The 57671-nt window shown below is 37.9% G+C and carries 60 protein-coding genes and 1 pseudogene (1 of these 61 running past the window's edge); 15 read left to right on the plus strand and 46 right to left on the minus strand.

Annotated features, from left to right (window positions below; all coding sequences use genetic code 11):
* A partial coding sequence (locus tag LQ50_RS25425; protein ID WP_034628658.1) for an MFS transporter occupies positions 1–806 on the plus strand: 806 nt, incomplete at its 5' end.
* A gap of 51 nt (positions 807–857) precedes the next feature.
* On the opposite strand, the gene LQ50_RS09680 is transcribed toward LQ50_RS25425, so the two are convergent.
* The 5 genes from LQ50_RS09680 to LQ50_RS09700 form a co-directional block, all read right to left on the minus strand.
* Complete coding sequence (locus tag LQ50_RS09680) at positions 858–2318, minus strand: aldehyde dehydrogenase family protein (protein WP_034628661.1); 1461 nt, start codon at positions 2316–2318, stop codon at positions 858–860.
* Between the two features lie 60 nt (positions 2319–2378).
* Complete coding sequence (locus LQ50_RS09685) at positions 2379–3692, minus strand: TRAP transporter large permease (protein WP_034628664.1); 1314 nt, start codon at positions 3690–3692, stop codon at positions 2379–2381.
* Entirely contained in the window at positions 3682–4185 is a 504-nt protein-coding gene (locus tag LQ50_RS09690; protein WP_052144679.1) for a TRAP transporter small permease subunit, read from the minus strand. Before LQ50_RS09690 ends, LQ50_RS09685 begins: the two co-directional genes overlap by 11 nt.
* A gap of 3 nt (positions 4186–4188) precedes the next feature.
* The gene (locus LQ50_RS09695; RefSeq protein WP_034628667.1) at positions 4189–5280 is read right to left on the minus strand and encodes a TRAP transporter substrate-binding protein; all 1092 of its coding nucleotides are present in this window, start codon (positions 5278–5280) and stop codon (positions 4189–4191) included.
* Positions 5281–5358: 78 nt separating this feature from the next.
* Positions 5359–7116, minus strand: a complete 1758-nt coding sequence (locus LQ50_RS09700; protein WP_237563684.1) for a thiamine pyrophosphate-requiring protein — start codon at positions 7114–7116, stop codon at positions 5359–5361.
* 201 nt (positions 7117–7317) lie between these two features.
* Between LQ50_RS09700 and LQ50_RS09705 the strand changes: the two genes are divergently transcribed.
* Positions 7318–8211: a LysR family transcriptional regulator gene (locus tag LQ50_RS09705; protein ID WP_034628669.1), complete on the plus strand. Its 894-nt coding sequence runs from the start codon at positions 7318–7320 to the stop codon at positions 8209–8211.
* A gap of 177 nt (positions 8212–8388) precedes the next feature.
* Here the strand turns inward: LQ50_RS09705 and LQ50_RS09710 are convergent, their stop codons facing one another.
* From LQ50_RS09710 to LQ50_RS09755, 10 genes are all read right to left on the minus strand, one after another.
* Positions 8389–8913 (minus strand): 3-phenylpropionate/cinnamic acid dioxygenase subunit beta, encoded by a 525-nt coding sequence (locus LQ50_RS09710; protein ID WP_034628672.1) that lies wholly within the window; start codon positions 8911–8913, stop codon positions 8389–8391.
* Positions 8910–10262, minus strand: a complete 1353-nt coding sequence (locus tag LQ50_RS09715) for an aromatic ring-hydroxylating oxygenase subunit alpha (RefSeq protein WP_034628675.1) — start codon at positions 10260–10262, stop codon at positions 8910–8912. The genes LQ50_RS09710 and LQ50_RS09715 overlap by 4 nt, the downstream gene beginning before the upstream one ends.
* A gap of 571 nt (positions 10263–10833) precedes the next feature.
* The gene (locus LQ50_RS09720; RefSeq protein ID WP_034628678.1) at positions 10834–11016 is read right to left on the minus strand and encodes a hypothetical protein; all 183 of its coding nucleotides are present in this window, start codon (positions 11014–11016) and stop codon (positions 10834–10836) included.
* Between the two features lie 52 nt (positions 11017–11068).
* Entirely contained in the window at positions 11069–11860 is a 792-nt protein-coding gene (locus tag LQ50_RS09725) for an IclR family transcriptional regulator (protein ID WP_034628681.1), read from the minus strand.
* Between the two features lie 138 nt (positions 11861–11998).
* Complete coding sequence (locus LQ50_RS09730) at positions 11999–13306, minus strand: TRAP transporter large permease (protein WP_034628685.1); 1308 nt, start codon at positions 13304–13306, stop codon at positions 11999–12001.
* Positions 13296–13865 carry a TRAP transporter small permease gene (locus LQ50_RS09735; protein ID WP_034628687.1) on the minus strand — a complete coding sequence of 190 codons (570 nt, stop codon included), beginning with the start codon at positions 13863–13865 and terminating at the stop codon, positions 13296–13298. The genes LQ50_RS09730 and LQ50_RS09735 overlap by 11 nt, the downstream gene beginning before the upstream one ends.
* A 28-nt stretch (positions 13866–13893) precedes the next feature.
* Positions 13894–14994 carry a TRAP transporter substrate-binding protein gene (locus tag LQ50_RS09740; protein ID WP_034628690.1) on the minus strand — a complete coding sequence of 367 codons (1101 nt, stop codon included), beginning with the start codon at positions 14992–14994 and terminating at the stop codon, positions 13894–13896.
* Between the two features lie 375 nt (positions 14995–15369).
* Complete coding sequence (locus LQ50_RS09745) at positions 15370–16236, minus strand: 2-oxoacid:ferredoxin oxidoreductase subunit beta (RefSeq protein ID WP_034628692.1); 867 nt, start codon at positions 16234–16236, stop codon at positions 15370–15372.
* Positions 16237–18000 carry a 2-oxoacid:acceptor oxidoreductase subunit alpha gene (locus LQ50_RS09750; protein ID WP_052144680.1) on the minus strand — a complete coding sequence of 588 codons (1764 nt, stop codon included), beginning with the start codon at positions 17998–18000 and terminating at the stop codon, positions 16237–16239. It lies immediately after the preceding gene.
* 59 nt (positions 18001–18059) lie between these two features.
* Positions 18060–18308, minus strand: coding sequence for a ferredoxin (locus LQ50_RS09755; protein ID WP_034628695.1), 249 nt, complete (start codon positions 18306–18308; stop codon positions 18060–18062).
* 294 nt (positions 18309–18602) lie between these two features.
* Between LQ50_RS09755 and LQ50_RS09760 the strand changes: the two genes are divergently transcribed.
* Together LQ50_RS09760 and LQ50_RS09765 are read left to right on the plus strand one after the other, a co-directional pair.
* Complete coding sequence (locus tag LQ50_RS09760; protein ID WP_034628696.1) at positions 18603–19517, plus strand: ketopantoate reductase family protein; 915 nt, start codon at positions 18603–18605, stop codon at positions 19515–19517.
* Between the two features lie 51 nt (positions 19518–19568).
* The gene (locus tag LQ50_RS09765) at positions 19569–20279 is read left to right on the plus strand and encodes a polysaccharide deacetylase family protein (RefSeq protein ID WP_034628697.1); all 711 of its coding nucleotides are present in this window, start codon (positions 19569–19571) and stop codon (positions 20277–20279) included.
* A gap of 165 nt (positions 20280–20444) precedes the next feature.
* Here the strand turns inward: LQ50_RS09765 and LQ50_RS09770 are convergent, their stop codons facing one another.
* The 6 genes from LQ50_RS09770 to LQ50_RS09795 all read right to left on the minus strand — a co-directional run bounded on the left by LQ50_RS09770 (position 20445) and on the right by LQ50_RS09795 (position 26775).
* Positions 20445–21164 (minus strand): HAD family hydrolase, encoded by a 720-nt coding sequence (locus LQ50_RS09770; protein WP_034628699.1) that lies wholly within the window; start codon positions 21162–21164, stop codon positions 20445–20447.
* 51 nt (positions 21165–21215) lie between these two features.
* Entirely contained in the window at positions 21216–21755 is a 540-nt protein-coding gene (locus LQ50_RS09775) for a histidine phosphatase family protein (RefSeq protein WP_034628701.1), read from the minus strand.
* 144 nt (positions 21756–21899) lie between these two features.
* Positions 21900–23327 (minus strand): DHA2 family efflux MFS transporter permease subunit, encoded by a 1428-nt coding sequence (locus LQ50_RS09780; protein ID WP_034628703.1) that lies wholly within the window; start codon positions 23325–23327, stop codon positions 21900–21902.
* Between the two features lie 235 nt (positions 23328–23562).
* The gene (locus tag LQ50_RS09785; RefSeq protein ID WP_034628705.1) at positions 23563–24387 is read right to left on the minus strand and encodes an ABC transporter permease; all 825 of its coding nucleotides are present in this window, start codon (positions 24385–24387) and stop codon (positions 23563–23565) included.
* Positions 24384–25361: an ATP-binding cassette domain-containing protein gene (locus tag LQ50_RS09790; protein ID WP_034628707.1), complete on the minus strand. Its 978-nt coding sequence runs from the start codon at positions 25359–25361 to the stop codon at positions 24384–24386. Before LQ50_RS09790 ends, LQ50_RS09785 begins: the two co-directional genes overlap by 4 nt.
* Before the next feature lie 301 nt (positions 25362–25662).
* Positions 25663–26775: a 5-methyltetrahydropteroyltriglutamate--homocysteine S-methyltransferase gene (locus tag LQ50_RS09795; RefSeq protein WP_034628709.1), complete on the minus strand. Its 1113-nt coding sequence runs from the start codon at positions 26773–26775 to the stop codon at positions 25663–25665.
* Between the two features lie 259 nt (positions 26776–27034).
* On the opposite strand from LQ50_RS09795, the gene hxlR reads away from it, so the two are divergent.
* The 3 genes from hxlR to hxlB all read left to right on the plus strand — a co-directional run bounded on the left by hxlR (position 27035) and on the right by hxlB (position 28784).
* Positions 27035–27409, plus strand: coding sequence for a transcriptional activator HxlR (gene hxlR, locus LQ50_RS09800; protein ID WP_034628711.1), 375 nt, complete (start codon positions 27035–27037; stop codon positions 27407–27409).
* Between the two features lie 164 nt (positions 27410–27573).
* The gene (gene hxlA, locus LQ50_RS09805; RefSeq protein ID WP_034628713.1) at positions 27574–28215 is read left to right on the plus strand and encodes a 3-hexulose-6-phosphate synthase; all 642 of its coding nucleotides are present in this window, start codon (positions 27574–27576) and stop codon (positions 28213–28215) included.
* Between the two features lie 11 nt (positions 28216–28226).
* On the plus strand, positions 28227–28784 hold the full coding sequence (hxlB, locus tag LQ50_RS09810; protein ID WP_034628714.1) for a 6-phospho-3-hexuloisomerase: 558 nt from the start codon (positions 28227–28229) through the stop codon (positions 28782–28784).
* Between the two features lie 54 nt (positions 28785–28838).
* Here hxlB and LQ50_RS09815 read toward each other — a convergent pair whose 3' ends face one another.
* Both LQ50_RS09815 and LQ50_RS09820 read right to left on the minus strand, forming a co-directional pair.
* Complete coding sequence (locus LQ50_RS09815) at positions 28839–29711, minus strand: hypothetical protein (protein WP_034628716.1); 873 nt, start codon at positions 29709–29711, stop codon at positions 28839–28841.
* 281 nt (positions 29712–29992) lie between these two features.
* A complete protein-coding gene (locus tag LQ50_RS09820; protein ID WP_034628718.1) occupies positions 29993–31363 on the minus strand; it encodes an MATE family efflux transporter in 1371 nt (456 codons plus the stop codon).
* Positions 31364–31582: 219 nt separating this feature from the next.
* Here LQ50_RS09820 and LQ50_RS09825 point away from each other — a divergent pair, with 219 nt between their 5' ends.
* Positions 31583–32845 carry an L-lactate MFS transporter gene (locus LQ50_RS09825; protein WP_034628719.1) on the plus strand — a complete coding sequence of 421 codons (1263 nt, stop codon included), beginning with the start codon at positions 31583–31585 and terminating at the stop codon, positions 32843–32845.
* Between the two features lie 101 nt (positions 32846–32946).
* On the opposite strand, the gene LQ50_RS09830 is transcribed toward LQ50_RS09825, so the two are convergent.
* Positions 32947–33708, minus strand: coding sequence for a DNA polymerase beta superfamily protein (locus LQ50_RS09830; protein WP_052144681.1), 762 nt, complete (start codon positions 33706–33708; stop codon positions 32947–32949).
* Positions 33709–33874: 166 nt separating this feature from the next.
* Here LQ50_RS09830 and LQ50_RS25755 point away from each other — a divergent pair, with 166 nt between their 5' ends.
* A complete protein-coding gene (locus LQ50_RS25755) occupies positions 33875–34057 on the plus strand; it encodes a hypothetical protein (RefSeq protein WP_237563685.1) in 183 nt (60 codons plus the stop codon).
* A gap of 92 nt (positions 34058–34149) precedes the next feature.
* On the opposite strand, the gene aroD is transcribed toward LQ50_RS25755, so the two are convergent.
* The 8 genes from aroD to LQ50_RS09870 form a co-directional block, all read right to left on the minus strand.
* The gene (gene aroD / locus LQ50_RS09835; protein ID WP_034628720.1) at positions 34150–34914 is read right to left on the minus strand and encodes a type I 3-dehydroquinate dehydratase; all 765 of its coding nucleotides are present in this window, start codon (positions 34912–34914) and stop codon (positions 34150–34152) included.
* Between the two features lie 193 nt (positions 34915–35107).
* The gene (locus tag LQ50_RS09840) at positions 35108–36010 is read right to left on the minus strand and encodes a hypothetical protein (RefSeq protein WP_034628721.1); all 903 of its coding nucleotides are present in this window, start codon (positions 36008–36010) and stop codon (positions 35108–35110) included.
* A complete protein-coding gene (locus tag LQ50_RS09845; RefSeq protein WP_034628722.1) occupies positions 36000–36554 on the minus strand; it encodes an RNA polymerase sigma factor in 555 nt (184 codons plus the stop codon). Before LQ50_RS09845 ends, LQ50_RS09840 begins: the two co-directional genes overlap by 11 nt.
* Positions 36555–36706: 152 nt before the next feature.
* Entirely contained in the window at positions 36707–37060 is a 354-nt protein-coding gene (locus LQ50_RS09850; protein ID WP_034628723.1) for an ArsR/SmtB family transcription factor, read from the minus strand.
* Complete coding sequence (locus LQ50_RS09855; protein ID WP_034628724.1) at positions 37060–37494, minus strand: SRPBCC family protein; 435 nt, start codon at positions 37492–37494, stop codon at positions 37060–37062. The genes LQ50_RS09850 and LQ50_RS09855 overlap by 1 nt, the downstream gene beginning before the upstream one ends.
* Before the next feature lie 152 nt (positions 37495–37646).
* Positions 37647–38438 carry an HAD family hydrolase gene (locus LQ50_RS09860; protein ID WP_034628725.1) on the minus strand — a complete coding sequence of 264 codons (792 nt, stop codon included), beginning with the start codon at positions 38436–38438 and terminating at the stop codon, positions 37647–37649.
* A 363-nt stretch (positions 38439–38801) separates the two neighbouring features.
* On the minus strand, positions 38802–39662 hold the full coding sequence (locus LQ50_RS09865; protein ID WP_034628726.1) for an alpha/beta fold hydrolase: 861 nt from the start codon (positions 39660–39662) through the stop codon (positions 38802–38804).
* Positions 39663–39748: 86 nt separating this feature from the next.
* Positions 39749–40273 carry a hypothetical protein gene (locus LQ50_RS09870; protein WP_308417920.1) on the minus strand — a complete coding sequence of 175 codons (525 nt, stop codon included), beginning with the start codon at positions 40271–40273 and terminating at the stop codon, positions 39749–39751.
* 181 nt (positions 40274–40454) lie between these two features.
* Between LQ50_RS09870 and LQ50_RS09875 the strand changes: the two genes are divergently transcribed.
* On the plus strand, positions 40455–40898 hold the full coding sequence (locus LQ50_RS09875) for a universal stress protein (protein ID WP_034628853.1): 444 nt from the start codon (positions 40455–40457) through the stop codon (positions 40896–40898).
* A 46-nt stretch (positions 40899–40944) separates the two neighbouring features.
* Here LQ50_RS09875 and LQ50_RS09880 read toward each other — a convergent pair whose 3' ends face one another.
* From LQ50_RS09880 to LQ50_RS09890, 3 genes are all read right to left on the minus strand, one after another.
* Positions 40945–41664 (minus strand): hypothetical protein, encoded by a 720-nt coding sequence (locus tag LQ50_RS09880; RefSeq protein ID WP_034628729.1) that lies wholly within the window; start codon positions 41662–41664, stop codon positions 40945–40947.
* Positions 41665–41852: 188 nt separating this feature from the next.
* The gene (locus tag LQ50_RS25760; RefSeq protein ID WP_034628731.1) at positions 41853–42158 is read right to left on the minus strand and encodes a hypothetical protein; all 306 of its coding nucleotides are present in this window, start codon (positions 42156–42158) and stop codon (positions 41853–41855) included.
* Between the two features lie 588 nt (positions 42159–42746).
* Positions 42747–43877: an NAD(P)/FAD-dependent oxidoreductase gene (locus tag LQ50_RS09890; RefSeq protein WP_034628733.1), complete on the minus strand. Its 1131-nt coding sequence runs from the start codon at positions 43875–43877 to the stop codon at positions 42747–42749.
* A 193-nt stretch (positions 43878–44070) separates the two neighbouring features.
* Between LQ50_RS09890 and LQ50_RS24915 the strand changes: the two genes are divergently transcribed.
* Positions 44071–44157 carry a YjcZ family sporulation protein gene (locus LQ50_RS24915; RefSeq protein ID WP_084138705.1) on the plus strand — a complete coding sequence of 29 codons (87 nt, stop codon included), beginning with the start codon at positions 44071–44073 and terminating at the stop codon, positions 44155–44157.
* A gap of 45 nt (positions 44158–44202) precedes the next feature.
* On the opposite strand, the gene LQ50_RS09895 is transcribed toward LQ50_RS24915, so the two are convergent.
* Both LQ50_RS09895 and LQ50_RS09900 read right to left on the minus strand, forming a co-directional pair.
* Complete coding sequence (locus tag LQ50_RS09895; RefSeq protein WP_034628735.1) at positions 44203–45402, minus strand: L-lactate MFS transporter; 1200 nt, start codon at positions 45400–45402, stop codon at positions 44203–44205.
* Between the two features lie 287 nt (positions 45403–45689).
* Complete coding sequence (locus LQ50_RS09900) at positions 45690–46328, minus strand: hypothetical protein (protein WP_034628736.1); 639 nt, start codon at positions 46326–46328, stop codon at positions 45690–45692.
* Between the two features lie 214 nt (positions 46329–46542).
* On the opposite strand from LQ50_RS09900, the gene LQ50_RS24305 reads away from it, so the two are divergent.
* Together LQ50_RS24305 and LQ50_RS09910 are read left to right on the plus strand one after the other, a co-directional pair.
* Positions 46543–47220, plus strand: coding sequence for a sporulation protein (locus LQ50_RS24305; protein ID WP_052144682.1), 678 nt, complete (start codon positions 46543–46545; stop codon positions 47218–47220).
* A gap of 174 nt (positions 47221–47394) precedes the next feature.
* Positions 47395–48408: a DUF3231 family protein gene (locus tag LQ50_RS09910; RefSeq protein WP_034628738.1), complete on the plus strand. Its 1014-nt coding sequence runs from the start codon at positions 47395–47397 to the stop codon at positions 48406–48408.
* An 86-nt stretch (positions 48409–48494) separates the two neighbouring features.
* Here LQ50_RS09910 and LQ50_RS09915 read toward each other — a convergent pair whose 3' ends face one another.
* The 5 genes and pseudogenes from LQ50_RS09915 to LQ50_RS09935 all read right to left on the minus strand — a co-directional run bounded on the left by LQ50_RS09915 (position 48495) and on the right by LQ50_RS09935 (position 52713).
* Complete coding sequence (locus tag LQ50_RS09915; RefSeq protein ID WP_034628740.1) at positions 48495–48683, minus strand: hypothetical protein; 189 nt, start codon at positions 48681–48683, stop codon at positions 48495–48497.
* 230 nt (positions 48684–48913) lie between these two features.
* On the minus strand, positions 48914–49738 hold the full coding sequence (locus tag LQ50_RS24310) for a PepSY domain-containing protein (RefSeq protein ID WP_052144683.1): 825 nt from the start codon (positions 49736–49738) through the stop codon (positions 48914–48916).
* A 160-nt stretch (positions 49739–49898) separates the two neighbouring features.
* Positions 49899–50648, minus strand: a complete 750-nt coding sequence (locus LQ50_RS09925; protein WP_034628742.1) for a PepSY domain-containing protein — start codon at positions 50646–50648, stop codon at positions 49899–49901.
* Positions 50645–52021 carry a sensor histidine kinase gene (locus tag LQ50_RS09930; protein WP_034628744.1) on the minus strand — a complete coding sequence of 459 codons (1377 nt, stop codon included), beginning with the start codon at positions 52019–52021 and terminating at the stop codon, positions 50645–50647. Before LQ50_RS09930 ends, LQ50_RS09925 begins: the two co-directional genes overlap by 4 nt.
* A pseudogene (locus tag LQ50_RS09935) lies at positions 52018–52713 on the minus strand (response regulator transcription factor). The gene LQ50_RS09930 and the pseudogene LQ50_RS09935 overlap by 4 nt, the downstream one beginning before the upstream one ends.
* 313 nt (positions 52714–53026) lie before the next feature.
* Between LQ50_RS09935 and LQ50_RS09940 the strand changes: the two are divergent.
* The gene (locus LQ50_RS09940; protein ID WP_034628746.1) at positions 53027–53824 is read left to right on the plus strand and encodes a LysM peptidoglycan-binding and 3D domain-containing protein; all 798 of its coding nucleotides are present in this window, start codon (positions 53027–53029) and stop codon (positions 53822–53824) included.
* Positions 53825–54123: 299 nt separating this feature from the next.
* On the opposite strand, the gene LQ50_RS09945 is transcribed toward LQ50_RS09940, so the two are convergent.
* Positions 54124–54870, minus strand: coding sequence for a Cof-type HAD-IIB family hydrolase (locus tag LQ50_RS09945; protein WP_034628747.1), 747 nt, complete (start codon positions 54868–54870; stop codon positions 54124–54126).
* 237 nt (positions 54871–55107) lie between these two features.
* On the opposite strand from LQ50_RS09945, the gene LQ50_RS09950 reads away from it, so the two are divergent.
* Positions 55108–55356 carry an HPr family phosphocarrier protein gene (locus tag LQ50_RS09950; protein WP_034628749.1) on the plus strand — a complete coding sequence of 83 codons (249 nt, stop codon included), beginning with the start codon at positions 55108–55110 and terminating at the stop codon, positions 55354–55356.
* A gap of 134 nt (positions 55357–55490) precedes the next feature.
* Here LQ50_RS09950 and LQ50_RS09955 read toward each other — a convergent pair whose 3' ends face one another.
* The 3 genes from LQ50_RS09955 to LQ50_RS09965 form a co-directional block, all read right to left on the minus strand.
* The gene (locus tag LQ50_RS09955) at positions 55491–55739 is read right to left on the minus strand and encodes a hypothetical protein (RefSeq protein WP_034628751.1); all 249 of its coding nucleotides are present in this window, start codon (positions 55737–55739) and stop codon (positions 55491–55493) included.
* 137 nt (positions 55740–55876) lie between these two features.
* Positions 55877–57226: a flavin monoamine oxidase family protein gene (locus LQ50_RS09960; RefSeq protein ID WP_034628753.1), complete on the minus strand. Its 1350-nt coding sequence runs from the start codon at positions 57224–57226 to the stop codon at positions 55877–55879.
* 208 nt (positions 57227–57434) lie between these two features.
* Positions 57435–57671, minus strand: the 3' end of a protein-coding gene (locus tag LQ50_RS09965) for a S8 family peptidase (RefSeq protein WP_034628755.1). 1083 nt of this gene lie beyond the right edge of the window; the window shows 237 of its 1320 coding nt (coding positions 1084–1320); its start codon lies beyond the right edge, outside the window — the gene reads right to left on this strand; the stop codon is at positions 57435–57437.

Consider the following 57671-nt stretch of genomic DNA (forward strand, 5'->3'; position numbering starts at 1 on the left):
TTATGACAGGGATCTATACCATGTCTATGGCTTTAATGGCAGCTCTCGCATCTGGTGTGAGTATTCCTTTGGCTCAAGGGTTAAACCTCGGCTGGGAGAAATCATTAGCGCTTTGGGCGATTTTATCAGGAGGGGCTGTTCTTGCTTGGATACCCCAGCTTCGAAAGCCCAAAAGAATAGCTCAAGTTTCACATTCACCTAGCAGTTCCATTTGGTCTTCTAAACTAGCATGGCAAGTAACGCTTTTTATGGGGTTTCAGTCTTGTATTTTTTACTGCATAATTGCTTGGATACCTGAAATCTTAGTTACTCGAGGAATAGATGTTCCAATGGCCGGATGGTTATTAACATTGACACAAGTTGTTGGGCTTCCGGCAACATTACTTGTACCTATTCTAGCTGGGCGACTTTCAAATCAAAAAGGGATTGTATTAGGCATTGCCTTCCTATATGCTGCTGGCTTTCTAGGGATTTATGTTGGTGGATCTTTAGGCTTTATATCCGTATATATGATGTGCTTAGGGGTGGCACAAGGTGCAGGTATAAGTCTATCCCTGAGTTTGTTTGGCTTACGATCTCAAAATGCCTATGATGCAGCAAATCTATCAGGTATGGCACAATCGGCTGGTTATTTACTTGCAGCATTAGGTCCCCTTTTAATGGGTCTTTTCTTTGATCTCTTCCATTCTTGGTCACCATCTTTTTTCCTATTTTTTGCGATGATTCTAGCGATGGGGGTCTTTGGTGTACAAGCTGGACGCGATCAAGTTCTGTTCCAATCAGAACCAGAGAAATTAAGAGCATAAAAAAGGGTCTAGTTCATTCCCATTTGGGAAGAACAGACCCTTTTTCCTTATTTAAAACGCAAACTGACGATACTTAGTTTGCACTGATACCCACTTTGTTGTCGTAAACTCTTCGACAACCCACGGATTACCAAAGCGCCCTAGTCCGCTTGCTTTGTTACCACCAAATGGAATATGCGGGGCGTCATTGACTGTTTGATCGTTAATATGCGTCATCCCTGCTTCAACTTGTAGCGCAAGCTCTTCCCCACGTTCTAGGTCACTTGTAAAGATTGCCGAACTTAATCCGTGCTCGGTCTCATTTGCAAATTCAATCGCCTGCTCATCAGACTCTGCTTTAATGATGGTCGCAATTGGGGCAAATAATTCACTTTGCGCAAGCTGGCTTGAATTATCAACATTTGTAAAGACAAATGGTGTTAATACATTGCCAAAACGCTCCCCCTCTAAAGCTAGCGTTGCACCTTCTTGCTTCGCTTTTTCAATAAAATTCAAGGCCTTCTCCATTTGTCTAGCATTTACTAAAGGACCAATGACGGTTTTTGGATCACTCGTATCCCCATATGGAAGAGCAGCTGCTTTGTCCACAAATTTCTGAACGAATTCATCATGCTTATCTTGATGAACTATGATCCGATTAATGATCATACAAATTTGCCCTTGGTGAATAAATTTACCGAATATCGCAGCCTCCACCGCACGGTCTACATCGGCATCGGATAAAACTATCAATGGACTGTTCCCACCAAGTTCAAGAGCGACACGCTTTAAATTTCTTCCTGCAATTTCGCCAATATGTCGTCCTACCGCTGTTGATCCCGTGAAACTCACCAATTGATAATTCGGGTTCGTCAACATGTCATCACCAATTTCCTCGACATCAGTTTGAATCACATTTAAGACCCCTTTAGGAAGACCAGCTTCTTCAAATGCCTTCGCTAAAATCGCTCCACCACTTAACCCTACTTGAATATCTGGCTTATGAACAACGCTATTTCCTAGCGCAATAGCAGGGGCGATCGTCCTCATCGATAGATTCATAGGAAAGTTAAACGGCGAAATTGACGCAATAACCCCTAACGGCACTCGGTGAATGTGATTTAGTTTGCCTTCAACATGCCCAGGTACTTCTCGTACTTGATTGACCTCATCAGCATATTTAAGTGCCTCCTCTAGAAATTCAAGTGTTAAGTGTAATTCAACATTTGCTTTTAACACACTGCCACCTGTTTCACGACCAATGATACTCACAATTTCCTCACGATTTGCCTTCAAATAATCGGCTGCCTTATGCAAGACGTCTCTGCGCTCATCCACTGTGCTTTTTGCCCATTGTTTTTGCGCTGCTTTTGCGACCGTAAATGCTTCTTCTACTTGTTTGGACGTAGCCAATTGAATAGAAGTAATAAGAGAACCGTCATATGGATTAGTAATATCATACGACCGATCACTGCCCCCAACTACCCACTCACCGTTAATGAAACTTTTGTTTAATTGTTCAAAGTTTTGCATACAAAACACTCCTCTTTATTCGTTTTATTAATAAATTGTATACTTCAACCTAAATCTGCATTAACCTCCACCTCTCATAAAGTTAGGCAAGGTCATGACAATTTCAGGAAAAATAACTAGTAGAATAGTAAAAAGAATCATGGTTACTAGCATGGGCGTAACCCCTTTAAATATCGTTTGAATCGGAATATCTTTTGCAACCCCATTTATTACATACACACTAATTCCAAGAGGTGGTGTAATAACCCCCATGTTGAACACCATAACCATAATAATCCCAAACCAAATCCCATCAAATCCAAGCTGAATAATGAGTGGATAGACGATCGGAAGTGTTAAAACTAAGATTGCAATCCCTTCCAAAAATAATCCTAACAAAAAATAGATAATTAAGATGATTGCCACGATGACAAATGGCGATACATCTAAACCGACCACCATCGATGTAACCGCAGTCGGAACTCGACTCATAGCTAAAAATTGCCCAAATAGTGTCGCTCCAATTAAGATAATAAAAATCATCGATGTTAATCGGATTGTCTCCTCTAAAGAGGCAAAAAAACCTTTCCATCCCAAGCGTCTCGTTAAAACAGAAAATAACAATGCACCAAGTGCCCCTACTCCCCCTGCTTCGGTTGGTGTGAAAAAGCCAAAATAAATTCCACCAATACTTAGTAAGAAGATCAATCCAAAGGGCCAAATTTTACTGATCGATTTCATTCGATCTTGAAACGAAGACGGACTTTGCTGGTTCGGTGCAAGTGACGGCTTCCTTCTCACTTGAATATATACAGTGAGCATGAAAAAAAAGGCTAATAAGATTCCTGGCACTAGTCCAGCAATTAATAATGCCCCCACCGGCTCCATCGTCAACACCCCGTAAAGAATTAAAATCACACTTGGGGGAATTAACACACCTAGCGTTCCACCTGCGGCCACACAAGAAGAAGATAACCCAGGGTGATATTTATAATCTTTCATTTCAGGTAAGGCCACTTTTGCTAACGTTGCTGTCGTAGCATTAACACTCCCTGAAATAGAAGAGAAAATTGCTGATGCACCAATCGTTGCCATTCCAATTCCTCCGCGAACGTGTCCAACCCAGTGGTCAACTGCTTTAAATAAGTCTTTTGCTAATCCACTATAAGAAAGAAACATCCCCATCAAAATAAACATTGGCATAACACTTAAACTATATTTACTTGCTGTACCAAAAGCACTCATACCAAGCTGAGCCAAAGCAACATTCGTTCCCGATAAGTACATATAACCTGTAAATCCAACTAAAAGGAGAGCAATTCCAACTTGAACACGAAGCAAGATCAGAACAAACAAAGCAATAATTCCGATTATTCCTACTACTTCAGGACTCATTTGGATGCACCACCTTTCGTATCGCTTTTAAGAAATCAACGAGCACCGTTAAGGTAAAAAATAAAATCCCCACTGCACAAACAAGTACAAAAGCACTAACCGGTAACTTTAAATCCCCTGTTACACTATTGGAAACTTGATTGGCATAAGACACTGTTTGTCTAGCCATTAATCCTAATAAAACCATCATAATTAAGTATGTGATCACATCAAACACAGCCTGCGCTCTAACAGACAGCTTATCAATGAAAACCCCAACTGAAATATGCCCCTTTTTCTGTTGGGTATACCCTAGACTTAAAAAGACAATTAACGCTAGCCATAAATAGGTTAGCTCATACGTACCTGTAACAGGACGCCATAAGAAGCGGCCTGCTACATCACTAAATGTTAATACCATCATCAAAAATAAGAGGAGTGCTGAAACTTTAGATGAAATGTTATTTAAGAACCCTACAAATTTCTCGAAATTCGTTATGAATCTCATAAACATATGCTATTCTCCTAGATCGCGGAGGCGAACCGCTTCCTCATAAATTTCTGATCCTGGCAATCCCTCTGCATCCATTTCATTTACCCATTTTTCATATAGGTGCTCAAGTGGCGCTTTCCAATTAGAAAGGTCTTCTTCAGGAATTTCATAGACTTCAATTCCTGCTTGAGTAGCTGATTCCCAGCCACCGTCCGCATCTACGTTATAAAGCTCAGCTGCTTTGTTTGCCATGTTTTCACCTATAAGTTCTTCAATCACGGCTTGATCTTCTTCAGAAATTTTTGACCAAGTAGCTGGGTTAATGACTACAAAGATACTACTTGTATAGAAGTTCCCTTTTGTAATATAGTTCGTTACATCCGCGAGTTGGAAGTTCGTAATAACAGAAGCTGGAGCAAGCGCCCCATCAACGACTCCTCTTTGCATCGCTTCATATACATCTCCCATTGGCATTGAAACAGGAATAGCTCCATATGATTCTAAAATTCCATTAGCTGATGGCGAAGGTGTTCGAATTCTTAAACCTTGTAGATCTTCAGGTGAATGGATAGGTTTATCGACCGTTAAAAGTTGGGCTGGATCATTTTTAAACAACCAACCAACCTTCGTACCTTCATGCTCCTCTGCAATATCAGGAAACGTTTCATGAAGTCCCCAGAAGATCCTAGTCGCATCTGTTGCATTCTCCCCCATAAATGGCAACTCTGTTACACCTGTAAGAGGGAACCTTCCAGGAGTATAACCATGAAGGGACATTGACATATCCGCTACTCCATTTACAACTAGATCGTACTGTGCATTGGCCTCTCCTAACGCATTGGCTGGATATAATGTTCCAGTCACTCTGCCATCTGTCGCCTCTTCCATATCTGCAATAAAAGGTTCGATGAGCTCTGTATGTTGTGGGTGGGGACCTGGCATGAAGGTAGAAAACGTTAAATCTACTACATCTCCTGATGGAGCAGGACTTTCTGCTTCTCCACTCGTTTCCTCACCACCTGTTGATTCTGCCCCCCCACAAGCAGCTAGACTAATAAGCATTGCACTCATAACCCCAGACCATAGAAAACGCTTCCATTTTTGTTGTTTTTTCATGGTTACACCCCTTTAGATTAATAAATACAATAGGTATATTTAGTGGTGGAGTATCCTCCACCTGTTTAGGAACACAATTTACTTGCCAGTAATCCGAACATCTACCACAGCTGACCTACCACTTTTTACAATTTCATAAGCAGTTTGTAATGCTTCTTTTAATTCTTTTGGATCTTCTACCGTCCTCGCATATGCTCCTCCAGCAGCCCAGGCAACATTTGCCAGATCCGAAGACGGTCCGAAGTTCGTGTAAAATTCATCTGTTTGTTTTGCTAATCCATCTGGGTGAACACCTAAGGCAGAGAATTTCGGTGCATTCCATTGTTCATTATTGTAAATAACAGTCAGGAATGGAGCCTCATACTTTCTCGACATCCAGTGAACAGGAGTAGGATTACTGAAAACGAAACAACCATCGCCGCATAAGCTAACAACCACTTTGTCTGGTGAAGCTAACTTGGCGCCAACAGCAGCTCCCCCGTTCCATCCGAGAGAACCACCTCCCATTGTAAAATACGTACCTGGCATAGTCCTAGGTAAATGATTATTCACAGTGGAAAAATTCGTAATTGTCTCACTCATAACAATGGTTTCGTCTTCAATGACTTCTCTAATGCAAGATGTTAATAATTCCGGAGTGATTCTTCCTTCGTCACTCGGTCTCTCAAGTAAGGATAACTGCACCTGCTGTTCTTCATGAAATTGGGAGATTTCTTTAAAGCGCTTTGAAATTTTATCCTTGGTTAATTCTGCTTGATCAATACAAGCATTCAATTGCTGCAGGACAACATGTGTATCCGCTTTAAAGAAACTCTCTGATGGAATATACCACAGGGGTGTTTTTTCTTTTAAAGGATCAGCGTCGACATAATAAATCTTGCAGTCTGCAGCAGGTTTATTGTGTAATGGAATCCACGGAACATCACTGTCTAAGACAAGAACCAAATCAGCGTTAGCTAACTGTTCATGCTGAATTGGTTCATTCCATCTATACCCCACATGTAGCGGGTGATCTGAAGGAAAGTTAAAATAACTCGGAACCGATTCAAGAACTGGAATCGCAAGCTTATTTGATAAATGAATTAGTTCTTCGACACTTTCATGATTACGTCCTAGGTAAGACGTGACAATTAAAGGATGTTCCGCCTTAAGCAACGCATCTTTTATCTCTTCAATTTTTTGTGGAGGAATGGCAGCTGGCGACAAGGGTCCCCACTTTTTTAGGTCAAGGGAAACTTCCTCTACTTTTTCTTCCAACACTTCACGTGCAGCAATCAAATATGCTGGCCCTTTTGGATCACTTTGTGCAACTTGCATCGCTCTATGAAGCAACTGTTTTACGTTTTTTCCTGTTCGGATTTCATTTGAATATTTAGCATACTCTCTTACAATTCCAGGCTGATCATACACATCTTGAATCCAATGAATAAATTCATTTCGGCTTCCTAGCATTTCACCATCTTGAGTCGTAGGTGAAGTACCTGCAAAGATTAATACAGGAATTCTTCCTTTCGCCGCATTATGTACAGCCCCTCCAAGATTTTGAGTACCACAATCAACATGAACAATGACTACTTGTGGCTCTCCAGTGATTTGAGCATAGCCATGAGCTGCGCTTAATGCTACCATTTCATGTTGACAGATAATCACTTCTGGCATCTCTCTACCTTCTTTTTTAAACCGTGCAAAACTCTCAAGCAAAGCTGGATGGTCGCTCCCTAAATTCGCAAATATATAGGATACACCTAAATCCTGAAATGCTTCTACCATTTGATCTGCCGTCGTATACATCCTTTTCTCCACAGAGACGTTGCTTTTTGCGTCTTGTAACTTCACCAATATCCCCCCAAATTTATCGTATCCTTTTCCTCATCGATATTAAGCGTTTACAAATGTAAAATAAATAAAACTGAATGTTTTGTTTATTTTTAATAATTGCTTTTTTTATAGTGTAGCACATGCTATATTATATGAATAATATTAATAAAGTCTGTTTTATATACTTTTATCATATGAATACCAAGAGGAGGTCTTTGATTGGATATCCGGCAACTCCGGTATTTTATTACCGTTGTACAGGAAGGTCAAATTACACTTGCTGCAAAAAAGTTGAATATGGCACAACCACCTTTAAGTCAACAACTAAAAAATATGGAGACAGAGATTGGGGCGAAACTTCTCTCTAGAAATGGACGCAAGCTCGAATTAACAGAAGCTGGACACCTTCTCTATCAAAAAGGACTTCATCTACTTGATCGTTTTGATGAAACGATTACTGCTGTAAAAGAAACTGGTGAAGGGCTAAGTGGTACATTATCAATTGGTTGTGTCATGTCGTGTATACACTACCTCCCCGAGCGAATCCGGGCTTTTAACGACACATACCCTCAAGTTAAAGTAAAGATACTAGCAGGTGACCCTTATCGATTAACGGATTATATTTATGAGAGAAGCATTGAAGCTGCTATCGTTCGCTCTCCACTTAATACTGAAAATTTTAATACCATCGAATTAGATATTGACCCGTTTGTTTTCATCGCACCAAAAGCATGGGAACAATTGCCTTCGGGCTCTAAAATAGCCATGAGAGACATTTCCGAACTTCCCTTAATTGCATTACATCGTGTTAATGGAGTTGGCGTCTATGAAGTTGTCCTAGAAGAATTTAATAGACATGGTTTAGAACCCAATTATGTATGTGAATCTCCTGACGCCACTATCCTATTATCTATGGTTAAAGCAGGGATAGGTGGAGTATTGTTGCCTAAATCGGTTTTATTTAATTTCTCAAAAGAAAACCTTAGAGTGTTTGAAATAATAGATAGCTCAGCTGAAACAACGACATCAATCATTTGGCAAAAAGAAAGATATTTATCTAAAGCTGCAAAGCGATTCATTGAATTGTTTACTGACGAGTATCCATCAACTTAGGACAGAAAGAGAGAGTGCTTTTAGAAACCCCTATAAGCACTCTATGATTTTCACTTTTTATTAAGCTGTTACTTTCTATAAGCGAACGCTTTCATCCATTATATAAATAAAAGATTTCTTATGAAAGAGTGGGGTACTTATAGCTGCAACATCGTTCATTATTTGCCACTTTTTCTCTTACAAGAACATACTCATATTCATCGTCGTAATGACCGTTTGATCTGGAATGATCGTCCGCGAACATACTCTCCACTCGCCATCTACTTTTCTAACTATATCATTTCTTTCACCAAACATCTCTTCAAGGTCTGTTGTTGAGCCACGGCTCCGCTTATATAAAAAATAGCTACGTACTTTATACTCATCTTGTTGTTCTCCTGCTTCAATAACTACATTTGAGATAAAATGGCGTTGTCTTGTCGCAGGATTTTCAACCCAGGCAGATTTCGTATACAATCTATTTACCCTTGTTCGAAGAGAAGCCTTCGTTTCTTCGTAAAAGGCTGAGTCGACAGAGATATTATCAATATTGACTCCTTCGACCGTTTCGCGTAGGGGCATTTTATAAGTTATATCATCCGTTAATAACTCTAGCCATTCTTTGTACTTTCGATTGTCCAGGTAATAAGCCTCTTGATAAAGTAAATTCGCAATTTGGTCTTTAATCTCTAATGATACATGCGCTTTTACCTCATTACTCATTTTATTTCCTCCTTTACAGACGTATCGGCAATAAGTAAATCTAACCAATGCTCGTGCATTCTTCTAGCTAATGCATCACAATACGTTGTCGGATATGCAACTCCTGGACCCGGGAAAGATTCATCTTGCTTTACATGACTAAATCCCATTAAATAGTTGCTTAAATTGTTATAATTTAACTCTTTATCACGCATCATCGACGCACCACTGACCTCAACAATTCGTGCCCAAGTTTCCGTATCATCTTGTTCCAATGTTCCAGTTGGTCCAAACGAACCAAGATATCCTCTATAGGCATCAGCCTTATATTCTTCTGGAGCAGTCTTATCAATCATAAACCAACACCACACTTCTACTTTATCGGGGCCAAGTGGTCTCCAAACGCGGAAATTTAAGTAATTATGCAAATGTCCTTCTGTTCCATGAACTGGACTTACAAACGAAAGATTTGGATACACTCCTCCAACAAAAACAGTCACTCTTTCAAGTATATCGGCTTGTTCGGCGGATAAATTTCGTTGGAACATTGGCCACATTTCTTTTGGCATTCCTTGAAATTCGGTTCGAGAACGACCTGTTTTTGATGTAATGACATTAATTCCATGTGCATTTTTCATAACGACTTGGTGTCCATATCCAGCATAAAGAGGATCCTCTGGGCTAATACCCATTTCTACGGTTGACCTATGAGTCGTTTGAACGTGATAAGGGTCTGCAGCAAAATTTTCTGCTGTTGATTTCCAGTTTGCCTTTGCTACCCAACGTTGCGGAAGGCCGATGACTTCCATGCCCCCATCGCTTCGACCTAACATCATATCAAAATACCACTTCATCTCTCCTAAATAATCTTCTAGTGGTTCTGCTTCAGGATCAAGACAGCCAAAAATCATTCCTTGATAGCTTTCTACTCTTGGAACCTTACGAAGCCCCCATTCGTCTTTACACATTTCTTCCCCGTACACTTTATTCCCAGCAACAATTCCTATTAATTTCCCATCTAGATTGTAGCTCCAGCCATGATACGGACAAGAAAACGTTTTCTTTTTACCGCGATCTGCTGTACATAATTGAGTGCCACGATGAGTACAGGAATTTAAATACGCTTTAATTTCATCTTTACTATCTCTCACAAGCAAAATTGGATCATTAACCATCCATCTTGTTACATAGTTTCCTGGTTCCTTTAACTCCGTTTCATGTGCTAAAAATTGCCATGTCTTCCCAAAAACCTTTTCTTTTTCTAGTTCATAAATATCCGGGTCAGTGATAACCCACTGTGGTAACAAGCCTTCATCCATTTTCTCCTTTAACTGCTGAATAAGTTTCTCATCTAGTTCTCTTTTAATCATTGAAACTTCCTCCTTGTAAAGGTTATTTTATAAAGCGCTTTCAATTCACAATGTGAACTAACAATTGCTATAATGAATTATAGGTCAAATATACCCCAAAAAATAACGAAATGTCAATATAAAAAGAATTTTCTAATAAAATCACTCACTTTTAGATTTAATAAAAAAGAGAACCAAGAAAAAGGCCATGAATTAGGGCTTTTTCTTGGTTCTCGAAGTAATGAGAGTAACCGCCTAAAAATGTTGTGTTAAGCTTTTTTGAGTGCGAGAAACCAAAGGAGCTACCTTTACAAGAGCTCGTGTTCTTCCGTTAAGGTAACCTCTATTTTCAATATGTAAGGAAACATGGAACCTCATTCCGCTATTTTTCACAAAATCTAGGTTTGAACCAGGGACCATTTAGTCCACTTAGAGCATCTGTTCAACATTTTTGCGGAATTAGATCCGATTCGCTCATTTAGAGTTGGGATTCTTGCCTTAACGGTCATCTCAAAACAAGAACCTTACTTTACTCAAAAAAAGGTGTTCCCAAAGTCTGTTTTGACCATAGAGACACCCCTGTAATAACCTATCATTCCTTTTCCGTTTTCTCTTGCGTTTGTAGATTCAGTTCTAACTTTTTCATTTCTAACTCCACTTTTTTCTCTTCTAATCTTAATTCTTTCTCTTTTAATTCATTATCTTTTTTCTTTACATACCCGTAATAGATAAGAGAAAATCCAACAATGATTGTAATATAAAAAAATAAATCCAAATTCTCACCTCCAAAAAAAGAACAACTTTATCTATCCAGAATTACTTATGTATTATTTGTTACTATATTCATGTTTACCTTGTCCCATTTTTAACGAAATAGTTGATGCTACATTCATAATCGAGTCTATTAATTCCTCTCTCTTTCCTCCCTCCATTTTAAAACTTGGACCAGATATTCCAACAGAGGCAATCACTTGCTTTTGACCATTAAAAATGGGTGCAGAAATAGCTGTATATCCTATAAAGGTTTCATCCACATCAACAAAATACCCATATTCACGAATATCCTGAAGTCGTTTAATAAATTTTGTTCTATCCGTTAATGTCTTTGGTGTTCTTGCTTCTAGAGGAAATGTTTCAAGAAGCTTCTCTACAAAACTCATCTCCATAAACGCTAACAATACAATTCCAAATGCTCCATTATGGAGGATACGCCTTCTTCCTACAAAATTATTAGGCTGCAGACCATCTTCACTATCATACCTAACTAAATATTGAATTGATTCAGATTGAGGTTGAGCAAGGATAACCGAATGCCCTGTGTCTTCATGAAGTTTTACCAAATAAGGATCTGCTTCCCTCCGAATATCTAAGTTCTCAAGGACAACTCCACTATATTCTAGTATACCAGTGCCTAATCGATAACGATTTGTCACTTGGTTATATTCGATTAAATAATTACGCTCTAGTGTCCAAAGCAGACGATATGTCGTTGTTTTTGCTAGATTCGTCTTACTCATAATATCTTCTATTGTAAGTTCTGACTTTTCGTAACTGAAACAATTTAATATTTGAATCGCGCGCTCAACTGATTGAATTGGTTCTAAATTAAGTTCTCTCATTAAAAATCCCCAGTTTCTCTAGTAATTGTTATTATCATTTAAACACCTACCGAACAATAATTCAAACTTTTAAAAAAACCTTCTTACTATTAGAGAGCTTTCCAAGCCCACTAAATAATAAGAAGGTTTATTGAATCGTCAGGATCTGGATATCTCTGGTAAGAAGGTCACGATTTCCGGGAAAATGATTAATAATATGGTAAAGGCAACCATAACAAGTACCATCGGTGTTACACCACGGAAAATTTTGGTGATTGGTACATCTTTTACAACACCACTTATAATATAAACACTTAATCCAAGTGGAGGCGTTAATACACCAATATTAAGAACCATTACCATTATAATCCCAAACCATAGTCCATCAAATCCTAGCTGCGTAACCATAGGATAAACAATAGGAAGAGTTAAAACCATAATTGCAATCCCTTCCATAAACATACCTAAGATTAAGTATACTAGTAAAATTAATAGTAAGATGACATAAGGTGATACATCTGCTGAACCAACCATTGACGTTAATTTCATTGGAATTTGACTTAGTGCTAAAAATCGGCCAAAAATACTTGCACCAATTAAAATTAAGAAAATCATAACAGATAATCGAATCGTATCATCTAAAGAAGATTTCAATTTCTCCCAAGTTAACTTTTTGGTAATAAGAGTGACTAAAAACGCTCCAATTGCACCTATTCCACCAGCTTCCGTTGGAGTAAATACACCAAAATAAATTCCTCCAATACTGACCATGAAGATAATTAGAAACGGCCAAACCGTTGAAAGCGAACGCAGTTTGTCATTCAACGATGAAGATTCTAATGACCTTGGTGCTAATTCAGGCTTTAAGCGCACTTGGATATTAATTGTAATCATAAAAATGATTGCTAATAAAAGACCAGGAACGATCCCACCTATTAATAAAGGGCCAATCGGAACTTGAGTAAGAGCTCCATACAAGATCAATATCACGCTTGGCGGGATCAAGATTCCTAATGTTCCACCAGCCGCAACCGCTGCGGTTGACATCGATGGCAAGTATTTATATTTATTCATTTCAGGGATTGCAATTCTTGCCATCGTTGCCGTTGTTGCATTGGTTGATCCCGAAATAGCAGCAAAAATGGAGCTAGCTCCAATTGTTGCAATGGCCAAACCACCTCTTGTATGACCTAACCATTTATCAACAGCCTTGAATAGATCTTGCCCTAGACCTGTATTGGACATAAACATTCCCATCAATATGAATAAAGGAATAACACTTAAGCTATAAGCATTTGCCGTTCCAAATGCAGCTGTTCCCAACTGTGCCAACCCAACGCTCCAGTCTGTTAGCAATGACACCCCTAAAAACCCTACTAGAAACAACGAAAGTCCTACGGATACATTCAAAAGAATAAGAACTAACAATAATGCTATACCTAACACACCAATCATTTCAGGACTCATTCTTTTGCACCACCTTGCGAATAGATTGCCAGATATTGAGAACGATTGTTAGAGCATAAAACAGTACCCCAATAGCAGCTAAAATAGCAAAAAATTTCATTGGAATTCCTAGATCTCCACTAGTTTGTGCTCCAAACCTTTGAGCGTAGGCAAACAACTGCCACGATGTTGTTGCTAGTAAAGCTAGCATAATCATAGATGTGAAAACATTTAATGATTCACGAACTTTTACAGGTAATTTACAAGTGATAAAATCAATGGAAATGTGCTCTTTCTTTAATTGTGTTACACCCAAGCTCAAGAAAATAACGATGACCATTGCCAATCCAGTTAATTCATACGTACCTGTTATTGGTTTATAAAAAAAATAACGCCCAATAACATCTCCTGTAGTCAAAAACATCATTAAAAAGAGGACGAGCATCGACACTCGATGTGTAGCATTATTAAGAGAATAGACAAATTTCTCAAATTTTGTCGTTTGTTCTGGCAAAGAGGATTGGTTGGGACCCTCAGATCCCAACATTTCCTTTTGAACTTCCTTTGCGTTCGAGCTCATAAAATCACCTCAGTAAGATAACTTGCTTTTAATTTTCTTCCATTAATCGTAAAGCTTCATCTAAAATCGCTTGACCGTCAATTCCCTTAGATTCCATATTTGTAAGCCACTCATCTGTTACAATTTGAGCTGCTTCCTTAAATCTTTCAAGTTCCGCATCATCTAGCTCAAAGAACTCAATTCCTTCTTCTTCTGCTTTCGCTCTCGCTTTTTCCTCTTGAGCATCAAACGCCTCTCCAGAAGTACGAGCCATTGGTTCGCCAATCATCTCTTCAATAATTGCTTGATCATCAGCAGAAATTTTATCCCAGCTATTATTATTCATCATGACATAGAATAAACCAGTACTAAAGTTACCGATTGTTACATAATCAACAACATCAAACAAATTAAAATCAGCTAAGGCTGCTACGGGAAGGATTCCTCCATCAATTACTCCGCGTTGCATAGAATCATATATTTCTGGAGCAGGCATTGAAACCGGTGTTGCCCCCCATGATTCAATCATCTTACCACCCTCAACAGATGGAGTTCTTAACCTTAAGCCACGTAAGTCTTCTAAACTAGTTACTTGTTTTCCAGCCGTTACAATTGCATACGGATCAGCTGCATGTGCCCATAATAATTTGGCATCATCATATTCTGCTTGAATTTCAGGGAACTGATCATATAGTTTTTGTGCAATGACACTTAGTTTCTCTCCATCTCCGTCCGCTAAAAATGGCAATAGCATAACAGAATGAACTTCAAACTTCCCTGCATTATAGCCTTGAAGTCCCCAACCCGAATCCATGATACCGGTTACAATATTGTCATATGTTTCAGCTGGTGATCCTAATGCTCCACCAGGGTAAAGTTGGAAATTTATACGTCCCTCTGTTGCCTCTGCTACTTCCTCAGCAAATGGTCTCATTGCCATTGAATCTTGAACATGCTCAGTAGAGTTCATATGTCCCATGCTAAAAGTAATTCCATCACCACCTGATTGACTAGCTTCTGGCTCTGAACTATCAGGGTCACTACCTGAATCTGTTGAACCGCTGCTATCACTAGAACCACAAGCTGAAATCAAAAGCACTAAAGCAAGCATCAAACTAACAAATGAGATTTTATTTGTAAACCTTTTCATAAAAATCTACCCCCAAATTTGTTTTATTACATACAATTAAGCAACTCCCCACTTTAATCGCTTACATAAATAACTTTATAAATTCCCTCCTTAAATAAATCTACTATATATTTTTAATTACTTAATATACTATTTGTTATTGACTTGTTGTTATCTTCATTTTAAAACCCTTTTAAAAACAGAACAACTAGTCTGTTCTTTTATGAGCAACTAATTTATTTTTTTTTGAAATAAAGGAACTATTTTATAAAATCAAATAATTTCCTACATTACTTCTTTGTTCTACTAATTAATCCCTCTATGTACTATCATTTCGTAATTTGTTAATTAGTAATAACCCCTAAGCTGATTACTTTGGGGTTATTACTTTAGGAATTACATAAATTCAACCATCATCTTATTAAACTGTTCTTCATCTAAATGCAAGTTTTCATGAGCAAGAGGTTTTTCTGAATAACCAGTAAGCATTTCTTGATACGATGGTTGTTGTTTGTTTTGATAAATCAGTCCCGTTACTAGGCCATTATGTTCCATTAATGTTTGCATTGCCTGCATCCGGTTTTCTTCATGATAATCTGGAACATCTGTTAATTTGGTCAGATTCTTCTTAAACCAATCGTACGTATTAACTTTATTAAAAGTCACACACGGACTAAATACATTAATTAGTGAGAACCCTTTGTGGTTAATTCCTTTCTCAATTAATGTTGTTAACTCCTTTAAGTCAGTTGAGAAACTTTGAGCTACAAATGTTGCACCAGCCGTTAACGCCATTTCCATTACATTTAATGCAGACTCAACAGAACCATTTGGAGTACTTTTGGTTTTAAAACCTACGTCACTACGCGGCGATGTTTGTCCTTTTGTTAATCCATAAATCTGGTTATCCATAACAATATACGTCACATCAATGTTTCGTCTGATGGCATGAATGGTGTGTCCCATCCCAATTGCAAATCCATCCCCATCTCCACCTGAAGCAATAACCGTCAAATCTTTGTTTGCCATCTTTACCCCTTGAGCGATCGGGAGCGCACGTCCATGAATTCCATGTAAACCATAGGAATTAATATACCCTGAAATACGCCCAGAACAGCCTATTCCTGAAACAACAGCCAGGTTATCTGGTTCTACCCCTACATTTGCAGCAGCACGTTGAATGGCAGCTTGAACAGAAAAGTCTCCACATCCAGGGCACCAATTCGGCTTTACTTTATTACGAAAATCTTTAAATGTTGCCATTTAGGCCATCTCCTTGCTTTTTTGAATAAGTGCTGAACATCGATTATGAATTTCTGTTGGTAAAAATGGGTTTCCATCATACTTTAAAACACTCTCGATGTTGTTTTGTCCAACATTCATTTTAATAATATTTGCAAGCTGTGCGGTAGCATTGTTTTCAACCACTACGACTCTTTTTGCCTTGGCCATAAGCCGTTTTAATGAATCAGTTGGAAATGGGTGCAGTAGGCGAATGTGAGCGTGATTAACTTTAATTCCTTCCGCTTCTAACCTCGGCATCGCCTCTTCAATGGTCCCTCGAGTTGAATTCACACCAATAATTAATAAATCAGCTTCCTCATGATTAGCCTGAATATGAACAGGCCTTCTAAAACAATTGCATAAATTGTCTAGCTTTCTCATCCGTTTATCCATTTGGTTCTGTCGATTGGCAGGACTTTCTGACGGTTTACCTGTTTCATCATGCTCCACCCCAGTTACGTGGTGTATTCCATTTTTCATTCCTGGAATTACGCGATTTGAGACACCGTTATTCGTAACTTCATAGCGTTTATAATAAGCACCATCCACTCGTTCAGGCAATTGGGCATTCGTATCTAACGTTCCACGTCTAATTTCGACTTTTGAAAAATCAAGCGGTTCAACCGTTTGTTTTCCAAGCGAAAGGGCTAAGTCCGTGACCATAACGACCGGACATTGATACTCTTCTGCTAAATTAAACGCTTCAACCGTATCATAAAAAGCCTCCTCTACCGTACTTGGTGCCATAACAATTTTAGGGATGTCTCCATGCGTACTATAAATCATCGCCATTAGATCTGATTGCTCTTGTTTGGTTGGTAATCCAGTACTAGGCCCTCCTCGCTGTGTATCAATAACAACAAGGGGAGTTTCCGTCATACCTGATAAACCAATCGCTTCAGCCATTAAGGACAAACCAGGACCTGCTGAAGCCGTAAATGAACGGACTCCTGCATAATTCGCCCCAATGGCCATTGTACATGCTGCAATCTCATCCTCCGTTTGAATCACCGTCCCACCGAGTTCAGGAAGTTTTTTAATCATATACTCCATAATTTCGGATGCAGGTGTTATCGGATAGGCTGCCATAAATCGACTTCCCGCAGCTACTGCCCCCATCCCAATCGCATCATTACCAATCAGAAACATTCTATGCTTTCCATCTGCTTGGGCTAACTTTAGATTAGAAAGTTTAATACTAGGATCTTCTTTCAAATAATCTGCCCCGGCACATATTGCTTTCATATTATTCTCTACAATTTTTTCTCCTTTTTTCATAAATATATCCTCTACTACAGCTCTAAACGTTTCAGGAGATAGATCTAAGATGGTACTCGTTGCCCCAACAGCTACCATGTTTTTCATTAGAGACGTTCCAAGTTCATTAGCTATTTCTGTAAATGGGACAATATATAGGTTTGCCTTGCAGCCATCTGGAATCGTCGGGTTGAACTTAGCATCAGCAAGAATTATTCCGTCTTCCTGTAGTTCATGAAAGTTCACATCGATAGTTTCTTGGTCAAAAGCGACAAGAATGTTTAAATCATCGGAAATTGAATTAAGAGGTTTTGTACTAACTCTTATTTTATTATTTGTATGACCACCCTTAATCCTTGAGGAGAAATGACGATATCCATACAAATAGTAACCAAGACGATTGAGAGCAGTTGCAAAAATCTCACCCGTACTTTCAATTCCTTCCCCTTGTTGCCCTCCTACTTTCCACGATAATTGCTCTCTCATGCGATTCACTCCTTTAGAGATTTTCTACTCAACATAAAAGCGTTTTCAACACTTCGGATTTATTCAAACTTCAAAGGATCTCCGTCAAATGGTTCATCTGCAAGTTTAATAGATTCTGTTGGGCACCCCTCATGGGCATCTTCCATATCTTCTAACAACTCTTCTGGTACCTCGGTTGTTCCATTGTTGTTATCTAACAAAACAAAAGCAATTCCCTCATCGTCATAATCATAAATGTCTGGTGCTGCAGCTCCACATGCACCACACGCAATGCAAGTATCTTTGTCTACAATCGTATATTTTGCCATCGTAATCTCTCCCTTATAGTTGTTCTAAAACATGTAACTAAAGCCGATAAAGATGATAGGTACATAGTTAATTATTTATTTGTTCTCATCATAAAAGAACTTCAATTCCTATACAAGACCACCGTTCTTTTATACGTAACATAAATTAATTATTCTAACAATTCCAACATTTGTTACTTCTTCGGGTTTCATTCTGGCTCAAAATGAACTTGCGATGTATAGTATGTATTGAAGCGATTAAAATAGAATATGATCCTATTAAGTTAGTGATCGTTCATTCATAGGAGGGGTTCAATGATGACAAATGTATCACTGATCGGTCTCGGTGGAATCGGTGCTGCTTATGCCAGTAAATTGCATGATCTCGCACCTGAAAATTTGAAAATAATTGTAAATCATGAACGGATGAGCCGTTTTCAAAAAGAAGGGGTAACCATTAATTCAAATCGTTATGATTTTCAATACATTCAGCCAGAAGAACTTACCAAACCAGCAGAACTTGTATTGATTGCTGTAAAATATGATGGACTCAATCAAGCTATTAAGGATGTACAACAACATATTGGACCAGATACGATTATCATCTCGCTTATGAACGGTATTACTAGTGAAGAAATGATAGCTAAGGCCTATCCAGATAACGTCATTCTTCCTGCTATGTGTGTTGCCATTGATGCTATACGAGAAGGAACTTCTGTCACCTTTTCCAATATTGGTAGAATCTGTTTTGGTGAAAATACTAACCAAACACTATCTACCAATGTAAAAAAAGTAAGCCAATTATTTGACCAAGCAGGCATTCCTTATGAAGTCCCAGAAGACATGCTACATACTATGTGGTGGAAGTTTATGATTAATGTAGGAATTAATCAAACTTCAGCTGTATTAAAAGCACCCTATCGAGTATTTCAAGAAATTCCTGAAGCTCATGCCTTCATGAAATCAGCCATGCAAGAAGTAATCACATTGGCTAAAGCCCGCGGAATACAATTGACCGAAGATGATTTTTTGAAATTTGATCAAATCTTAAAAAAGGGGCTTGCACCCGAGGGTAAAACCTCCATGCTCCAAGATGTTGAGGCAGGAAGAAAAACAGAAGTTGAATACTTAGCAGGTACCGTTAGTAAGCTTGGAAAAACCTATCAAATACCAACACCCATTAACGACATGCTATATAATATGATCAAAGTGTTGGAAAAAACATACTAAAGGGGGTCAGACCCCTTTACAAATTTTATATCTATACAAGTTAGGAGCCTTATGAAAAAGATTATCGTTACACTCATTCTATCCGTTTTTGCTTTTGCAGCTATTCTTTATTCAATCAATGAAATTTCCAAATCAAGAAGTTTTCAATTTTTTGGTGAGCTTATTGTGGACGTAGAAACAGACGAAAAGGTCGTGGCATTGACATTTGATGATGGTCCGGGTATTTATACGGATCAAATCCTTTCTATTCTAAAGGAAGAAGAGGTAAAAGGAACTTTCTTTCTTACTGGTTCTGAAATCGAACAGTTTTCAGACGAAGCAATAAACATCGCCCAAGACGGACATGAAATCGGAAATCATTCATACTCCCATCCGCGTATGATTTTTCAATCTCCCTCCTTTATAAAAGAAGAGATTGAACTGACCGACGAGTTAATACGGCAAATTGGTTATACAGGAGAGATCCAATTTCGACCTCCTTATGGGAAGAGGTTCATTTTCTTACCATACTACTTACATAAAGAACAACGAAAAACGATATTATGGAATATAGAGCCAGAATCCTATCCAGACATAGCGAATGATTCTACTAAAATTGCTGAATATGTGGTAGAAAACATAGAACCAGGATCAATTATATTATTGCATGTGATGTATGAAAGTAGAATTGAATCTCTACATTCAGTAGAAAAGATCATTACAGAATTAAAAGAGCGTGGCTACCGCTTTACAACCATATCAGAACTATTAGAGTATGATTGAAAAGAAGATGGCATTTTTTTTATAGGGCTTCATGCATTCCTCGGATGAGAGCCTTTTTCTGTTGTTCAAATATGACTTCGTGCTTGTTCCTCCCCTTGATAGAGGGTTTCCATAAAAAAACGGACATGGTCAATTCCAGTGTCCGTTCTACAGCAAACCTCATCGTCATTTAAAAATCCCTTGTCTGTTCGCTAACTTTTCGTACAAGTCGTCTAATGTCCCTCTATCGTCAATATGATAATGGGGCTCTCCTCGATCGATCACATTTCCTTCTACTAAGAAAGTGTTCATCCCAAGCGTACTTGTAACCATGTCTTCTTGAACATCATTGCCAATCATTATGCAATCGGTTGGCTCTACACGCAGACGCTCACAAATATCTAGATAATATTCTACATTTGGTTTCGTAAATGAAAGTTCTTCATACACCGTAACTAACTCAAAAGGCAGATCATCAATCCCTGCCCAGTTTAAGCGATGATCAATTGCCACTTTAGGAAATACTGGATTTGTAGCAATTGCTACACGAAAACCTTGTTTTACAGCTTCTTCAACTACTTCCTTTGCTTTTTTTGAAGGAGTAGTCATATGAGAAAATGTTGGAAAAACGGTATCATAAAATTCGTCCAATGTCGGCCAAATTTCGTCACGCTTTAAAGAAGTCATTGCTAGAAACGTTTCTTCAAATACTTGCTCATTTGTTTTTGCTGGTTCTACGTTTTTAATCATTGCTTCTGTCCCCGCCATTAAAGCTTGAACGAATTTTTTTGGTTCAACAATATGACCTACACGAGGAGCTAATTCTTTGATGTAATGATTAATAAATTGATGTGTATCCATCGGAAGTAATGTACCATCTAAATCAAATAAAATTACCTTTGCCATTTTTATCGCCTCACAATGTATAAAAATTCCAATATATACCTACCTAAAAAACTATACCATATTATCATAAATATAAAGCTTCCCATTAGCTGGTCTTCTTAATGTAGGTCCCTTAAACCCGCGTCTTTTCAACTCACGACTCATAAACATCATAATCCCACCGTGACCTACAATAAGTACTTCTTCGTTTGATCGTAAAATTTCATCTAATGTTTTGTTAATTCGCTTTATCACATCTTTTTTTGGGTCTATTTGTGATTTATGTTCTAAAAGCCAAGCTCCCCTTATGAAAAGAAGATGTACGAATAAGGGCAGACGAACATTCCCACGAATGACAGGGTTCAGCTGCACTTCCCGTAGTTCCTCTAAATAGATAATGTCATCCTTATACGCTTTTTGGGCCGTTTTGACAGCTCGGCTTAAATCACTAGAATAACATCGCTGCCATTTCACATCACCTAAATGAATTTCATTTTCTACTACTTCTGACTGATCATACTCTCTTATCCAGTTGATTAAGTCTTTGGATGTTACCCACTTGTTCGGATATCCTCGTTCAACTTTAAAATGACGTATTAATCCAACTTTCAATATGCAGTCCCCCCGGCCTTAATGGAAATTAAAAATCCCCACGAATCAACAGTACTGAAAGGATTATTCTTCCTAATCCAGTGCTTTATTCTTGTGAGGATTTCAAAGGTTGTTAGATCATTCTAATACATACATACTTACTAACTAGTTATTGGTCACTTTTTCAAACGGCTCCTCTTGAACCTCTTCTTGTTTGGAGTACTTAACAAAGAATGAAGCAAGTAAGGCAATAAAAGAAAGAACGGCAACGACGATAAAAGCCACATTTGCTCCATGAATATCAGGATAGGCAATGTTCGGACGCGCTTCTGCATTCATAGTTGTCGTCGTCATAACAGTTACAAGTATAGCGGTACCAACAGATGCCGCAATCATTCGCATCGTATTGTCCATCGCAGCTCCATGTGGAATTAGTCGTTTAGGCAATTGATTTAATGCTGCTGTTTGAATGGGCATCAGTACCATTACTAGCCCTAACATTCGTACTGCATACATAATCGTAAGAAAGGCAAATGATGTTTCAGGACCTAAATTAATAAATGCAAACGAAGCAGCGGTCATAATCGTTAATCCAATCATTACAAGAAAACGTGCCCCTATTTTATCAAAGATACGCCCGATAATTGGCGACATAATTCCACTCACTAACGCTCCTGGCAACAGAGCAAGACCCGCTTCAAAAGCTGTGAACTCCCGCATATTTTGCATATACAATGGAACCAAGGTTTCTACTCCAATTAACCCCATAAAAGCAACCATTCCGATTATCACTGCAAAAGGGAAAATCGAAAAAGTGAATACACGAAATTCAAGCATCGGATGTTTTAATCGTAATTGTCTTGTTATAAAAAGAAGTAGTGAAAATGCCCCTACAACTAAAGAAATGACGGTAATCGGGTCTAACCAGCCGTAGTTTCCTGCAGCTGTAAAGCCATAAAGAAGACCCCCAAAACCAAATGAAGAAAACATAATTGAAATAACATCAATTTTAGGCTTTGTTACTTCAGTCACATTCTTCAGAACAAATACCGCAATAACAATATCAATCAAAGCTATTGGCAAGATAATAAAAAACAATAATCTCCATGAATAATTAGATGTTACCCAACCAGATAAAGCAGGTCCTATTGCTGGTGCAAAAGAAATGACCAGACCTATTAAGCCCATTGCGGCTCCACGTTTATTTATTGGAAATATCATTAAGAATACAGTTGTCATTAAAGGAAGCATCACTCCAGCTCCTGCTGATTGAATCATTCTTCCAACTAACAACACCTCAAAATTTGGTGCAATCCCAGCGACCAATGTCCCAAATGCAAAAACACTCATTGCTGAGATAAAGAGCTGTCTTGTTGTAAACCGCTCTAATAAAAAAGCACTAACAGGAATCATAATTCCATTCACTAGCATAAATACAGTTGTCAGCCATTGGGCACTGTTTGCTGTGACACCCATTTCCTTCATAATTGGTGGAATTGCCGTAATCATCAGTGTTTGATTTAATATCGCAATAAAAGATCCAGCAAGTAACAATGCAACAATCGTGGATCTCTTATAACTAGGTACTCCCATTCTGTCCCCTCATCTCTAAACTATAAATATAGTATGGTTAAATTTAATTACAAGATTGTTGTTGCAACAAGTACTTATACAGAGTACACGATTTAGAGTTATTATTCCATTGTGCAAACTTACTAATTTTATGTAAAATCGATGTCATAAAGAATCCTCCAACTTAGTAAGTTGGAGGGATTTATTAGTGCCCGCGGATTCAGTTATTTTCTAAAATCTTCATGGTTCCAATCTTTTACTTTTTATTTCGATAAAGATACATCGTTAATGGAGCAAAAATCGCCGTAATAACAAAAGATGCTAAAAGAACCCATCCCACTTGTTCAAAAGTAACTGTTCCATGCATCAATCCTCTTACCGCTGTAACTAAGAGGGAAATTGGGTTTATATCAACAAATGCTTCAAGCCACCTTGGGAGTGTGCTTGGATCAACAAATACATTGCTGACAAATGTCAATGGAAAGAGCACCATCATACTAACACCCATTAGTGACTTCTCTGTCCGTAGAATTAGTCCGAGAGTGGTCCAAATCCACGATAAGCTAAATGAGAAAATAACTAACAATACAACAGCTAATATCACTCCAACAGCGCCACCTTCAGGCCGAAAACCCATAATTAATCCGAGCACGATCATAATGGTCGAAGCAATAGTGTAACGAACCGCATCCATCAGGAGCGCTCCAACTAAAACAGAGGGACGCCAAATCGGTAATGAACGAAAACGATCAAAGATTCCTTTTGTAATATCATTATTCAGTTCCATTCCGGTATACATCGTAATTGTCACCACTGTCATCGCCAATATCCCTGGCAATAGAAACTGAAGATAGTCTCCAGTGGAACCAGCAATCGCTCCACCAAATAAATACGTGAACATTAAGAGGAACATAATCGGAAAAACGGTAACATCTAAAAGTTGTTCTGGAACATATTTTAATTTCAATAGTGCGCGCCAAGCAAAGGTAAATGTATTTGTGATACCATTTGGCTTTTCGGGTCGAGCTCGACTTGTTAGTGCAATCCGTAACTTTTCTTCATTTTGACCATCTCCTGTCATGATCGCCCCTCCTTACTTGTTTCCTCATCCTCGGTTGGACGTCCTGTTAAAGTTAGAAAAACTTCATCTAGACTCGGTTGCCCTAATGAAAAATCACTAACTTTAATTCCTGCATTACTTAAAGCATTAAGCGCATTAACCACTCGTTCTGTCTTGGTTACCCTTGCTGTTAGAGCTAGTGGATCCGACTCCAAATGAATTGTAGTTTCAAGATGATGTGATAAAATTTCCGCAGCTTTTTCTCGTTTATCTTCTTCTAATAAACGTACGTGCAACGCCCCTGTTCCTACGGAAGCCTTTAGCTCTCCACTTGTTCCTTCTGCAATAATCTTCCCTTGGTCAATAACAGCGATCCGATCAGCCAATTGATCTGCCTCTTCAAGATACTGAGTTGTTAAAAGGACAGTTGTACCGGAACTGACAAGAGCTCGAACGATGTCCCATACTTGATTTCTACTTCTAGGGTCTAATCCTGTTGTCGGCTCATCTAAAAACAACAGATCTGGAGTAACGACGATACTTGCAGCAATATCAATTCTACGTCTCATTCCCCCGGAATATTTCTTCACTTGGCGTTTAGCAGCATCCAAAAGACCAAATGCATCGAGAAGCTCCGTTGCCCTTTCTTTGGCCGCCCGTCTTGAAAAACCCAACAACCTCGCTATAAAAATTAAATTTTCCATCCCCGATAAATCTTCATCAATGGAAGCAAATTGCCCTGTTAAACTCACTCTCATGCGAACTTCATCTGCATCTTCAACTAGATCATGACCAAGTATTTTGGCACTCCCCTTATCAGGCTTTAGTAAAGTTGCCAGCATACGGATCGTAGTCGTTTTACCCGCCCCATTTGGACCTAAAAAGCCATAAACAGTACCAGCAGGAACAGCTAAATCGACACCATCTACAGCACGATGCTGCCCAAACTGTTTTACTAACCCAGACGCTTCAATCGCAAGTTCATTCTTTTCCATCCCAATCACCCTTTCTCATCGTAATTTTATATGCACCATTTAACTGTATATGACTTTTCATAGAAAATCTTCGGTCTCTAGACTGAAGAAGAATGAGGGCATTGAAAAAGGTACGATTTTCACTTTTTTCAGTGCCCTCTAGAAGAATGCTCAGCTCAAAAAATAACCTAATCCTAGATCTTTCAATAAATACATTCCTTTTACTATGTCCCTCAAGTGGGATAGATAATCTTTACAAAAATGCATCTCCCTAAATTGGAATGGGAGATGCATTTGCGTAATCATTCATTTCTAACCTAACTTACTTCCACACATCTTCAGCAATTTGAACAATATGACGAACTTTGTTCCATTGTTGTTCTTCGGTTAATAAATTTCCTTCTTCCGTTGAAGCAAACCCACATTGCGGACTTAAACAAATTTGATCCAAGCCAACATATTCACTAGCTTCTTTTATTCTCGCTTTAACATTCTCTGGATTCTCTAAATCTCCAAACTTAGACGTAATCAATCCTAAAACAAGTTGAAGATCCTTTCTATTCACGTGGCGTAATGGTTCAAATCCTCCTGATCGCTCGTCGTCAAATTCTAAAAATAGCCCGTCAACCTTTAAACCTCCAAATATAATTTCTGATGCATTCTCGTATCCCCCACTCGCTGCATAGGTAGATTTAAAGTTGCCTCGGCAAATGTGCATGGTAATAATCATATCTTCGGGTTTTTTAGCAATAGACTCATTGATGGCTTTAGCAAAAAGATCTGCCGTTTGTTCAATATCAAGACCCTGGTCCGTAATTAACTTCTGCCCTTGTTCAGAGAAAAAGATAGACCAAGAGGTATCATCCAACTGCAAGTACCTGCATCCCGCATCATAAAAAGCCTGAATAGCTTTTTGATACGCGGCAATTAGATCAATGAATAACGCTTCTTGATTGGCATAAACTGATTTATCGATCTCCCCTCTAAAAAACAACATATTGGGACTGGGAATCGTAAATTTGGCCACATGATCACCTGCAATACTATGTAAGAACTTATAGTCTTCTATCATAGGATGATTTGTGAAATTAACCGGACCAGTCACCTTTATGCCATCTGCTTTCGTTTTTACTCCATTAAATTGAATTCCGGATTCCGCTTCATACAATTCTACTCCTTCAAGACCAGCTAAGAAGTCAAAATGCCACCACGCTCGTCTAAACTCACCATCCGTAACAGCTTGCAGTCCTACTTCCTTTTGCTTCTCTACTAAACGAGTAATCTCTTCATCTTCAATAGAACGTAACTCTTCTTTCGTAATTTCGCCTTTTTGTTCTTTCAAACGAGCTTCTTTTAACCGCTCAGGTCGTAAGAAGCTTCCAACATGATCTGCTTTAAATGGCGCTTTCGTTGTTACCTTTGTCACTTTAAACATCTCCTAATCTTCGTTTTCTACTTAAATTGCAATAGCAAAGCCCTCTTTTGATACCTTTTATTTACCATAACTCAGCCAACTATTTTTAGCAAATTTCAAAACTTCGGAAAACTAAATCTTTTCATATACATCAAAACATCTCAAAAGATAAATGATTTGTATATCGATTACGATAGCGCTTATAATAGCTCTAACCTACAAAAGCACCTTTATATATTTGATGAATACAGTGCTAACTAAATGGAATGGAGGGATTACGATGGGGCATGTTTGCAATAAGGAGTTTAATTGCGAAAAGGAGTTAACCCTTGCAGTGATAGGCGGAAAATGGAAGATGTTAATATTATGGCATCTTGGAAAAGAAGGGACAAAACGGTTTAGTGAACTAAAATCACTCATGCCTGGCATTACCCAGCGAATACTTGTAAACCAATTACGTGAATTAGAATCAGACTTCATTATTCATCGTGAAGTATATCCAGTTGTTCCTCCAAAAGTAGAATATTCCTTAACTGAACAAGGAAAAACACTCATGCCAATTCTTGAAACGATGTATGCCTGGGGGAAAGACTACAAGCAGTTTCTCCAAGAAAATGTGAATGATTACGAAGAACAAACCGGTTCATTTGATTAATATAAAACGATGTACGAGACTACCTCGTACATCGTTTTTTGTTAACTAGAAAACCATCCATAGTATCCTTTTTGTTACTATATGAAATAAAAGTGCGTACTTCTTTTTCTATTAACTAGTGATTAAAATGAAGCTGTAACAAAAAAGAAGAGGAGCGGATAAATATGAAATTACAATTAGCGTTAGATTTAGTAAATATCCCTGAAGCAATTGAACTAATAAATGAGGTTCAAGATTTCGTAGATGTTGTTGAAATCGGGACACCAGTTGTGATTAATGAAGGGTTAAAAGCAGTAAAAGAAGTAAAAGAGGCGTTTCCTCAACTAACTGTCTTAGCTGATTTGAAGATTATGGATGCAGCGGGGTACGAAGTGATGAAAGCATCTGAAGCAGGTGCAGACATTATTACCATCCTTGGTGCAGCAGAAGATGAGTCAATTAAAGGAGCTGTTCTTGAAGCGAAAAAGCACGGCAAACAAATTCTAGTTGATATGATTGCCGTAAAAGATAAAAAGGCCCGTGCCATTGAGTTAGATGAATTAGGTGTTGATTATATTTGCGTCCACACTGGTTACGACCTACAAGCTGTCGGTCAAAATTCTTTTGAAGATTTACGCACGATTAAAAGTGTTGTAAAAAATGCAAAAACAGCTATCGCTGGTGGGATTAAACTTGAGTCTTTACCAGAAGTCATTAAAGCACAACCAGACTTAATTATTGTTGGTGGAGGTATTACTGGAAAAGAGAACAAAAAATCTGCTGCTGAACAGATGCAAAAGCTAATTAAAGAAGAAGTCACAGCATAGGTGACACTTTTATGAAGACATCTGAATACACTCAAGAAATTTTAAAAGAATTGCAACGTACAGCCGATCAAATAGTTGATACAGAAGTCGAAAAGCTTGTAAACGGTATTCTTGAAGCTAATAAAATTTTCGTAGCTGGGGCTGGGAGATCTGGATTTATGGCCAAATCTTTTGCGATGAGGATGATGCATGTTGGACTTGATCCTTATGTCGTTGGGGAAACCGTCACTCCTAACCTTGAAGAAGGTGATATATTTATTGTCGGTTCTGGTTCTGGGGAAACCCAAAGTCTAGTCTCTATGGCAGAAAAAGCTAGAAGCCTCCGAGCAACAGTTGCTGCGGTCACCATTTCCCCTGATTCAACGATTGGCCGCTTAGCGGATATAACGATACAAATCCCTGCCCAAGCCAAATCCGGAGAAATCACTGGAAATCACACTATCCAACCAATGGGGTCTTTATTTGAACAAAGTCTCCTCCTATTATATGATGCAGTCATACTTAGAGTGATGGAGAAGAATAACCTTACTTCTCAAAAAATGTATGGAAAACACGCCAATTTAGAGTAGCCCATATCAACTTATTGGAAGAGACACATTTTACTGTGTCTCTTCCTTATTTACCTAACTATCTGAAGTAGAGGCTTCCCTGAGTTTTGGCCCTTCTTTTATTTCTAATTTCTCGATTTCTAAGTTTAATTTGTCAATGGATTGCTTCATGAAATTTGACATTTCTGTTTGAATCGTTTTCAATTGGATCAGCTGCGTGTATAAATCTAAATGCATATTTTCCTGTTCATACTGTTGTGTTGATAGAAAATTCATTTGTTCAAACAGTTCTTGAATTTTTGCTTGCATTTGTTTTTGATCCTGTTGACTATTTTTAACAATTTTCGTTAGTTCTTCGTGATCAAGTTTCTGTAAATTAAGTTGCTGGAACATTTCATCCTGCTTTTGCACTTGATCAGCTTGCTCCTTTTGCATTGTATCATACCGAGCCTCTTGTTCACTTATACGGCTGCTTTGGTCAGTAACTTCCGCACGCAAATCACTTTCCGTTTTTTCTAAGGTGTGCAAATGGTCTAATAAATTTGCTTTTGTCTCAGCAATCTCATCTAATTTCTCTTCTAGCTTCACTCTCTCAACTTCATATTCTTCCATTGTAAGCAGTAGACGGCTCTGGACATCTCCCTTTTCTTCCATACTATCCTTTAAACGAGTATGCATTTTTTGAAATTGTTCGTTCATCACAATCTGTTCATTGAACTGTATAGTTATGCTCTCATGTACTTGTTTCGTCTTCTTCTCCTGTTCATCTAGCTGTTTCGTTAAGTTTTCATGTACAAGGTCATGAGTTCCAATGATATGCTCTAGCTTTCCAAACTGGGAATGAATATTTTCCATCACTTTATTAGAGTAATATATTTTTTGATTAAATTTTACAGTCGGCCTTCTCAGAAAAAGCTTAGGCTTAGTCCGCTCGTTTGAATAATTCAACCTTTCCACTCCTTTGTAACCGTGTTATGCGTAGTCTATGATGTCCCATGTTAATAAGTGCCTATTATTTGCAGACAAAGCTAGTCACAAAAACATTAGTGGAATTCTCGTATTCTCCCTATGAGGCAACCTTCTCATATGTTCTCTTTCCTCTTCGGGCTAAAAGACAAATACTCTCTTTATACAAAAAAGAGACGAAAATCAGTGCGATTTTCAATCTCTAAAATGAAGTGTGTCTTCTGTTGTTTTTCAATCCTGCAATCCAAACAAATTTGTATTTGTTAACCTTTCAATGAAAGAGACTCTCTTGAAATCCTTCCTACAACGATACGTAAACGCACGAGAAATCCAATTGCAGCACAAGTTAAACCTAAAGTAATTCCAACCCAAAATCCAAAAGGTCCTAGATACGTAAAGGATGCAAGAGTATACCCTGCTGGAATCCCTATCACCCAATACGAAACAAATGCCGTTATAAATGGAATTTTCACATCTTTATAACCTCGCAAGACACCTTGTAAACTAGATTGAGCAGCATCGGATATCTGATAAACAATCGCGATTAAGAAAAACTGTCCTGCCATTTGTACAACTTGTGCATCCGTTGTATACAAATAGGCAATTTGCTCCCTGAAAAAGTAGAGGAAGATAGCCCCTATAGCGAGAAACCCAATTCCTCCCCATACACCTAGATGGCTGTACTGTTTAGCTGATTGATATTTGTTCCCTCCAACGGAAAAACCAACAACTATCGTTAATGCCATTGAAATGCTTAACGGAATCATAAAGATAAGCGAAGTAAAACTTAGTGCAATTTGATGTGCAGCTACCGTTATGGTCGTAAACATCATCCCGATCAACAGTGTGACAACTGCAAAAATACTTGCCTCAAAAAAGATGGATAACCCAATAGGAATTCCAATCGCAAGCTGCTCCTTCCAAGCTTTCCATGAAGGTACTGCCCATTTAATAAAGAGCCGATAATGTCTTACTACCTCAACCTTAAAAGTCATCCAAATACTAAAAAAGAAAATAATCCAATACGTGATGGCTGTAGCATATCCTGCTCCAATTCCACCAAGTGCCGGCAATCCTAATTTTCCAAAGATAAATCCGTAATTGAGCAAAACATTAAATGGAACGGCAAGGACTGTAATGATCATTGTGATTCGTGTAAATCCTTGAGCATCAAAAAAATTACGAAGAACATTCGCAGCAAATAATGGAATAATGCCAATTGATAAACCTACTAAGTAATGAAACGAAATGTGATAAACAGCCGAATCTAAATTCATTAATACTAACACCGGTTCAAGAAAAATGGCACCAGCAATTACAACAATAATAGCAAGGATAACCGATAAATAAAGCGCCTGTATAACCGATTCTGTAATTTTTTCACGTCGGCCACTGCCCATATACTGGGCAACTATAGGAGTAACAGCAAGAAGAATTCCATTAATTCCTGTAAAAATCGGCATCCATAAGCTAGAGCCAATTGCGACACCTGCCAAATCATTTGTTCCTACTCTTCCTGCCATCATTGTATCAACAAGGTTCATTGCATAAAAACTAATTTGTGTTACCATAATTGGCCATAAGATAGCCAAAAATAAGGTGACCTTTTCCTTCCAGGTCTTTGCATGATACATATGTCTTCCCCCGTATCTTCTACTATTACATCAATTCATTAACAATCATATAGAACTTAATGCTAAATATCTAGCAGAAGGTAGCCAACTTTTGGCTTTTTACAAAAAAATAATTCTTCCAAAATCTTATTAATTTTCCAATTTGTTTGATTTTTTTCTACAATGCACTATACTGTATATGTAAGGGTTTACAAAAATGGATAGGAGGAGTTGTAAAATATGAAGACAACGAAAAACAGATGGCTGATTGCCTTATCCGCTATTGCCATCCACCTCTCGATTGGGGCTGCGTACGCTTATAGTGTCTACCAGAACCCAATTAGCTCCCAACTTGGTTGGGCTGGTTCACAAGTGGCTATTGCCTTTACGATTATGATGGCACTTGCCGGAACATCAGCTGCCTTTTTTGGAAGATTTGTTGAACGAAGTGGCCCTAGAAAATCAGCCATCATTGCTGCCGTCTTATTTGGGATTGGTCAAGCTGGCTCTGGGGTCGCCATTGCACTTGAATCACTTCCGCTATTCCTACTTACTTATGGTTTCTTTAGCGGGCTAGGACTTGGTATAGGATACATCTCTCCAGTTTCTACATTAATTAAATGGTTTCCAGACCGAAGAGGTTTAGCAACCGGCATGGCAGTTCTTGGATTTGGAACGGGGGCTCTCATTACAGCACCTGTAGCAGCAAGCTTAATTGAATCAATCGGGATCTCGACGACTTTTTACGTCTTAGGTATTTGTTACTTTACATTTATGATCCTAGGTGCCTCATATATTGCTCCTCCTCCAGAAGGCTGGATGCCAGAATCCATGAAAAAGAACATGGCTACTGGAAAGAAAATTATTAAAAAGGATTTAGCACAATTAACATCTAGAGAAGCCGTTAAAACAAAACGTTTTTGGATGCTTTGGTCAATGATGCTTATTAATACTACTGCTGGGATTATGATCATTTCAGTCGCTTCTCCGATGTCGCAAGAAGTTGTTGGATTAAGTGCAGCAGCGGCAGCAACAATGGTAGGGATTATGGGGATCTTTAATGGTGGAGGACGGCTTGGTTGGGCGGCAGCTTCTGATTATATAGGTCGGCCAACTGTGTTCATTATTTTCTTTACAATCCAGGTTGTTGCCTTTTTTACACTTCCATTCACAACTAATGCCTTATTATTTGTAACCATGATTTTGTTAGTTGTTAGTTGTTATGGTGGAGGATTCTCTAATCTACCGGCTTTCATTGGTGACCTTTTCGGTACTAAGCAACTCGGCTCCATTCATGGCTACTTATTAACAACTTGGTCATTAGGCGGGGTATTTGGACCAATTCTTGTGACTCAAATTAGAGAAAGAACGGACAGTTATATTCCTGTCTTCTATGTATTTGCTGCTTTGATCCTTTTTGCTTTTGTCATTTCTATCTTGCTTCGCCTAGATATTAAGAAGAGTGAAAAAGAAGCGCTTCAACAGGAACACGCTGTTTCATAAAAACCTTTTTACCTTTACGTAACACAAACTGACTAGTCGGTAACATTTACAAAAGATGTAAAGCTGTTTAACAAAGGATCTCTTCGTTAAACAGCTTTTATTTAGTAAAAAGATTCCTCTGACCTAGATTTCAGTTCATAAAATGTACTGTCTTGTACGAGTTGATAAATGATCTTTTCTACTTCACCTTTCACTTCTTTTCGGACTTGTTGGGACAAGTAAACATGCTCTAACTTCTTAAAAGTGGCAAACTTTTCATCTAATCGTTCGATAAATTGACCTTTTGAAAAGCCTCCATACTTGATAGAAAGCATAAATTCCCTCTCTGAGTCATTGTATTGTATTGCATTTTTAAAGTTAGAGAAATGTTGATCAGCGAATCTCTCAATAAAATCAAGAATTCGATAAGCATGCATCGCCGATTTAGAGTCATACCCAAATTGTTGAACAAGTTGTTTCGTATTCCTATTCCCGATTTCAATATCCTTTGACTTGCTCCTGTACATCCCCATACAGGCTTTGTATAAATAAGGAAGATTCATTCTGACAATCTCATTTTTCATTAAAAATAGACGGTCTATTTTCCCTTTAATCCAGTCCTGATCATTTACGTTAAAATCAACCGAAAATAGAACCTCCAAAAAATTAACGTTCGACTTCCACCAAAGATTCATGACTTTCCTAATATCATGGTACTCTTCGTCAACTTGTTCCCCTACTTTACTTGAAGTAAATAGCTTATTATTATATAGATCATCAAAGGTTGGTATAACAAACACCTTAAAGTCTTTATCGGACTCTGACGTGGATAGATTATAATTTTCTGAACCTACTAATGCCTTTAACGCTATGATTCTTTCCACATATTCCCCTCCTCCTTGTTTCAAATTACGCTCTAAAGTTCAACTAGAGATTTTCAAAAGCGTGGAAACCATTTCTTTTATATTGGTTAAGCTTTGACTATACTCCCACCTGCTAAACGAAAGACCCTTATTATAATAACTAATGTATCACATACTATTTACGGAGGTGATTATTTTGAGCGATTGGAATAAGCAAGCAAGTCCAAACAATAACATTCAACCCGATTTAAGCTTAAAAAGTGAGGAGCTTACTAATAAGAAAGTTCAATTGAATGTTCAAGAGGAAATTGGCATGGAAGGAATTGGACAGGAGGAGAAAGACGTACGTCCGCAGGCTGGAGATCAGTAAGAAGATGCTGCATATTGCCACTGAAAAAGGACGTTTTTTTCCTTTTTCAGTGCCCATAGAATCGTTGCCTCAATATGTTTATCCCCTATTCGTTAGAGGCCCTTATGTAACAGATTCAACACATACCGCAAATCAGCTACAGCAATTTGACCAGGAGCAGAGGCTTGTTTAGCCGCTCCAAACGTTAAAGCTGAACCGAATACTTCTCCTGCTAGACGACTAATCACACCTTCACCCGCCATTGACATCGTGATTATTGGTTTTGTTGCATATTGCTCTTTCATCGTATTTGTTGCCTCAAGTAACGTTAGTACATCTTTTGTATCTCTTGGCATGACAGCTATTTTAGGTAAATCACCACCAAGTTCTTGTGCCTTTTTCAAACGTGAGACAATTTCTTCTTTTGAAGGTGTTTGGTCAAAGTCATGATTAGAGATAATTACAAAGACTCCCTGTTGATGCGCTTCTTCAACTATGGTTTTGACCACATCAGCGTCACTAAATAACTCAACATCAACGATATCGACTAACCCTGTTTTTGCCACTTCTCTGTTAAGCGACAGATAAAATTCAGAACTAACTTCCCTCTCGCCTCCTTCTTTCGCACTTCGAAATGTAAACACAAGAGGATGTCTCATTAATATCGTATGTAATTGATTGAGTGCTTCTTTAACTTTTTCAAGTTCTAACACATCTTCAAAGAAATCCACTCTCCACTCCACCACATCAACATCCAATGTGTTTAAATAAGCAGCTTCTTCTAGTAAATCGGATAAAGTTTTTCCTACCATCGGCACACAAATTTTCGGCATGCCTTCTCCAATTGTCACACCTTTTACCTTCACTGTATTACTCACCTGTAACCCTCCCTGCTCATTTTATTAAAACTATCTTTCACTAAATTTTTTTTATTCATGTTTTTGATATTATACATGTTATAAGTCAAATTGAAAATATTTCGATAAATCAAGGGGAGAGTACATTTATTTTGATACGATCAAAAAAGCGAAATGATGTCATTCTACATCACTCCGCCTTTTTCTATATTGATCACTCTAACGTCCTTCCATTATCTTTCCACTGCCACTCATCTAGTAGAACTTGTTTAATTGGGTACCAACCGTCTCCCCACTCGGGTTCATGTTGATTTTTTATATAGAAATAAAAGTCATTAGCATGGCCTAAAGTAATGGTTCCAATCATATCTCCACGAAAAATGGTAGAAGTTATAGCCCATTGAGCTAATTCCTCCTGACTTTCTTCCTCCGTTTCTTCTCCAAGTTCATTTAAGACAATCCGGTCAAATTCTTGTATAACCTCGTCACTCGTTGTATCTTTTGGAAAAAACACGATTTCAATTTGATTCATGGGCCCTTGTGGAGGAGACAGTCTGATTCCTCTGACTCCATTTTTCACCATTGACTCTTCTTCCCAATCTGCAGGGTAGTACGTTGAAAATGGAAGAAGATTAGAATCTAATAATTGATACGAAGCAACTCTTTCCATTCCTTCAGGATACGTAATAATGTCTTTATATTCTTGGCGTCTTGACTCTCCGTAGTCATCAATGTTCCTTTTCTCTTCTGAACTGGATGCTTGATCCTCTGGCAATACTAAGTTTTCATCTCCAGCATTCATTTCCTCACCGTGTTCAAATTCTACGACTGTAGGGTCTAAATTCGTATCATGAACAATAAAAGAGATTAATAAAATAGCTGCTATCCCTATACTTGTAAGAGCTCCCATTGATTTAAAAATACGGGCAAACCTTTGAATTCTTGTGTGTTTTTTTCTTGTATACTCTAATTCCACCATTGTTCTTTGGAAGATTTTCTCTTTGCTTTCTTCTGAAGGGTTCACCTTTATATTCTTCACGAGCTTCTTTACTGTTTCATCCTCCTCTCCAACCATCCTTTTAGTAAAAGAGCTCTTTTCTTCATTTCTACGTTTCATTTCCACCCACCTCGCTTTCAAATAACTCTAACAATCTTTTTTTTGCTCGATGTTGTAACGATTTAACCGATAATACGGTTTTAGACATCACTTTTGCAGTCTCCCTAACTGAAAACTCCTCTATAAATCGTAAATGAATGACCATTTTATAATCACCAGGTAATTGATTTAGGCAGGTTACTACATTTTCGTGTAGTTCACTTTCAGCTTGTTGGAGAAATGGAATTGTCATACCTAATAATTCTTCCTTTACTTCTGGCATAACAATGGACCTTCTGTGTCTCTTCAGTGTACGATGATGATCTATCACGACATTTCTCCCTATTGAGTAGAGCCACGTTTTAAAACTCGATTTCCCTTTGAAGGCATGCAGGTTTCTTGCCATTTTACAGAAGATATCCTGAGTCACTTCTTCAGCTATATGATAATCTCCCATTTGCACATAGGCATATTGGAACAATGACTGAAAATAACGGTCATATAAAATACGCATCGCATGGTCATTTCCCTCGACTATTTGTTTGACCAATGTTTCATCTTTCAAATTTATCACCTACTTACTTTGACATGATCATTTCATTAGACGTAGCCTCATTAAAAAAGGATGCTTTATCATTGCATTTTAGATCTCCTATTTTAAACATCAAAAAAAGTGATTGAAAAGGAGGCATTCCCCATCAATCACTCTATACTTTCTTAGTTCTTCTTATTCAACTCTTCAATGGATTCCGTTTTTTCATTTTCAACCACATACTTAAGCATGGCTATTTTATTATCCCAAAATTGTTCAAAAAACGAAAGCCATTGTTTTAATTCAAAGAGAGCACTAGCTTGTAATTTATATCTCTTCTCTCTTCCTATTTTTTCGACACTTACTAGGTTGGCCTCTGCGAGCACCCGTAAATGTTTCGAAACAGCCGTTCGACTCATCGGAAAATGTTCACTAATTCCCGTAATTGGCATCTCATCATCTGCTAACAATCGTAACATCTTTCTCCTTGTTGGATCAGCTATAGCTTGGAATACATCCTGTTTTTTTGCAGTAGCCATTAGCCCTCAACTACTTTTCTTAGATCATTATTAACGATTGAATCCCAACCATTATTCATTCGATTTCTTATTTCAGTATTTGACTGATTTGGACCTGGACCTGGTACAATTTCCCGAGCATCTCCCCATCCTGAATGAGTCAGTGTAAATTCAGTCTCATCTCCTAAATCAGCTAATTCAAACGTAATCATCCACCCATCTTCTCCCCAAGAAAAAACTAAGCGATTTGGTGGTTCAAGCTCTAGGACTTTACAAGATGTGGGTCCAAAAGGAGACTGAATCGTAAATTCATAACCTAATTCTTGCTTAAAATCATTTGGCATAAACCATGTTTCAATTCCTTCTGCCGTAGCTACCGCTTGCCATACTTTGTCTATCTTTGCTTGAAACACGGTATTTTTACGAATTTCTGGTGTGCTTGATTTCAATTTCATTCCTCCATTAACAAATATGTAACCATTTGGTTCTATTTAAAGAATACAAAACCATTTAGTTTCATGTCAACACCTTCTTCACTTTACTTTCTTCAAAAACAACTTAAATATGCATCTGTTTTCATAGAAAACAAATGCATCCAAATTATTATTTATTGTATCAATCCTAATTGTTTCAGGCCGTTATAAATACCCGAATTGGTTACTTCAGTTGTTTTATGTTTAGCATATGGAAATAACTCTGGATGAGCATTTCCCATTGCAAATCCGTCACCTACTGTTGAGAGCATTTCTTTATCATTCATACCATCTCCAAAAGCGATTGCTTCTTCTTTACTGATATTAAGAGTTTCCAACACCTTTTGTACAGCAATTCCTTTATTCACTTGATCGCGGATGACATCGTATGCATGATCTTTGAAACCTTCCACATTAACAGGAGCTAAATGAACGTTACCCACTTCTTCATACAGATGGGGGTCATTATGACCTAAGTTAATCAGTGATACACCTAAAATATCATTCAAAAATTCATGATCATAAAGAACATTCTGTTTCAAATGAAAATGTTGAATAAACTCCTTAAGCACCGGAGAATCAAACGAAGTTAGAACATTTTTCTCATTTGTATACATGATGGCTTCATGGCCTTTTTCTTTTGCAATGTCTAAAAAAGATTGAATTGTGTTAGCAGCCATTTTTTCTAACATAATATCTGAGCCTTGATGTACGGCATAAGCACCGTTGTAGCCAATAAAAGAATCGATGTTTAACTCTTCGCCGATTTCTTTAATTTCATGTAATGGTCGACCAGTTGAAAGAAAGACTACTAGGCCATTTTTTTGGACTTGCAAAACGGCTTCCTTTGTCGATTGTTCAATTGAATCATCTGGCTTCAAGATAGTCCCATCAATATCCAGAAACAAAATTTTATGACTTGGCATGTGGTCTCTCCTTTTGTTTTTCTTATAATCTCTAGCTATTACATAATCATTGTATCATGTAATGTCATCATACGAAAAAAAAACCAGCTCCTTATCGGAACTGGTTCTTTGTGTGTATGGGTGTGCCGCAACTGCCGCTTCTAATCGAGTTTCAAACCACCACTTCTCGAAGTGGGTGTTTGCGCAAAATAATTCAGTCGTCCTCTACACATTGAAGGCTTGACATTCTTATTTCGATTAAAACTCCCTAATTAAGTATACAGGTTGAAACCATTATTTGCGTACAATGCAGCTTCTACTAAATATAGTACATCAAAATGACAACGCTTTCAATAGGTAAAATTAAAAAGGGAGGTTCCCTTTTTAATCTTTCAAAAACTGCAAAAGTAAACGATTAACAATCTCATTCTGCTCATGTTGAACCCAATGAGTTGCCTCATCTACCAAAATTAATTGGCCATCATCACACATAGTCATACTTTCCTTTGCTAAAGGCAAAGATAGAAAGGAGTCATTCTTCCCCCAAATCATTCGTACAGGGATAGTTATCTTCTCATCAGGAACCATATTTAGACTACCCAGTCTGATCGCTCTATACCATTCGAGCATAGCTGTAAGTGCGCCAGTCTGTGCCCACGCTGTTTGATAATTTTTAAGATCATCCAGTCTAAATGTATTAGATTTGCACGAATGAAGAAGGATTCTTTTCATTAATTTCCATTCATCCGCTAGCAACATCTCTTCCGGAATTCTAGGAATTTGAAAAAATAATATATATAAACTTTTTACTAATTGCAAAGGACAACGAGTGATTGTTTTTCCAAACACCGCGGGATGAGGCATATTCATTGGTATGAGCGTCTGAACATAAGTCGGTCTACTAGCTGCAAGATGCCATGCTACGGCACCTCCCCAATCATGCCCAACTAAGCGAACCTTCTCCCTTTTGAAATGCTTAATCAGTCCAATAACATCATCACGTAGTATATCTAAGGTGTATTGTTTTATTCCATTTGGTTTGTCACTTAAATTATAGCCTCGTTGATCAGGAACGACGACCCGGTATCCTGCTTCTACTAAAGGTGCTATTTGATTTCTCCATCCATACCAAAACTCCGGAAACCCATGTAAGAGAATAACAAGAGGACCATCACATGGACCTGCTACAGCTGTATGTAATGTTACACCATTTGTTTTTATATAAAAAAATTCAAGATTTTCCATTTGAGTTTCCTCCTGGTTTCTAGCTTTCACTTTAGTTGTTATTTTCATACAAAGGACAGTTAAGGGAGTTTTCTAATGGAAAATATTTAATTTACATTATTTAGTGCTCGTAATGTTTCTAATACATGATCTACAAATTCAGGAATGTCTTCCATATGTTCTTCATTAATCTTATGGTCAAACATTACTTTAGAGGAATTCATGTACTTATTCTCTTTTTTTCCATAAACAAAACTTATTGTTTGTTCAGGGGGCAAGATCGGGGCCCATATCGATAATAGGATCGTTTCAATTTGCTCACATTGAGTCTGAATCTCTTCAATTTGAAGTGTAAATTGAAGAAGTAACCTACATCCTGGATTTCCCGCAGGAGCCTCTAATATTTCTTCAGCTAAATCTTTGATCGATGCATCTAGTATAATTTCTGCTGTCACCTTATTTTTATTTGCCAAATGAAACTCAAGACCAAAATGCCTTGACATGATCGACATATCTACTTGATCTTTTCGGTTTGTAATTTGTACAACTTGTTCAATGGTTTCTAGGTCATATATGTAATTTTCTATCCCAACTTTTAAATTTTCAAAAATGGTCGGATCAAACATTCTCATTCATTCCCTTCATGTATTTTTATTTTACTCAGTAAATTATACCGAATTATCGGCACAAGAATTCATTACCTTGGTTGACTTCTTTTTAAAATGTGACGAACATCACTTAAGATAACATGAATTTAGAGTATGCTTTGGTTAAGAAAGAAACATGATAAGTATAAAAGGAGCGTGATTCGTGATGACAGAAAAGTATAATACCATTCTTGTCGCTGTGGATGGATCAAAGGCAGCAAAGCGGGCCTTAGGAAAAGCAATCGATTTGTCAAAAAAAGATGAAGCCAAACTTGTCATCTCTTATGTTATTGATAACCGTACAACTGGAACGATTGAACATTATGATCGCACGTATGCACAGCAGGCAGAGGGTTACGGTGTCGACCTCCTTGAAGGGTATAAAAGCATTGCACTTGAAGCTGGGGTAGCTAACGTGACAACAGACCTTGGCTATGGTTCCCCCAAAGTCCGTATTCCAAAAGATGTAGCTGAGAAATTTCATGTTGATCTCATTATTGCTGGGGCAACTGGAGTCAATGCGGTAGAACGGTTTCTGATTGGAAGTGTCTCTGAGAGCATTGCTCGACGTGCAAAATGTGATGTTTTAATTGTACGTAACGAAGATTAATTGAAAAAGGAGGTGTTCAAAGTGAACTTTGAACGCCTCCTAATTTTTAATTGTTTTCATATTCATATTTTTTCCCGTCGGCTTTTTCAGCTTTTATCTTAACTTCAACTGATTCAGCTTCCACACCGTATTGTGCAAGGATTTCTTGAGCCAGAGTAGGTAATTCCTCAGCAGACTGAATTGGGGTTAACGCAAAGAGATCGTCTATGAAAACATCTGCTTGTTTATTTTTCAATTTTATTTTTTCGTCTTCCCACTCAATTTCTACTTCTGATTTCACACGATTCTTTTTACGTTCCTGTTTGATCTCTATTTCTATTTTTTCATTTTCTAGTTCTATCTCTAATTTTTCAAGTTGCTCTAAAAATGAGACAGCTGTTTGCTTCCCCTTTGCTTGTGTGCCTTTTTCTTGAGTGAGACCTTTTGCCTTAGCGAGACCTTCTGCTCGTGCAAGACCTTTTGCTGCTTGCGTAAAGCCGTTACTTTGGCTACTTTCCTCCGTTTGCTCCATGTCACTCATGGCAACTTTCGATTCATCTTCAGGGCTTGAAGATAATAATATTGGATTTTCCTCAGATATTGACGTTGGAATCTCCTCTACTGTATCTACTTCTTCTACTTCAGTAACAGTCTTTTTCACGGTCAATGCTTCTTGAGTGATTTGCTCTGATTGACTGGGCTCTTTTGTATCTGCAAATGTTAAATAACCGATTGAAATAATAACTGTGAAAATTGCTCCAACAAACATATATGCAACCTTATTCATAATTCCTCCGTTTACTTCCTTTTTTCTTCTCTAATTATAAAGAAAGCCTGAAAAATCCATCAAGATGCGGATGACACGTTATATTCGTACTACCTAAATAAAGAACCCCTACGATTTGTAGTCATAAGGACTTCAAAACGTAGGGGAACATAAATGAATCTATATACAAGGTACTAAATTCCTAGTTATTAAAAATCGCTATCTTCTGACTCATCAAATTCCATTTCTGATTCTGTATCGAACTCGTCGGCTTCACCGTCTTCTGTTTCAAACTCTGTATCAAATTCCTCAGTTTCTTCCTCAGCTTCTGGAAGCTCCTCTACACCCTCATCTGCTGGAGCATCATCAAAGCCATCCATATCTGTTTCAGTTTCCGTTTCGAATTCTGAATCTTCCCCTAAAGTAGGTTCATCAACCTCTGCATCACCGCAAGCTGCTAACATACCTACTGTTAAGATCGCTGAAGCTGCTGTAAGGAATACCTTTTTTTTCATGTTTGAAAACCTCCTGCAAATTACTTGTTTTTTGTTACAATGCTCATATTAATCGCTTTGCAACGATCTGTATAGCCAATCCACTGCTTTTTCATTTCTTAAAAACATTTTTACAATTTTTGCGAGAACACTAGATATTTCTCCGGTTGTATTTAGTGATTTTCGCATATGATTTTGTGATTGTTTTAGTGAGTACCATATTTAAAGTTTAATAAGTACAACAGCTGAGCAGTGGCTAGAACAATAACAAAGCAGATAAAGAAGAAGGACACTAAGCTGGATTTCCCCGTTTTAGTGCCCTCTATTTGCAGTCTGATTACCTATTTTTTTACCTTTTTGGGCAGCAGATTGCCCTTCTGGTTACCTACTTTTCCTTTTCCTTCGTCTTTCGGGCAGCAGATCGCCCTTCTGGTTACCTACTTTTCCTTTTCCTTCGTCTTTCGGGCAGCAGATCGCCCTTCTGGTTACCTACTTTTCCTTTTCCTTCGTCTTTCGGGCAGCAGATCGCCCTTCTGGTTACCTACTTTTCCTTTTACCCCGCTTTTCGGGTAGCAGAGAGCTCTCTTACTCAGACCAACTTTCCTTATTTCAAACATCTTCATTAATATGGATTGCCCCGCCAACATCATACAGTTTAAGGTCAATATTGGTTTCTTCCCCAAGAGCAAGTTTCGCAAGTTCAGCACCGACATACGGGCCGACTGTTAACCCAGATGCACCTAAGCCATTCGCAACCAATATCCCTTGAAAGTTTGGAATAGCTCCAATAACAGGGAGGAAACCAGGTGCAACTGGTCTGAAACCTACCTTTGTTTCAAGCACCGTACTATTTGCTAGTCCTGGCGCGACCATTAGCGCCTTATCAAAAATTTCATGCATACCTCTAACTGTCACACGCGTATCGTAACCAACATTATCTTCATGCGTTGCTCCGACAACAACACGGCTTCCTTCAAACGCTAATAAGTACTGATTCGTAGGCGGCATCACAACGGGCCATTTATCCGTATTCGTTTCAGGTAATTCTAAGTGAACAATTTGCGCTTTTTGCGGCTCAATTAAAAAATCTATTCCTAATGGTTTACATAGTTCATTTGCCCAAGCACCCGTTGTAACGATGACTTGATCGGCATAATAGCTCTTGTCGTTAACCTCAACACCTATCACATGACTTCCCTTATGTATTAGCTTTGCATCCCCTTTAATATAGGTAGCCCCACGTTTTTTGGCTGCATTTATTAGAGCATTACATAATGCCCTCCCATTTACACGAGCGGCACCACTTACATGAACTGATCCATATTCATCAGCTAATGGCGGGAAGAGCGCTTTGGTTTCAGCAGGAGTCAAGCGTGTAATCTCTCCAATTTCAGGTGCATCTTCACGACGTTTTCTTACTCTTTCTTCCATCTTATCTAATTTAGCTTCATCTGTATGAAGGCTGACCGCTCCAACTTTTGCATAACCTGTCTCTGTTTGTCCATCTGCTTCTAATTGATTGATTAAGTCTGGATAATATTTTGCACCACCTTTGGCTAATTGGTACCACGCTTGATTACGACGCTGCGATAACCATGGACAAACGATTCCAGCTGCAGCATCCGTACCTTTGCCATTATCCTCCCTATCGATTATCATTACATTTGCTCCTGCCTTGACAAGATGGTAGGCAGTTGCAGAACCTAAAATACCCGCACCAACTACAATAAATGTTTTCATCTATTACATACACCTTTTTCTGTTTTTTTCTATATGCCTTTGATTTTACAGAATACCACAACGAACCTCAAACATTGTTAAACCTCTACCTAGGCACTTACCTAATCTTTTCAAATCCGTGACACCAGCCCACCCATATTACGTCTTTAGACATAAGGTATGAGTGTACCAACTCAAAAGGAGGAATTCACTTATGAGTCACGTTACAGGAAACAGCTTCACATTAATCGTGGTGCTTTTCATTTTATTAGTTATTGTAGGTTCTGCTTACGTCTATTAAAGATAATAAAAGGCAAGGGAGAAGAACCTCCCTTGCCTTACTAAATTAAGACGCTTGTTTAACGACTTCACTAACCACTCTCTTTTTCGGAACCGATACTAATTTCGCCATGACAAGAGCCAACGCACAAAATAAGGAGGAAAGCAAAAACGCTTGGGTTAAAGGAATCGCTTTTACGATCATCGGACCTGCAAAGGCAGAAATTCCGTATGCTTGATACATAAAACCATAGTTGCTTCCCATATTTCTCGTACCATAGTAATCGGCTGTAATCGAAGGAAACAATGCCAAGAAGCCCCCGAAACAAAAACCTATTAATGAAACAGAAATCAAAAAGGTTGTATAGTTCATCGCCCCTGTACTCATATAAAACATAATAAGTGCTGTAAGACCATAAATGATCATTAACGTATTCATCCGACCAAGCGTGTCTGAAACTCTTCCTAACACAATTCGTCCAGCTGCATTAAATAACGCGATGACCATAACAGCATTAGCTGCTTTTTCCATATTTAAATTCACAATATCAACACCAATATCAACCGCAAAGCTAATAACCATCAATCCAGACATACTCCCAAACAAGAACATAAACCATAATAAATAAAATTGATATGTTCCTAGCATTTGTTTAGATGAAAAATTATTACTTAATTCTGGTATTGCATGAGAAGAAGTTCTTGATCCTTTTTCTGCTGGTGGATTTTTCAGTAATTGTGCTCCACCTACAACTAAGATTATATATATAAATCCTAAATATAAAAATGTTGACGAAACGCCTGTACCGACAATTAGCCACTCAATAACAGGTTTAAAAATTAATCCACCTAGTCCAAAACCAGCAACAGCTACCCCACTAATTAAACCTCTTTTGTCAGGAAACCACTTTACACATGCTGATAATGGGCATACATATGTCATCCCAATTCCAATTCCACCAATGACACCATAAAAGAAATACAATTGAAGTAACGTTGTTGCTTGGCTAGCTAGAATTAACCCAAGACCGAGCAAGCATCCTCCAATTGTTGCAACCCATCTTGGACCAATCCTATCCTGAAGTCTTCCAGCAAAAATGGTTGCTAACGCAAAGGTTGCAATTGTAATGGAAAACGTCACAACTACATCTTCTCTCACCCAACCAAACTTACTCATTAATGGCTGATTAAATAAGCTCCATGCATACACGGCTCCTAAATTAATTTGAATAATCACTGCTCCTAATACGACTAACCATCTATTCACTGTGATGTCCTCCCCATGCTTTTTTCACTTCTCATTATTAGAATAGTTTGAAAACAAAACTAAAGAGACCAACGGTGATTAAATCTCATCGTTAGTCTCTTTTGTACTCACATTGTGCTTACTTAAGCTACCACATATCTATATTTAGTCTAATAATCATTCTTTGCAAATTACTATTGATTTCTCTTACCCTTGTTCATGTAAACATTGGTCAAAAGCTATCTACGAATCTCGCAAATTCATACCTGACTTATTATAGTAGAAAAGTTCAATCACTGTCAATGAAACTATAAAGCTCTTTTACATCCGTTTGCTAAAGAAACGGATGCTATATAACCAAAAACAATCATAAGATCAAATAGTAAAACGATACTCCATGTATATGAAAGCATGAAATAAAGTGGACTAGCTAATAGATCATAATTAATTGGACCAAACCAGCTACCTATAATCGAATAGGTAAAATCGGTAAAATTTTCATAATGAAAACGATCAATCACAAACCAAATCATATGCATAACTCCAAATGCGCTTGTATGAAGCAGTAACAACAAGCACCGGTACGTTAATTCTTCCTTTAATTCGACTTGAGTATCCGAGCGATTGTGTCTCTTACTCCTCCTGTCGAACTTTCTCTTAATAAAACGATCTAACCGAGCAAAATCGGAGCTTCCTAACGTACAAGCGTATGTAATAAAAAGGACGATCACGATTTGAAAGAAAGAAATCTCTCCTGTAAAGTAAAAATCGATTCCTCCTAATAATATTTGGAAAATATTAATACCCACTATAAAAAACAACCACATTTGACTTAATCGATCAAAGCGTAACCAATAACGACTAAGCAAGAAAAAAAACACTAATACCCATGTAAGCCCCTCAGACACAACAAATAACAACCATCCATTTTCATGTATATATAACACTTTCTTCCTCCTTCCTTTTCATGCTTGTCTTGATAACTATGATAAAAACAAGCGTCTAATGCGCAGCTTTCAATGAATTTGTAGTCGAATCCTTAAGAATACAGGCCAGGTTTTACATCGCCTGAGCACAAGAACTTCTATTTCTTTTTGCATATATTATAGAGCCAATGGTTCTACTTAATGGATTAATAAGGAAGGTAAGGAGTGATTGATCATGCTAATGAAATGGCTATCATCATTGGGGATAGGTTCTGCAAAAGTAAATACCATATTATTTAATAATGAAGTTGAGCGTGGGAAGGAAGTAAATGGAGAGGTCCATATAATAGGCGGAAAGGTTCCACAACGGATTTCAGAGGTGTATATCCATGTCGATACTGAATTTCAACGAAACCATGATGATATGACTGAAATACACGAAATGACCGAGTCCATTCTTGAAAGAAAAATCACCGCCCCCCTCTTCATTAAACCAAATGAAGAAAAAGTCGTTCCATTTTCTTTTGCGTTGCCTCACTATACACCTATTACTTTTCGAAATCAAAAAATTCACATACACACTGAGTTAAAGATTAATTTTCTTAACCACCCCGTTGACGAACATGATTTCGTAGTTTTTGACCCTTTTATTGATGAAATATTACATTATTTTATGTACAATGGGTTTCGCCATACGGTTAACAGCGGACTTTGTCATCGTAAACCTCTTACAAAGTCAAATCCCACTCATTGCTTACAAGCTTTTGAATTAGTAGACGACCACGAAAGAAAAATATATTTTATTGGCAACGAACAGAACATTATCCTTTCAATGATAGAAGGCAACCAAAAAAAGCAAGTATCTTTGGATCGCCGAAAAAATATTTATAAACAATTATGCAGACTTTACTAATTTCAACCGATAGAATTCCCAAGCAAGATAATATATTTAGGAAAAGCCTTATTAGGTTCAACACTCCCCTTTAAGGCTTTGCTGCTTTTCAAATCGACATTGCGTCGATTCTCATACTATTGCTTATTCTTGGGAAAGGTATTAATTAGAAAACTCAAATAAAGAGGTGCCGTTATGGACAAACCTATATTAACAGCTTCAGAAATTGGGATGCTTTGGACACAGTACATACAAAACAGTATGACAAATCAGATCCTAAAATATTTCAAGTTAACCGTCGAGGACAACGACATCAAGTTTCTCGTTGAAAAAAGTTTAACTCTCATTGAAAACGTAAAAAGTAACATACAATCCGTTTTCCGTTCCGAACTTCTCCCAATTCCTTATGCATTCTCTGATGCTGATATTAACTTACATGCACCAAAGTTATTTACAGACGATTTGATTTTATTATTCATTGAAACAATGGGAAAAGCTGGAACAACAGCATACAGTTTGGCACAAGCAACCTCTACAAGAAGCGATATTAGGGGACTTTTCTCAACCGTATTAGTTGAATACTCAACACTATTAAACAAAACAATTGAGGTTAGTTTAGAGAAAGGCTTATATGTTAGACCACCTTCTATTACAAAACCAGATGAAGTTGAATTTATTGAAGGAAAAGCCTATTTTTCAAGTGGTTTGAATCCATTTCACAAAAGATCGTTAAATGCAGTTGAAATACTGCACCTATTTGAAAATCTAAAAACAAACTCCATTGGAAAAGTGATTTGCACGGGCTTTGCCCAAACAACGGACAATAAAGAAATTAAAAACTATTTTCTTAAAGGAAAAGAGACAAGCGAAAAACATGCACAGCTCTTCCATAAGCTATTAACAGAGTCAAATGTCCCAGCTCCAGTTCCGTCTGATGTGGGTGTTACGGACTCTACGACTCGTGTATTCTCTGACAAATTAATGCTGTTTCTAAAAAGTGTTTTAAGCGCAACTGGTCAAGGAAATTACTCAACGGCTTCGACTGCAAGTATGCGATATGATTTAATCGGCCATTATCAGAAGCTATCTATTGAAGTGGCCTTATATGCAAAAGATGGATTCGATATCTTGTTAAAAAACAACTGGCTAGAGGAGCCTCCACAATCAGTTGATCGAAACCAGTTAATTAAAAAAGGAACTCAATCGTAAATGATTGAGTTCCTTTTTCGAAGGCACCTTCTAGCAAATGACTCTTACCCATCCCAGGCTAGGCGCTTGTCCTAGATTTTTTCCGATTAATCGCTTTTATCATTGCGCTCTTTGTGCATTTCTAGTGATAACTCCTGCAAGTATTTAGGGATTTGATTAGGCTTTTCACAATTATTGCAATATACTTGTTGAGCTATCCAAAAGTATTCTCTCATGATGTGCTCTACAATCGGCTTGGGCATTCCACAATGATCACAAAATATAATATAGTCCATTGTTCACCCTCCTTAGCACATATATCTAAATAATACTTCACCATTATTTATGCACTTACTTCTAGTTATATTCACTATATTCATAGATGTAAAGGCGTATGAATCTTTTTTGTAAGGAATTTCTTTCTCTGATTATAACAAAAATTAGATGAACTGTCTTGCTTCTAGCACAACGAAAAATGCTGTATAAACGGTCGTATTTGACCTTTTATACAGCATTCATCTATTTACTAATCCCAGTCTACAGCTAAAATTTCTCCTGTATACGCGTCTATATCAACATCCACATCTTCTCCATTTTCTCTCTCAATCTCAATTTCATAAATAAGTCTTCCCTTTTCAAATTCGAGATCTAAATCTTCAACTGTTCCACCTTTAACATAATTAAGCGCAATATTACTTGCCTCTTGGGCAGTCAGACGCTCTCCATCCCTTTTTGCAACCTCTGTTACTGAATCTTGCTTAGCTGAAATCATTTTAAGCAAATCATCCTCTATATATAGAACCTCACCTGACATTGCATCTACGTAAATATCTCCATCTTCACCTTTGATTTTTGCTTCTATTTCATATACGTACTGTCCCCATTTTTTTTCAAGCTCTATTTCTTTTACGCTACCTTCTCCGACGGATTCTATCGCCCTTTTCTTAGCCTCAGCGACATCAATCTTCATATCCTCAGCTATTGGTGTCTTTAATAAATCATCATCTATTTCAATAATCTCACCTGTAAAAGCATCTACTTCAAAATCATAATCATTTCCTTCATATTTTAATTCAACCTCATAAATTACTTCCCCATCATCTGAATCCAGTTCTATTTCTTTTATTTGACCTGGAAGAACCTCTTTCACCTTTGAAATAGCTTGCTCTTTCGTCAACTTTGCCCGTTTATCATTTTTTTGGCTCTGCTCACTCGCTTCTTCAGCAACTCCCTTCTCCAGGACGATTTCTGATTCATTTGCAACAGACGGATCTTTATCTGCTGCAGCAACCCCCATTGTAGCTGCCCCGGCTACAACTAAACTCGTTACAATAATTGGCCACTTTTTCATGTTTATCATTCCTTCCTTTCTTATTCAATTATCATGATACCCATCCTTTCTGAAAGTACATGGTGAGGAAAATGAGAATTTGATGAGAATCTCCAAGACGATCTAACCAAAAACAGGGGTGTCTCATAAGGTCTGTTTTTGACCTCTAGAGACACCCTCGCTAGTCTTCCCAGATAATAGTGATAAGTTCACCAGTGATAGCATCAATAATCACATCAACTTCAACGTCTTCATCCTTTAGTTCCATCTCGATTTCATAGATAAGTTTTCCATTTTCCTCTTCAAGATCTACATCATCTACCGTACCATCAATATGTGAAAGTGCAATTCGTATCGCCTCTTCCTCTCCGATTAGCTGCTGCTCTTGATTTGGATGTTCTATCGCTTCATCCTCCAAAGCATAGAAAAGCACTTCACCACTATATGCATTAAGGACCACCTCACCGGTTCCGTTTTGTTGCCTTACTTCCACGGCATATACAGCAACTCCATCTAGTATCTGTTGTTCTACTTCTAGGATAACCACATCATCATCAAGCTCAAAGTCAATTACCTCTTTTATTTCACGTTGAGTGAGCAGCGTTTTTTCTGTTATCTCTTCTAAATCCGTTTCCTCATATTCAATATTTCCAGACTGAAGAACAAGAGATAGAATATCTCCATTATATGGATCGACAATGACCTCATAGAGCCGACCATCATTTACCAATTCGATCTTATAAACCGATTGACCAAATTGTTCTGCTTTGTTAAAGGAGTGGATTGATCCACCATACTGTTCAATAATTCCTTCTCTTATTTCATCTTCACCTAAAGTAGCTTGTGCAGGTTGCAGAAATGAAATGGCAACAATCATCGCAATCACAATGGCAAAACCAATGAGAAAACGACTTATCCATGTCTTCGTCAAGAATCTTCCCCCCGCCTTTTGTCAAAGTGCATATCTGGTAGCAATACAACAAACGTTGAACCAACATTTTCTTTGCTCATCACAGAGATTTCACCCCCATGAGCTTCCACTATCGACTTCGCTATAGCTAACCCAAGACCAGTTCCGCCTGTTTGGCGACTCCGCGCTTGATCCACTCGAAAGAAACGTTCAAATACATGGGGCAAGCTCTCTTCAGGTATACCTATTCCTTTATCACTAACTTCAAGCTTCACATAACTAGGAATATGCGAAAGAACAATCTTCAAGGAATCACTACTATATTTCAGTCCATTTTCTAGCAAAATAAATAACAGTTGTTTCATTCTTGTATCATCCGCTAAAACCGTGTAGCTGGCTTGTGCATCAACAAGAATCTCTCTCTCATAGGCTTGCGCGAGCTTTCTGGCTGTTTCAGTCGTTGCTTTTGTAAGGTCAACTTTTTCTAATTCAACTGTTTTATCTGGTTCCCCAGTTGCTAAAGACAGCATTTGCTTTGTTAAACTCTTCATTCGTTGTGATTCATCATAAATAGCCTCCACGGCCTCCTTCAACCGATCTGGATCAGACATCCCCCATCGTTTCAATAAGCGAGCGTAACTTTCAATAACCGTTAATGGCGTTTTTAATTCATGAGAGGCATCTGAGACAAACTTTTGTTGCTTTTCATAATTAGACTCTAGTAACTCAATCATCCGATTGAACGTCCGTCCCATTTGATCGAGTTCATCTTTGGACTTTTCTGACACATCGATCCGTTGAAAAGTTCCGCTTTTTTGAATCCCCTCCATCGTGTTAATTAACGATTGAATCGGCCTGACTAATACCCGACTTAATGAACGACCAGCAAGAAAAGCAGGGATAATAACAAGCAATGATGCTACGATTAGTACGATTCGGAGAATGGTCAACGTCGATTCAAATGTATCCATCCGCTCAGTATATTCTAACGTAACAACGGATCCATCATTCCAAATTAAAGGAAAACGAGCGATCGCCAAACGCTCGCCATTATGAATGATTTGCTCCTTTTCTTGCGCCTTTGAAAACATTCTTGGTATAGCACGTAGCGTAGGGTCTTTCGTTATGGTTGTTGCTTCACTGCCATCTTCTCTAATAATTCTAATCATCCCATCACCAGGTACGTAAGCAGCAAGTAACTCTGTTTGCCCTGCTGTTAAGCCACGATCTGGCCTGATTACTTCCGCGATCGATTCTGCCTGGACTGATACACGTGTTAATTCGGCTTCTCTTGTTAAATGCTCAAATAAAAGGTAGATTCCTCCGTTTACAATGAGCAATAACAAAAATAACCATACAGTTGAAAACCATGTGATTCTATGTGATATACTCATGATTTCGGTTCTTTCATGACATACCCTACACCACGAACAGTATGGATAAGCGATTTAGCAAATGGCTTATCAACCTTTTGCCGTAGATATCGAATATATACATCCACAACATTTGTATCACCAAAGTAATCAAATCCCCACACATGCTCTAAAATTTGTTCACGATTTAACACTTGCTTCTTGTGCTTTATCAAATAAATCAGAAGCTCAAATTCACGTGGAGTCAATTCGATGCCTAAACTTCCCCTGCTCACTTCTCGAGTTTGTTCATTTATAGACAAATCTGCTAACGTAAGTCCCGTTGAATGCTGTGCTGAACCAGCAAAATGAACTCGTAAGCATGCTCGAATTCGAGCTAATAACTCCTCAATTTCAAACGGTTTCGTTATATAATCATTTGCTCCTTGATCTAGTCCCATTACCTTATCGACTATCGTGTCACGGGCAGTAAGTAAAATGACAGGTGTTTGATTTCCACCTGCTCGCATTCTACGTAACACTTCTATTCCACTTAGAACAGGAAGCATAACATCAAGTAACACTAGTGACTATGAAGCATCCTCCATCTTTTCTATGGCAGCTCCTCCATTTTCCACAATGACTGTTTGATACCCTTCATGTTCAAGTTCAAGCTGAATGACTCGAGCAATATTCACTTCATCCTCAACAATCAGTATTTTTGCTTGTTCCATAATCATTCCCTCTCATAGAGAAGTTTTTTACCATCAATTGCAGATTTATTTTACCACAATCTTAGGAAAGAAAAGGTATTTTCGCTCTAAAGAGGGTTCAAAGGTAAATGACTTGTCATTTCTAAATTGCCATAGCTCTCTCCTCTCTCTTCTTCATTCAGCTGACTCACCAAATCACCAAACTTGTCCATACTTTCCCACACCTCTGTTACAATCGTAATCTAATTGTTATTAGCCTGTTCTTTGTCTCTAGCAAATTCATGATAGAATCAGTTCAGTAAGTTACATAATGAATTTTGGAGGTATTCTATTTATGCGAAAAAACATCGTTTCATTAGTAACAGCCGCTGCACTTGTTGGTACTTTAGGTTTTGGGATAAACGCTTCTGCGCAAGAGGTAACCGTTAATAAGGGAGATACGCTCTGGTCAATTGCCAATAACAATAATATTCAATTAGAAGAACTAAAAGAATGGAATAACCTTTCTAGTAATCTCATCTTTCCAGGAGACCGACTAGACGTTTCTCGTCCAGAGAAGAAGGAAAAAGAGTCAACGTCCTCTAACGATAAAGGGCAATACACCATTCAAAAAGGAGACACACTTTTTTCAATTGCTCGAAAATTTGACGGAGTAACCACAACAAAGTTACAAGAGTGGAATCAGATAGCTGACCCTAATCTGATCGTTGCTGGTGATGTCCTTAATGTAAATGGATCATCAAGTGGTTCAAACGAGGCTGAAGCAACTCCAGTAAAGGAACAAACAGAGAAGACTGAAGCACCTGCTGAATCTGAACAATCAGATTCTAACGAAGATATCGCTAAAGAGCTAACTGTGACTGCAACAGCTTACACGGCATCATGCAACGGTTGCTCTGGAATTACGGCAACAGGATTAAACTTACTGGATAATCCAGATAAAAAAGTGATTTCTGTTGATCCATCTGTCATCCCGTTAGGTTCAGAAGTCTATGTTGAAGGTTATGGACATGCTGTAGCTGGTGATACTGGCGGGGCTATAAAAGGAAACAAGATTGATCTATTTATCCCAAATAAGCAAGATGCTATTAACTGGGGTGTACAAGAAGTTAATGTAAAAGTTTATAAATAATGCTCAAGCCCCAATAGTGTGATCTAGCCATTGGGGCTACTTATTCTTAAAGATTTTCGTTTATTTATACGCATCGTAATCTACTATTCTTGCTCGGTTTGCTGTTTTCGCGTACTTAATTGTTTTTTGGTACAAGTTCTCCACATGTTCGTTCCATTATGCTCCATTTCACTACCAGAAAGACCATTCCTTCACAGCAACAATCTTTATAAATACAGCGAAATGAAAAGAGCAAACCTATTATGAAGGTACCATAAAGGCACAACCCCTTGTTCAGTGCCTAAATTACAGCTCCTCTTTTATAACACCCATTTTCTTATTGCTTGTGCTACACCATCTTCTACATTAGTCGCCGTGATCCAATCAGCAGATTCTTTGACAGTTGGTTGCGCATTTCCCATGGCTACACCTATTCCAGCTTGCTTAATCATTGCTAAGTCGTTTAAGCTATCACCCAATGCTAGAACATTCTCCATGGTAATCCCGATTCGGTTACAAACCTTCTCTATTGCTCTAGCTTTATTGACACCTGCTGCGTTAATTTCCAAATTTGTAGGACTCGAATTTGTAATTTCTAGATTAGGATTACTTGAGAGTTCATCAAGAATGATCTTTCTTACTTGATCATCTTTAATATCAAACCCAAATTTCATCCATTCATGTTGAGAAAAATCCTCTGGAAAAGAATCTCTCCATACATGATCAACAGTTGCGGCCCAACAAAATGTTTGATGTGTTTGTTTTAAATTCCACATTTGATCTATGTAAGATGTTTCGAGTAATTTTCTTTCAACTAGTTCGCCATTCTCATCCCAAATTTCACTTCCATTTACCGTAATTAAATACGATTGAAGAGACAGAGAATTGACTAAGTCATCACATGTCATTCTTGTTCTGCCTGTACTGATAACGACATGTACTCCTTTTTCCTCAGCTTCTTTTATCGCTTTCCGGTTTTCAGAAGAAATTTCGTGACGATCATTTAATAAAGTGCCGTCCATATCAATTGCGATTAACTTTATTGATTTGCGTTCTTGATTCTCCATTGGTTCCCCCTATTTAAAATTAAAATTAATTTTATTTTACCAAAATTCAAAAGCAAAAGGGTGGAACCTTTTGTATTCATTTATCATTTCTTTTTAAAGATATTCCTATCTCATACGCCACGTCATTTTTTCTCTCACGATGTTTAAACGCTTTTTGGCATTTTTTATTAGTTTAATAATATATTATCAATAGTTAATTGTTACTTTTTTCATCTGATAAAAAAGGGAGTGGGCACCATGCGAGTAAAGATATTACAACCTATTTTGGCGGAGACGGCTAGTCAGATTGTGAACAAAGCCAGTGAGTTTCCTGAAACCATTCTCATTAAAAAAGATCACTGGGAGGTTGATGCAAAAAGCTTATTAGGTTTGCTCGCTATTGCCTTAAAGCCAAACCAAGAAATTGAGCTAGAAGTTCATAACAGCAACGAATCAGAAGAAGCTATTGAAGCATTGCTGTCGACAGGATTATTTCAAAAGGTATAAAGAACCTTGGTTTTCTTTCGAGTACACTTTTAAGCTTCGTCATAAAGAACATTTTTTTATCATTGATGACCTATTAATATAGGAGTCATCCCCAAGAGCTGCTTTCACCCGGGATAACTCCTTTTTTGAATTATTTAACTTATTTGCGCTTTCCCATTTTCTTCTTTTAAAAAGGTTTGCTTAGTAGGAATGTACCGTAATTCATTCTTTTTTAGTAAAAGTTTCATATGATCAAGTGGCATAGATCCATGACCTTTTCCCTCACCTAAGGTAAACTGCACGCTACTATCGCCTTGGCGTAAAACTGTTAGATACTCAGCTGAATTAAAGTTCGGTTGAATGTTCTTCGATATTTCATATTTCGATCCTGCAAGTATAGTCATTTGCTTCTCCTTTTGCCTTTTCTAGACTTCCATCTTGATATAAATGTTTTACTTACTACAGTATGTCAACATTATATTCAACTCATACAAGGGCACTGTAAAAGATGAATTTTCTATTACAATGCCCAGTCATACCACTATTTTTTCAAACTACGAACGACCTCATTACTTACTCTTTCTCCCGACTGAACAGCGCCTTCCATATACATTCTCCACTCAGAAGCTGTTTCCGTTCCCGCCCAATGAATGGGTCCAACTGGCTGGATAAGAGAAGGACCGAATTGACTAATCACTCCTGTTGAAAAATGAGTCCCATATCCTCCACGAGTCCAGATGTCCGCAGTCCAATCTTTCTCAAACACCTCAAGAGGGAATGCTGCTTCCTTGCCAAAGAGCCGAACTAACGCACCCTTCACTAAATCATGCCGTAATCCGTGCTCCAGCCTAGCTATCTCTCTAGCGGAATTACTCCCAATTAGTACCGTTAAAATCCCCTTGTATTTATCTACAGGTGAACTATCAATGGTCAAATTAACTGGTGGTTCATCACTATAAGCCGTTCCATTTAATCCTAACTCCCTCCAAAAAGGTCGATCATAAACATAAATTAATTTGATAACAGAAGGAAAACCGGATCGTTCACACAGTTGTATTCGATCTGACGGAAGAGGAGGATCAAAGTCTATTTTGGTAACTAAATTAGGTGGGACTGTAATAATTACTTTGGAAGTTTTCCATGACTGCTTGCCTGCAAATACAACCGCCCCCTTCTCTTCATAAATAATATGATGGACAGGATGTTCAAAATAAATCATTGTCTTAAGAGGCTCTATGAGTTGATCGACCACCTTCTCAGCACCGTCTTTAAACCAATAACTCTCTGCGGATAACAACTGCTCTAGAGTGCCCGCAGATTTGATACACCAGCAGAAGTCAAGAGCAGATATTTCATATAATTTTGCACAGAGCAGTTCTTCTATAATCAGCCTAATATAGGCCGAAGCTACGTTTGAGTGTGAATGCTTTAGTATAAATTCCTCTAAAGTCATTTTATCTAACTGTTTAGCAACCTTTGAATCCCAAGGGGCATTAGCTGGAATTTGCTTACTCACTTTGTTTAACTTCTTTTTTAACTTCTTTACTTCGAGCATCGCAACAGGAGATAAGCTAGGCACGCTCCCTTTCGTTTTTTTCTGTTTCCTTCTCAAGTTAAAAAGGGTATTTCCTATTTGAAAAGTTGGGGTTAATTGAAGTTTATACTCAGAAGCAAGCCGCATCATTCTTTTTTGACCTGAGCCAATCCATTGTGCTCCTAAATCTATAGGAAGATTGTCTTCAGTCATTGTGCTAAAAATTCTCCCGCCCGCCCGACTTCGGGCTTCCAAAATAATGAAAGATACATCACTTTTTTTTAATTCATGAGCTGCAGTTAAACCTGCTAATCCAGCTCCTACAATCACGACGTCAATATCATTAAGAGCTTGCATAAATCCCCCTTCTTTTTTGTAACACAGAAAATACTTTTTACTTCAGGATAGGGATATTTCTATTCTTTTTATTCACTTCTTCCATTTATTTAAAATAAACTAAACAAAAAGAGCACTGCAACGAACCAAGGGCACTGAAAAAGGGTGGTTTTCCTTTTCAATGCCCTCGAACGTACGATGCTATGCAAAATCCCCCTATAGGTAGGTGTCAGATCGAATTTTCCGCATGAATATATCCTGCTCCATATACATTCGGGTCTTTATCCTGCCATAAATCAGCCCCGTTTTTCAATCGTTCTTTTACTTCCTCCGGTGTTAATGTTGGATCATGCTCCAACATTAGCGCAACAATTCCTGCACAAATTGGTGTTGCCATCGAAGTCCCCGACATAACAAAATATTCAGAATCAACTCTGCTTCTTTTCTGTAACTTATCTATATAGGA

Origin of the sequence: Halalkalibacter okhensis, assembly GCF_000787375.1 — a bacterium.
Classification (GTDB): domain Bacteria; phylum Bacillota; class Bacilli; order Bacillales; family Bacillaceae_D; genus Halalkalibacter; species Halalkalibacter okhensis.

Excerpts from the sequence above, each read along its gene's own strand:
- LQ50_RS09680 (WP_034628661.1), bottom strand. The coding sequence starts at position 2,318 with ATGCAAAACTTTGAACAATTAAACAAAAGTTTCATTAACGGTGAGTGG.
- LQ50_RS09685 (WP_034628664.1), bottom strand. The coding sequence starts at position 3,692 with ATGAGTCCTGAAGTAGTAGGAATAATCGGAATTATTGCTTTGTTTGTT.
- LQ50_RS09690 (WP_052144679.1), bottom strand. The coding sequence starts at position 4,185 with ATGTTTATGAGATTCATAACGAATTTCGAGAAATTTGTAGGGTTCTTA.
- LQ50_RS09695 (WP_034628667.1), bottom strand. The coding sequence starts at position 5,280 with ATGAAAAAACAACAAAAATGGAAGCGTTTTCTATGGTCTGGGGTTATG.
- LQ50_RS09710 (WP_034628672.1), bottom strand. The coding sequence starts at position 8,913 with ATGAGTAATGAGGTAAAAGCGCATGTATCATTAGAGATTAAAGACCAA.
- LQ50_RS09715 (WP_034628675.1), bottom strand. The coding sequence starts at position 10,262 with ATGATTAAAAGAGAACTAGATGAGAAACTTATTCAGCAGTTAAAGGAG.
- LQ50_RS09725 (WP_034628681.1), bottom strand. The coding sequence starts at position 11,860 with ATGAGAGAACTTAATTTAGAACCAATTCAATCAGTTGAGCGCGCGATT.
- LQ50_RS09730 (WP_034628685.1), bottom strand. The coding sequence starts at position 13,306 with ATGAGTCCTGAAATGATTGGTGTGTTAGGTATAGCATTATTGTTAGTT.
- LQ50_RS09735 (WP_034628687.1), bottom strand. The coding sequence starts at position 13,865 with ATGAGCTCGAACGCAAAGGAAGTTCAAAAGGAAATGTTGGGATCTGAG.
- LQ50_RS09740 (WP_034628690.1), bottom strand. The coding sequence starts at position 14,994 with ATGAAAAGGTTTACAAATAAAATCTCATTTGTTAGTTTGATGCTTGCT.
- LQ50_RS09745 (WP_034628692.1), bottom strand. The coding sequence starts at position 16,236 with ATGGCAACATTTAAAGATTTTCGTAATAAAGTAAAGCCGAATTGGTGC.
- LQ50_RS09750 (WP_052144680.1), bottom strand. The coding sequence starts at position 18,000 with ATGAGAGAGCAATTATCGTGGAAAGTAGGAGGGCAACAAGGGGAAGGA.
- LQ50_RS09755 (WP_034628695.1), bottom strand. The coding sequence starts at position 18,308 with ATGGCAAAATATACGATTGTAGACAAAGATACTTGCATTGCGTGTGGT.
- LQ50_RS09760 (WP_034628696.1), top strand. The coding sequence starts at position 18,603 with ATGATGACAAATGTATCACTGATCGGTCTCGGTGGAATCGGTGCTGCT.
- LQ50_RS09765 (WP_034628697.1), top strand. The coding sequence starts at position 19,569 with ATGAAAAAGATTATCGTTACACTCATTCTATCCGTTTTTGCTTTTGCA.
- LQ50_RS09770 (WP_034628699.1), bottom strand. The coding sequence starts at position 21,164 with ATGGCAAAGGTAATTTTATTTGATTTAGATGGTACATTACTTCCGATG.
- LQ50_RS09780 (WP_034628703.1), bottom strand. The coding sequence starts at position 23,327 with ATGGGAGTACCTAGTTATAAGAGATCCACGATTGTTGCATTGTTACTT.
- LQ50_RS09785 (WP_034628705.1), bottom strand. The coding sequence starts at position 24,387 with ATGACAGGAGATGGTCAAAATGAAGAAAAGTTACGGATTGCACTAACA.
- LQ50_RS09790 (WP_034628707.1), bottom strand. The coding sequence starts at position 25,361 with ATGGAAAAGAATGAACTTGCGATTGAAGCGTCTGGGTTAGTAAAACAG.
- LQ50_RS09795 (WP_034628709.1), bottom strand. The coding sequence starts at position 26,775 with ATGTTTAAAGTGACAAAGGTAACAACGAAAGCGCCATTTAAAGCAGAT.
- hxlR (WP_034628711.1), top strand. The coding sequence starts at position 27,035 with ATGGGGCATGTTTGCAATAAGGAGTTTAATTGCGAAAAGGAGTTAACC.
- hxlA (WP_034628713.1), top strand. The coding sequence starts at position 27,574 with ATGAAATTACAATTAGCGTTAGATTTAGTAAATATCCCTGAAGCAATT.
- hxlB (WP_034628714.1), top strand. The coding sequence starts at position 28,227 with ATGAAGACATCTGAATACACTCAAGAAATTTTAAAAGAATTGCAACGT.
- LQ50_RS09820 (WP_034628718.1), bottom strand. The coding sequence starts at position 31,363 with ATGTATCATGCAAAGACCTGGAAGGAAAAGGTCACCTTATTTTTGGCT.
- LQ50_RS09825 (WP_034628719.1), top strand. The coding sequence starts at position 31,583 with ATGAAGACAACGAAAAACAGATGGCTGATTGCCTTATCCGCTATTGCC.
- LQ50_RS09840 (WP_034628721.1), bottom strand. The coding sequence starts at position 36,010 with ATGAAACGTAGAAATGAAGAAAAGAGCTCTTTTACTAAAAGGATGGTT.
- LQ50_RS09850 (WP_034628723.1), bottom strand. The coding sequence starts at position 37,060 with ATGGCTACTGCAAAAAAACAGGATGTATTCCAAGCTATAGCTGATCCA.
- LQ50_RS09855 (WP_034628724.1), bottom strand. The coding sequence starts at position 37,494 with ATGAAATTGAAATCAAGCACACCAGAAATTCGTAAAAATACCGTGTTT.
- LQ50_RS09860 (WP_034628725.1), bottom strand. The coding sequence starts at position 38,438 with ATGCCAAGTCATAAAATTTTGTTTCTGGATATTGATGGGACTATCTTG.
- LQ50_RS09865 (WP_034628726.1), bottom strand. The coding sequence starts at position 39,662 with ATGGAAAATCTTGAATTTTTTTATATAAAAACAAATGGTGTAACATTA.
- LQ50_RS09870 (WP_308417920.1), bottom strand. The coding sequence starts at position 40,273 with ATGAGAATGTTTGATCCGACCATTTTTGAAAATTTAAAAGTTGGGATA.
- LQ50_RS09875 (WP_034628853.1), top strand. The coding sequence starts at position 40,455 with ATGACAGAAAAGTATAATACCATTCTTGTCGCTGTGGATGGATCAAAG.
- LQ50_RS09880 (WP_034628729.1), bottom strand. The coding sequence starts at position 41,664 with ATGAATAAGGTTGCATATATGTTTGTTGGAGCAATTTTCACAGTTATT.
- LQ50_RS25760 (WP_034628731.1), bottom strand. The coding sequence starts at position 42,158 with ATGAAAAAAAAGGTATTCCTTACAGCAGCTTCAGCGATCTTAACAGTA.
- LQ50_RS09890 (WP_034628733.1), bottom strand. The coding sequence starts at position 43,877 with ATGAAAACATTTATTGTAGTTGGTGCGGGTATTTTAGGTTCTGCAACT.
- LQ50_RS24915 (WP_084138705.1), top strand. The coding sequence starts at position 44,071 with ATGAGTCACGTTACAGGAAACAGCTTCACATTAATCGTGGTGCTTTTC.
- LQ50_RS24305 (WP_052144682.1), top strand. The coding sequence starts at position 46,543 with ATGCTAATGAAATGGCTATCATCATTGGGGATAGGTTCTGCAAAAGTA.
- LQ50_RS09910 (WP_034628738.1), top strand. The coding sequence starts at position 47,395 with ATGGACAAACCTATATTAACAGCTTCAGAAATTGGGATGCTTTGGACA.
- LQ50_RS09915 (WP_034628740.1), bottom strand. The coding sequence starts at position 48,683 with ATGGACTATATTATATTTTGTGATCATTGTGGAATGCCCAAGCCGATT.
- LQ50_RS24310 (WP_052144683.1), bottom strand. The coding sequence starts at position 49,738 with ATGAAAAAGTGGCCAATTATTGTAACGAGTTTAGTTGTAGCCGGGGCA.
- LQ50_RS09930 (WP_034628744.1), bottom strand. The coding sequence starts at position 52,021 with ATGAGTATATCACATAGAATCACATGGTTTTCAACTGTATGGTTATTT.
- LQ50_RS09940 (WP_034628746.1), top strand. The coding sequence starts at position 53,027 with ATGCGAAAAAACATCGTTTCATTAGTAACAGCCGCTGCACTTGTTGGT.
- LQ50_RS09945 (WP_034628747.1), bottom strand. The coding sequence starts at position 54,870 with ATGGAGAATCAAGAACGCAAATCAATAAAGTTAATCGCAATTGATATG.
- LQ50_RS09950 (WP_034628749.1), top strand. The coding sequence starts at position 55,108 with ATGCGAGTAAAGATATTACAACCTATTTTGGCGGAGACGGCTAGTCAG.
- LQ50_RS09955 (WP_034628751.1), bottom strand. The coding sequence starts at position 55,739 with ATGACTATACTTGCAGGATCGAAATATGAAATATCGAAGAACATTCAA.
- LQ50_RS09960 (WP_034628753.1), bottom strand. The coding sequence starts at position 57,226 with ATGCAAGCTCTTAATGATATTGACGTCGTGATTGTAGGAGCTGGATTA.